The sequence below is a fragment of the Micromonospora sp. LOL_015 genome, assembly GCF_048060275.1.
In the GTDB taxonomy this organism is placed as follows: domain Bacteria; phylum Actinomycetota; class Actinomycetes; order Mycobacteriales; family Micromonosporaceae; genus Micromonospora_E.
Genome location: NZ_JBHMIO010000031.1, coordinates 1 through 55,781 on the forward strand (window position 1 = coordinate 1; position 55,781 = coordinate 55,781).

Annotated in this window: 55 protein-coding genes and 3 pseudogenes (1 of these 58 running past the window's edge); 29 read left to right on the forward strand and 29 right to left on the reverse strand. The window is 71.4% G+C overall.

The genetic code is table 11. The features are described from left to right. Positions 1-338 precede the first annotated feature (338 nt). From ACFHWU_RS21620 to ACFHWU_RS21650, 7 genes are all read left to right on the forward strand, one after another. Positions 339-1,109, forward strand: a complete 771-nt coding sequence (locus tag ACFHWU_RS21620; protein WP_416552329.1) for a hypothetical protein — start codon at positions 339-341, stop codon at positions 1,107-1,109. Between the two features lie 13 nt (positions 1,110-1,122). Beyond that, positions 1,123-2,037 (forward strand): ATP-binding cassette domain-containing protein, encoded by a 915-nt coding sequence (locus ACFHWU_RS21625; protein WP_416552328.1) that lies wholly within the window; start codon positions 1,123-1,125, stop codon positions 2,035-2,037. Beyond that, a complete protein-coding gene (locus ACFHWU_RS21630; protein ID WP_416552327.1) occupies positions 2,034-2,861 on the forward strand; it encodes an ABC transporter permease in 828 nt (275 codons plus the stop codon). Before ACFHWU_RS21625 ends, ACFHWU_RS21630 begins: the two co-directional genes overlap by 4 nt. A 226-nt stretch (positions 2,862-3,087) precedes the next feature. Continuing rightward, positions 3,088-6,987, forward strand: coding sequence for a multifunctional oxoglutarate decarboxylase/oxoglutarate dehydrogenase thiamine pyrophosphate-binding subunit/dihydrolipoyllysine-residue succinyltransferase subunit (locus tag ACFHWU_RS21635; protein WP_416591423.1), 3,900 nt, complete (start codon positions 3,088-3,090; stop codon positions 6,985-6,987). 13 nt (positions 6,988-7,000) lie between these two features. Then, positions 7,001-7,177 carry a DUF6104 family protein gene (locus ACFHWU_RS21640; RefSeq protein ID WP_199757927.1) on the forward strand — a complete coding sequence of 59 codons (177 nt, stop codon included), beginning with the start codon at positions 7,001-7,003 and terminating at the stop codon, positions 7,175-7,177. 81 nt (positions 7,178-7,258) lie between these two features. Next, positions 7,259-9,322 carry a phosphate acetyltransferase gene (pta, locus tag ACFHWU_RS21645; protein WP_416552325.1) on the forward strand — a complete coding sequence of 688 codons (2,064 nt, stop codon included), beginning with the start codon at positions 7,259-7,261 and terminating at the stop codon, positions 9,320-9,322. Between the two features lie 5 nt (positions 9,323-9,327). Further along, on the forward strand, positions 9,328-10,446 hold the full coding sequence (locus tag ACFHWU_RS21650) for an acetate/propionate family kinase (protein ID WP_416591450.1): 1,119 nt from the start codon (positions 9,328-9,330) through the stop codon (positions 10,444-10,446). 52 nt (positions 10,447-10,498) lie between these two features. Here the strand turns inward: ACFHWU_RS21650 and ACFHWU_RS21655 are convergent, their stop codons facing one another. Continuing rightward, a complete protein-coding gene (locus ACFHWU_RS21655; protein WP_416552324.1) occupies positions 10,499-10,669 on the reverse strand; it encodes a hypothetical protein in 171 nt (56 codons plus the stop codon). 92 nt (positions 10,670-10,761) lie between these two features. Between ACFHWU_RS21655 and ACFHWU_RS21660 the strand changes: the two genes are divergently transcribed. Then, positions 10,762-11,724: an alpha/beta hydrolase family protein gene (locus ACFHWU_RS21660; protein WP_416591424.1), complete on the forward strand. Its 963-nt coding sequence runs from the start codon at positions 10,762-10,764 to the stop codon at positions 11,722-11,724. Positions 11,725-11,749: 25 nt separating this feature from the next. On the opposite strand, the gene ACFHWU_RS21665 is transcribed toward ACFHWU_RS21660, so the two are convergent. The 3 genes from ACFHWU_RS21665 to ACFHWU_RS21675 all read right to left on the reverse strand — a co-directional run bounded on the left by ACFHWU_RS21665 (position 11,750) and on the right by ACFHWU_RS21675 (position 14,402). Beyond that, complete coding sequence (locus ACFHWU_RS21665) at positions 11,750-12,703, reverse strand: zinc-binding dehydrogenase (protein WP_416552322.1); 954 nt, start codon at positions 12,701-12,703, stop codon at positions 11,750-11,752. A gap of 63 nt (positions 12,704-12,766) precedes the next feature. Continuing rightward, the gene (locus tag ACFHWU_RS21670) at positions 12,767-13,933 is read right to left on the reverse strand and encodes an NAD(P)-dependent malic enzyme (protein ID WP_416552321.1); all 1,167 of its coding nucleotides are present in this window, start codon (positions 13,931-13,933) and stop codon (positions 12,767-12,769) included. A gap of 139 nt (positions 13,934-14,072) precedes the next feature. Beyond that, positions 14,073-14,402, reverse strand: coding sequence for a S24/S26 family peptidase (locus ACFHWU_RS21675; RefSeq protein ID WP_416552320.1), 330 nt, complete (start codon positions 14,400-14,402; stop codon positions 14,073-14,075). 109 nt (positions 14,403-14,511) lie between these two features. Between ACFHWU_RS21675 and sodN the strand changes: the two genes are divergently transcribed. Both sodN and ACFHWU_RS21685 read left to right on the forward strand, forming a co-directional pair. Then, a complete protein-coding gene (gene sodN, locus ACFHWU_RS21680) occupies positions 14,512-14,919 on the forward strand; it encodes a superoxide dismutase, Ni (RefSeq protein WP_123605226.1) in 408 nt (135 codons plus the stop codon). A 188-nt stretch (positions 14,920-15,107) separates the two neighbouring features. Next, complete coding sequence (locus tag ACFHWU_RS21685; RefSeq protein WP_416552319.1) at positions 15,108-15,521, forward strand: ATP-binding protein; 414 nt, start codon at positions 15,108-15,110, stop codon at positions 15,519-15,521. Between the two features lie 49 nt (positions 15,522-15,570). Here ACFHWU_RS21685 and ACFHWU_RS21690 read toward each other — a convergent pair whose 3' ends face one another. Beyond that, positions 15,571-15,960 (reverse strand): hypothetical protein, encoded by a 390-nt coding sequence (locus ACFHWU_RS21690; RefSeq protein WP_416552318.1) that lies wholly within the window; start codon positions 15,958-15,960, stop codon positions 15,571-15,573. A gap of 42 nt (positions 15,961-16,002) precedes the next feature. Between ACFHWU_RS21690 and ACFHWU_RS21695 the strand changes: the two genes are divergently transcribed. Further along, entirely contained in the window at positions 16,003-16,953 is a 951-nt protein-coding gene (locus ACFHWU_RS21695; RefSeq protein WP_416552317.1) for a diacylglycerol/lipid kinase family protein, read from the forward strand. 424 nt (positions 16,954-17,377) lie between these two features. Further along, positions 17,378-17,635: a WhiB family transcriptional regulator gene (locus ACFHWU_RS21700; RefSeq protein ID WP_123605230.1), complete on the forward strand. Its 258-nt coding sequence runs from the start codon at positions 17,378-17,380 to the stop codon at positions 17,633-17,635. A 119-nt stretch (positions 17,636-17,754) separates the two neighbouring features. Here ACFHWU_RS21700 and ACFHWU_RS21705 read toward each other — a convergent pair whose 3' ends face one another. From ACFHWU_RS21705 to ACFHWU_RS21730, 6 genes are all read right to left on the reverse strand, one after another. Continuing rightward, complete coding sequence (locus tag ACFHWU_RS21705; RefSeq protein ID WP_416552316.1) at positions 17,755-18,516, reverse strand: sirohydrochlorin chelatase; 762 nt, start codon at positions 18,514-18,516, stop codon at positions 17,755-17,757. Next, on the reverse strand, positions 18,498-19,259 hold the full coding sequence (locus ACFHWU_RS21710; protein ID WP_416552315.1) for a phosphoadenylyl-sulfate reductase: 762 nt from the start codon (positions 19,257-19,259) through the stop codon (positions 18,498-18,500). The genes ACFHWU_RS21705 and ACFHWU_RS21710 overlap by 19 nt, the downstream gene beginning before the upstream one ends. Beyond that, positions 19,256-19,420 carry a hypothetical protein gene (locus ACFHWU_RS21715; protein WP_416552314.1) on the reverse strand — a complete coding sequence of 55 codons (165 nt, stop codon included), beginning with the start codon at positions 19,418-19,420 and terminating at the stop codon, positions 19,256-19,258. The genes ACFHWU_RS21710 and ACFHWU_RS21715 overlap by 4 nt, the downstream gene beginning before the upstream one ends. 19 nt (positions 19,421-19,439) lie before the next feature. After that, positions 19,440-21,131, reverse strand: coding sequence for a nitrite/sulfite reductase (locus ACFHWU_RS21720; protein ID WP_416552313.1), 1,692 nt, complete (start codon positions 21,129-21,131; stop codon positions 19,440-19,442). Positions 21,132-21,458: 327 nt separating this feature from the next. Continuing rightward, positions 21,459-22,976, reverse strand: a complete 1,518-nt coding sequence (locus ACFHWU_RS21725) for a histidine kinase N-terminal domain-containing protein (RefSeq protein ID WP_416552312.1) — start codon at positions 22,974-22,976, stop codon at positions 21,459-21,461. Between the two features lie 40 nt (positions 22,977-23,016). Next, complete coding sequence (locus ACFHWU_RS21730) at positions 23,017-24,069, reverse strand: SIS domain-containing protein (protein WP_416591425.1); 1,053 nt, start codon at positions 24,067-24,069, stop codon at positions 23,017-23,019. Positions 24,070-24,372: 303 nt separating this feature from the next. Between ACFHWU_RS21730 and ACFHWU_RS21735 the strand changes: the two genes are divergently transcribed. Beyond that, complete coding sequence (locus ACFHWU_RS21735) at positions 24,373-26,109, forward strand: tetratricopeptide repeat protein (protein WP_416552375.1); 1,737 nt, start codon at positions 24,373-24,375, stop codon at positions 26,107-26,109. A 68-nt stretch (positions 26,110-26,177) separates the two neighbouring features. On the opposite strand, the gene ACFHWU_RS21740 is transcribed toward ACFHWU_RS21735, so the two are convergent. Continuing rightward, entirely contained in the window at positions 26,178-26,393 is a 216-nt protein-coding gene (locus ACFHWU_RS21740) for a biotin/lipoyl-binding carrier protein (protein ID WP_416591426.1), read from the reverse strand. Positions 26,394-26,615: 222 nt separating this feature from the next. Here ACFHWU_RS21740 and ACFHWU_RS21745 point away from each other — a divergent pair, with 222 nt between their 5' ends. Then, a complete protein-coding gene (locus tag ACFHWU_RS21745) occupies positions 26,616-26,690 on the forward strand; it encodes a 50S ribosomal protein bL37 (RefSeq protein ID WP_370461611.1) in 75 nt (24 codons plus the stop codon). 49 nt (positions 26,691-26,739) lie between these two features. Here the strand turns inward: ACFHWU_RS21745 and rsrA are convergent, their stop codons facing one another. The 5 genes and pseudogenes from rsrA to ACFHWU_RS21770 all read right to left on the reverse strand — a co-directional run bounded on the left by rsrA (position 26,740) and on the right by ACFHWU_RS21770 (position 30,364). After that, entirely contained in the window at positions 26,740-27,024 is a 285-nt protein-coding gene (rsrA, locus tag ACFHWU_RS21750) for a mycothiol system anti-sigma-R factor (protein ID WP_278174373.1), read from the reverse strand. Positions 27,025-27,029: 5 nt separating this feature from the next. Beyond that, a pseudogene (locus ACFHWU_RS21755) lies at positions 27,030-27,731 on the reverse strand (sigma-70 family RNA polymerase sigma factor); the annotation flags it as partial. A 451-nt stretch (positions 27,732-28,182) separates the two neighbouring features. Then, on the reverse strand, positions 28,183-28,896 hold the full coding sequence (locus tag ACFHWU_RS21760) for an alpha/beta family hydrolase (RefSeq protein WP_416591427.1): 714 nt from the start codon (positions 28,894-28,896) through the stop codon (positions 28,183-28,185). A gap of 50 nt (positions 28,897-28,946) precedes the next feature. Then, positions 28,947-29,342: a WhiB family transcriptional regulator gene (locus tag ACFHWU_RS21765; protein ID WP_416552308.1), complete on the reverse strand. Its 396-nt coding sequence runs from the start codon at positions 29,340-29,342 to the stop codon at positions 28,947-28,949. Between the two features lie 251 nt (positions 29,343-29,593). Then, on the reverse strand, positions 29,594-30,364 hold the full coding sequence (locus ACFHWU_RS21770; RefSeq protein ID WP_416552307.1) for an SOS response-associated peptidase: 771 nt from the start codon (positions 30,362-30,364) through the stop codon (positions 29,594-29,596). Positions 30,365-30,412: 48 nt separating this feature from the next. Here ACFHWU_RS21770 and aroA point away from each other — a divergent pair, with 48 nt between their 5' ends. From aroA to ACFHWU_RS21790, 4 genes are all read left to right on the forward strand, one after another. After that, the gene (aroA, locus tag ACFHWU_RS21775) at positions 30,413-31,711 is read left to right on the forward strand and encodes a 3-phosphoshikimate 1-carboxyvinyltransferase (protein ID WP_416552306.1); all 1,299 of its coding nucleotides are present in this window, start codon (positions 30,413-30,415) and stop codon (positions 31,709-31,711) included. Then, entirely contained in the window at positions 31,684-32,886 is a 1,203-nt protein-coding gene (locus ACFHWU_RS21780) for a ribosome small subunit-dependent GTPase A (protein WP_416567591.1), read from the forward strand. Before aroA ends, ACFHWU_RS21780 begins: the two co-directional genes overlap by 28 nt. A 66-nt stretch (positions 32,887-32,952) precedes the next feature. After that, complete coding sequence (gene hisN, locus ACFHWU_RS21785) at positions 32,953-33,744, forward strand: histidinol-phosphatase (protein WP_123605243.1); 792 nt, start codon at positions 32,953-32,955, stop codon at positions 33,742-33,744. An 84-nt stretch (positions 33,745-33,828) separates the two neighbouring features. Further along, the gene (locus ACFHWU_RS21790) at positions 33,829-34,917 is read left to right on the forward strand and encodes a hypothetical protein (protein ID WP_416552373.1); all 1,089 of its coding nucleotides are present in this window, start codon (positions 33,829-33,831) and stop codon (positions 34,915-34,917) included. Here the strand turns inward: ACFHWU_RS21790 and ACFHWU_RS21795 are convergent. Further along, positions 34,893-36,140 (reverse strand): annotated as a pseudogene (locus tag ACFHWU_RS21795) (glycosyltransferase); the annotation flags it as partial. The gene ACFHWU_RS21790 and the pseudogene ACFHWU_RS21795 sit on opposite strands and share 25 nt — an antisense overlap. Before the next feature lie 513 nt (positions 36,141-36,653). On the opposite strand from ACFHWU_RS21795, the gene ACFHWU_RS21800 reads away from it, so the two are divergent. Both ACFHWU_RS21800 and ACFHWU_RS21805 read left to right on the forward strand, forming a co-directional pair. Then, on the forward strand, positions 36,654-37,121 hold the full coding sequence (locus ACFHWU_RS21800) for a hypothetical protein (protein WP_416567592.1): 468 nt from the start codon (positions 36,654-36,656) through the stop codon (positions 37,119-37,121). A gap of 28 nt (positions 37,122-37,149) precedes the next feature. Then, positions 37,150-37,731: a DUF5709 domain-containing protein gene (locus ACFHWU_RS21805; RefSeq protein WP_416591428.1), complete on the forward strand. Its 582-nt coding sequence runs from the start codon at positions 37,150-37,152 to the stop codon at positions 37,729-37,731. A 30-nt stretch (positions 37,732-37,761) separates the two neighbouring features. On the opposite strand, the gene ACFHWU_RS21810 is transcribed toward ACFHWU_RS21805, so the two are convergent. Together ACFHWU_RS21810 and macS are read right to left on the reverse strand one after the other, a co-directional pair. Beyond that, positions 37,762-38,391: a response regulator gene (locus ACFHWU_RS21810; RefSeq protein ID WP_416552372.1), complete on the reverse strand. Its 630-nt coding sequence runs from the start codon at positions 38,389-38,391 to the stop codon at positions 37,762-37,764. A gap of 41 nt (positions 38,392-38,432) precedes the next feature. After that, entirely contained in the window at positions 38,433-39,635 is a 1,203-nt protein-coding gene (gene macS / locus ACFHWU_RS21815) for a MacS family sensor histidine kinase (RefSeq protein ID WP_416552303.1), read from the reverse strand. Between the two features lie 138 nt (positions 39,636-39,773). Between macS and ACFHWU_RS21820 the strand changes: the two genes are divergently transcribed. Next, entirely contained in the window at positions 39,774-40,292 is a 519-nt protein-coding gene (locus tag ACFHWU_RS21820; RefSeq protein ID WP_416552302.1) for an ATP-binding protein, read from the forward strand. Here ACFHWU_RS21820 and ACFHWU_RS21825 read toward each other — a convergent pair. After that, a pseudogene (locus ACFHWU_RS21825) lies at positions 40,273-40,984 on the reverse strand (ribose-phosphate diphosphokinase); the annotation flags it as partial. The gene ACFHWU_RS21820 and the pseudogene ACFHWU_RS21825 sit on opposite strands and share 20 nt — an antisense overlap. Positions 40,985-40,993: 9 nt before the next feature. Further along, the gene (locus tag ACFHWU_RS21830; protein WP_416567594.1) at positions 40,994-41,968 is read right to left on the reverse strand and encodes an acetylxylan esterase; all 975 of its coding nucleotides are present in this window, start codon (positions 41,966-41,968) and stop codon (positions 40,994-40,996) included. Positions 41,969-42,052: 84 nt separating this feature from the next. Between ACFHWU_RS21830 and glpK the strand changes: the two genes are divergently transcribed. Together glpK and ACFHWU_RS21840 are read left to right on the forward strand one after the other, a co-directional pair. Further along, positions 42,053-43,579, forward strand: coding sequence for a glycerol kinase GlpK (gene glpK, locus ACFHWU_RS21835; RefSeq protein ID WP_416591429.1), 1,527 nt, complete (start codon positions 42,053-42,055; stop codon positions 43,577-43,579). A 205-nt stretch (positions 43,580-43,784) separates the two neighbouring features. Continuing rightward, complete coding sequence (locus tag ACFHWU_RS21840) at positions 43,785-44,492, forward strand: methyltransferase domain-containing protein (RefSeq protein ID WP_416591430.1); 708 nt, start codon at positions 43,785-43,787, stop codon at positions 44,490-44,492. Between the two features lie 60 nt (positions 44,493-44,552). Here ACFHWU_RS21840 and aspS read toward each other — a convergent pair whose 3' ends face one another. From aspS to ACFHWU_RS21855, 3 genes are all read right to left on the reverse strand, one after another. Next, positions 44,553-45,857 carry an aspartate--tRNA(Asn) ligase gene (aspS, locus tag ACFHWU_RS21845; RefSeq protein ID WP_282234087.1) on the reverse strand — a complete coding sequence of 435 codons (1,305 nt, stop codon included), beginning with the start codon at positions 45,855-45,857 and terminating at the stop codon, positions 44,553-44,555. Positions 45,858-46,124: 267 nt separating this feature from the next. Continuing rightward, positions 46,125-46,328, reverse strand: coding sequence for a hypothetical protein (locus ACFHWU_RS21850; protein WP_416567597.1), 204 nt, complete (start codon positions 46,326-46,328; stop codon positions 46,125-46,127). A gap of 19 nt (positions 46,329-46,347) precedes the next feature. Continuing rightward, positions 46,348-47,118, reverse strand: a complete 771-nt coding sequence (locus ACFHWU_RS21855; protein ID WP_416591431.1) for a methyltransferase domain-containing protein — start codon at positions 47,116-47,118, stop codon at positions 46,348-46,350. 186 nt (positions 47,119-47,304) lie between these two features. Between ACFHWU_RS21855 and ACFHWU_RS21860 the strand changes: the two genes are divergently transcribed. Together ACFHWU_RS21860 and ACFHWU_RS21865 are read left to right on the forward strand one after the other, a co-directional pair. Continuing rightward, positions 47,305-47,637: a YnfA family protein gene (locus ACFHWU_RS21860; RefSeq protein ID WP_282234084.1), complete on the forward strand. Its 333-nt coding sequence runs from the start codon at positions 47,305-47,307 to the stop codon at positions 47,635-47,637. A gap of 155 nt (positions 47,638-47,792) precedes the next feature. Then, complete coding sequence (locus tag ACFHWU_RS21865) at positions 47,793-48,719, forward strand: endonuclease domain-containing protein (RefSeq protein ID WP_416567599.1); 927 nt, start codon at positions 47,793-47,795, stop codon at positions 48,717-48,719. Positions 48,720-48,802: 83 nt separating this feature from the next. Here ACFHWU_RS21865 and ACFHWU_RS21870 read toward each other — a convergent pair whose 3' ends face one another. Beyond that, positions 48,803-49,048 carry a DUF397 domain-containing protein gene (locus ACFHWU_RS21870; RefSeq protein WP_416567600.1) on the reverse strand — a complete coding sequence of 82 codons (246 nt, stop codon included), beginning with the start codon at positions 49,046-49,048 and terminating at the stop codon, positions 48,803-48,805. Continuing rightward, entirely contained in the window at positions 49,026-49,901 is an 876-nt protein-coding gene (locus tag ACFHWU_RS21875; RefSeq protein ID WP_416567601.1) for a helix-turn-helix domain-containing protein, read from the reverse strand. The genes ACFHWU_RS21870 and ACFHWU_RS21875 overlap by 23 nt, the downstream gene beginning before the upstream one ends. 105 nt (positions 49,902-50,006) lie before the next feature. Here ACFHWU_RS21875 and ACFHWU_RS21880 point away from each other — a divergent pair, with 105 nt between their 5' ends. Beyond that, positions 50,007-50,372: a hypothetical protein gene (locus ACFHWU_RS21880; protein ID WP_282234081.1), complete on the forward strand. Its 366-nt coding sequence runs from the start codon at positions 50,007-50,009 to the stop codon at positions 50,370-50,372. An 89-nt stretch (positions 50,373-50,461) separates the two neighbouring features. On the opposite strand, the gene ACFHWU_RS21885 is transcribed toward ACFHWU_RS21880, so the two are convergent. Then, positions 50,462-51,103, reverse strand: coding sequence for a class I SAM-dependent methyltransferase (locus ACFHWU_RS21885; RefSeq protein ID WP_416591432.1), 642 nt, complete (start codon positions 51,101-51,103; stop codon positions 50,462-50,464). An 86-nt stretch (positions 51,104-51,189) separates the two neighbouring features. Between ACFHWU_RS21885 and ACFHWU_RS21890 the strand changes: the two genes are divergently transcribed. Together ACFHWU_RS21890 and ACFHWU_RS21895 are read left to right on the forward strand one after the other, a co-directional pair. Beyond that, positions 51,190-51,780, forward strand: a complete 591-nt coding sequence (locus ACFHWU_RS21890) for a helix-turn-helix domain-containing protein (RefSeq protein WP_416591433.1) — start codon at positions 51,190-51,192, stop codon at positions 51,778-51,780. Positions 51,781-51,874: 94 nt separating this feature from the next. Beyond that, complete coding sequence (locus tag ACFHWU_RS21895) at positions 51,875-53,443, forward strand: MFS transporter (RefSeq protein ID WP_416591434.1); 1,569 nt, start codon at positions 51,875-51,877, stop codon at positions 53,441-53,443. A gap of 30 nt (positions 53,444-53,473) precedes the next feature. Here ACFHWU_RS21895 and ACFHWU_RS21900 read toward each other — a convergent pair whose 3' ends face one another. Then, positions 53,474-54,304 (reverse strand): phosphoribosylaminoimidazolesuccinocarboxamide synthase, encoded by an 831-nt coding sequence (locus ACFHWU_RS21900; protein WP_416552290.1) that lies wholly within the window; start codon positions 54,302-54,304, stop codon positions 53,474-53,476. A 393-nt stretch (positions 54,305-54,697) separates the two neighbouring features. On the opposite strand from ACFHWU_RS21900, the gene ACFHWU_RS21905 reads away from it, so the two are divergent. Further along, on the forward strand, positions 54,698-55,781 hold the 5' portion of the coding sequence (locus ACFHWU_RS21905) for an ABC transporter substrate-binding protein (protein ID WP_416552289.1). 170 nt of this gene lie beyond the right edge of the window; the window shows 1,084 of its 1,254 coding nt (coding positions 1-1,084); its start codon is at positions 54,698-54,700; its stop codon lies beyond the right edge, outside the window.

Consider the following 55,781-nt stretch of genomic DNA (forward strand, 5'->3'; position numbering starts at 1 on the left):
GTCATACCGAGCCGGGCGACCGAGCCGTCCCCGGCTGGGGACGATCAAAAAGGTAACGGGCAGGCAGCCGGCCCGCACCCGGATCGGGGTCGCCAGAAGGTGCCGTGCCCGACCGGTCCCCGGCGGGACCGGTGCGGGTAGCGGCTCGGGTTCGGCGAGCCAGGGACGACGTACTCGCTGGTCCTGGTTGGGGTGGCGGCGGTCAGCAAGACGGCCATGACAACTGGGTAAGGTGCCCCGGAACCGTCGGCGTGTCGGTAGCGGATGGCACCGGTGTCGATCCGGTGAACGGCGGTGGCGATCGAACGGCGGTGGCGGCCGGCTGCGAGGATGGTCCGATGCTGATCTCCGCCCGGTTCAACGGCCCGACCGGCTCCGCCAACGGCGGGTACGCGGCCGGCCGGTTCGCCCAGGCGCTGCTGCGCGCCGAGCCGGCCACCGTGGTCGGGGGTCGACCGGTCCGGGTGACCCTGCGCCGGCCGCCGCCGCTGGACACCGAGCTGCGGGTGGTCCGGTCGGCCGAGGAGACGCTGCGGGTGGAGGCCGGCGCGGATCCGGTGACGCTGATCGCCGAGGCCGAGGCGGTCGACGGCGCGATCGACGGCATGACCGGCCCGGTTGACAGCTCGGGCGGCCCGGTGGGTGGGCCGACCGTACCGCCGGTCGACCTGGCCACGGCGGAGGCCGCCAGCGCCCGGTACCCGGGGCACGACGCGCATCCGTTCCCGGACTGCTACGTCTGCGGTCCACGGCACCCCGACGGTCTGCGGGTGTTTCCCGGGCCGGTGGGTGACGGGCGCAGCGCCGCGCCGTTCGTCGTCCCGGACGACCGTACGGTGCCGACGGTCTGGGCCGCGTTGGACTGCCCCGGCGGCTGGACGGTGCTCGCCCCGGGCCGGCCGTACCTGCTGGGCCGGATGACCGCGACGGTGGCCGCGCTGCCGGCACCGGGCCAGCGCTGCGTGGTGGTCGGCGAGTTGCTCGAAACCAGCGGCCGTAAGGCCGAGGTACGCACGACGCTCTACGATGCTGCGGGACAACCACTGGCGGCGGCCCGGGCGACCTGGATCGCCATCGCCGGCCCACCGCCGGACGACGGGGCGGTGTGACGAGAGGAGCCACATGTCGGAGGACGGACGCATCGTCGTCTCCGGGCTGACCAAGCAGTACCGCAACGTCCGCGCAGTCGACGATCTGTCGTTCACCGTGGAGCCGGGACGGGTGACCGGCTTCCTCGGCCCGAACGGGGCCGGCAAGACGACCACCCTGCGGATGGTGCTCAACCTGGTCTCGCCGACCAGCGGTCAGGCCACCGTGGGCGGGCGGCGGTACGCCGACCTGACCAATCCGCTGCGGCACGTCGGCGCGGTGCTGGAGGCGTCCAGCGCGCACAAGGGCCGCTCCGGGATCAACCATCTGCGGGTGATCTGCGCCGCCGCCGGGTTGCCGCTGCACCGCGCCGAGGAGACGCTCGGCCTGGTCGGGTTGACGCCGGCCGCGAAGCGCAAGTTCAAGGGCTACTCGCTCGGCATGCGGCAACGGCTGGGGATCGCCGCGGCGATGCTGGGCGACCCGAAGGTGCTGATCCTCGACGAGCCGGCCAACGGCCTGGACCCGGAGGGGATCCGCTGGATGCGGGATCTGCTCAAGTCGTTCGCCGCGCAGGGCCGTACGGTGCTCGTCTCCAGCCACCTGCTGGCGGAGATGCAGCTGCTCGCCGACGACGTGGTGATCATCGCGGCTGGTCGACTGGTCCGACACGGCCCGGTCGCCGAGGTGATGGCCTCGATGTCCGGTGCCCCGACGATCCGGGTCCGCACGCCACACGGCGAGAAGCTGACGGCGGCGTTGGGCCGGGCCGAGGCGACGGTGCAGGCCGCGCCGGACGGTGCGCTGCTGGTCGTCGGGGTGGACGCGCCGACGGTCGGCCGGACCGCGCTGGCCGAGGGCGTCGAGCTGCACGAGTTGAGCACCGAACGACCCGACCTGGAACGGGTCTTCCTGGAACTGACCAGCGCGAAGGCGGCCATCCGATGAACCTGGTACGCAGCGAGCTGCTCAAGATCACCTCCACCGCCACCTGGTGGGTCTTCGGCCTGATCTACCTGCCGCTGTGGGCGGTCACCCTGCTGGTCAACTACGTACAGACCGCGGTGCTGTCCGACCCGCAGCGGTTCGGCCCGACGACGCCGGAGAACGACGAGGTGCTCAGCGCCGTCAGTGAGGCGCCGGCGCTGGCGGCCAACCTCTACACCAACGGCCAGTTCTTCGGGCTGCTGGTCGTGATGCTGCTCGGCGTGATCGTGGTGACCAACGAGTACTTCCATCAGACCGCGACCACGACCTTCCTGACCAGCCCGCGACGTACCGAGGTGGTGCTGGCGAAGCTGGCCGCCGCGTCGCTGCTCGGCTTCGTCTTCTGGCTGATCACCACGGTGGTCAACCTGATCGCCGGCGCGCTGGTGCTGGCCACCTTCGACATCGGTCCGGAGTTCGGCTCGGGCGCGGTCTGGGAGGCGGTCGGGCTCAACGGCCTGGCCTACCTGCTGTGGGCGGTCTTCGGGGTCGGCTTCGGAGTGCTGATCCGCAGCCAACTCGGGGCCACCGTCTCGGCGATCCTGCTCTACCTGGGTGGCTACCTCGGCACGGCGATCATCCTGGCCACACTGGCGTCCCGGTTCGGCGACTGGATCAGTGACCTGCAGTGGTTGGTGCCCTCGATCGCGTCGCAGCTGATGGTCGCCGGCACCGACCTGCCGGACAGCCCACCCCGGTGGACCGGTGCACTGATCCTGATCGCTTACGCGCTGTTGACCGGCGTCGTCGGTACGGTGATCACCCGCCGTCGGGACATCTCCTGACCGGTCCGGAATATCACCACTGACCTGCCATTCCGGCCGGTACGGCAACCGCCGTGCCGGCCGGTACGGCTGGGGCAACCGTTGTGAAAAGTGACACGAGCCGCATGCGACAATGCCGCCCGTCGGCGTACGGCGTAGCCTGGTAGCCGTCCCCGACCAGCGCCCCGACCCTGGTGGCGTCCCCCGCGTGACAAATCCGACCGCGTGAAAGAGGCGATTACCGGCCGTGTCGACCCAGCAGACTTCGCAGGACAATCCGCTGGCGGGCTTCGGCCCGAACGAGTGGATCGTCGATGAGATGTACCAGAAGTATCTCACCGATCCCGCCAGCGTAGATCCAGCTTGGCACGACTTCTTCGCCGACTACAGCCGCGAGCAGGTCGCCTCGCCGACCGAGGCGGCCGCCGCGACGGCGACCACGGCCGCCGCCCGGGCCGGCACCGACGCGCCGGCCGCGCGGTCCGCCCAGCAGACCGAAGCGTCCGCGCCGGGTAGCGGGACCACCCGCCGGGCGGCCGAGCCCGCCGCGGCCAAGAGCAGCCCCACCCGGGCGAACGCGCCGACCGGCAGGACGGCACCGGCGGGCAAGGCAGCACCGACCAGGCCGGCCGCCGGCACGGAGAGCACCGGAAAGACCGCCGCCGGCAAGCCCACCGGGGGCCGGTCCGCCGCGACCAGAACGGCGGGCAAGGCACCAGCCGGCAAGGCACCGGCCGGCAAGGCACCGGCCGACAACGGTTCGACGGCCGGCGGCAGCCGACAGACGCCGCTGCGCGGGGTCGCCGCCCGGATCGTGCAGAACATGGACGCGTCGCTGGCGGTGCCGACCGCGACCAGCGTGCGCGCGGTCCCAGCCAAGCTGCTGGTCGACAACCGCATCGTGATCAACAATCACCTGGCCCGGGGCCGCGGTGGCAAGGTCAGCTTCACCCATCTGATCGGGTACGCCATGGTCCGGGCGCTGGTCGAGCACCCGGAGATGAACAACTCGTTCGCCGAGATCGACGGCAAGCCGAACATGGTCGCGCCGGAGCACGTCAACCTCGGCATCGCCATCGACCTGGCCAAGCCGGACGGCTCCCGGACCCTGGTGGTGCCGTCGATCAAGGCGTGCGAGCAGATGGACTTCCGGCAGTTCTGGCAGGCGTACGAGGACGTGGTCCGCCGCGCCCGCCGGGGCGAGCTGACCATGGACGACTACAACGGCACCACGATCTCGCTGACCAACCCGGGCGGCATCGGCACGGTGCACTCCCAGCCCCGGCTGATGACCGGGCAGGGGGCGATCATCGGCGTCGGCGCGATGGAGTACCCGGCCCCGTACGCCGGAATGTCCGAAGAGACCCTCGCCGACCTGGCAGTCAGCAAGGTCATCACGCTGACCAGCACCTACGACCACCGGATCATTCAGGGTGCGCAGTCCGGCGAGTTCCTCAAGACCATGCATGAGCTGATCCTCGGCGAGCACGGCTTCTACGACCAGCTCTTCACCGCGCTGCGGATCCCCTACGAGCCGGTGCGCTGGGTCCGCGACGTCGCAGTCAGCTCCGAAGGGCAGATCAACAAGACCGCCCGGGTCAACGAGCTGATCCACGCGTACCGGGTGCGCGGGCACCTGATGGCCGACACCGACCCGCTCGAGTTCAAGATCCGTAAGCACCCGGACCTGGACGTGCTGCAGCACGGCCTGACCCTGTGGGACCTGGACCGCACCTTCCCGGTGGACGGCTTCGCCGGCCAGCAGCGGATGAAGCTGCGGCAGATCCTCGGCGTGCTGCGCGACTCCTACTGCCGCCGGGTCGGCATCGAGTACATGCACATCCAGGACCCGGAAGAGCGCCGGTGGATCCAGGAACGCATCGAGCGCGGCTACGAGAAGCTTGACGCGGCCGAGCAGAAGCACATCCTGAACCGGCTCAACGCGGCCGAGGCGTTCGAAACCTTCCTGCAGACCAAGTACGTCGGGCAGAAGCGCTTTTCACTGGAGGGCGGCGAGTCACTGATCCCGCTGCTGGACGAGATCCTGCAGTCCTCGGCCCGGGCCGACCTCGACGAAGTGGTCATCGGCATGGCCCACCGGGGCCGGCTCAACGTGCTCGCCAACATCGTCGGCAAGCCGTACGAGAAGATTTTCTCCGAGTTCGAGGGGCACCTCGACCCGAAGTCCACCCAGGGTTCCGGGGACGTCAAGTACCACCTCGGTCAGGTCGGCAAGTTCACCACCCCGGACGGCGAGCACGGCATCACCGTGTCGGTGACCGCCAACCCGTCGCATCTGGAGGCGGTCGACCCGGTGCTGGAGGGCATCGTCCGGGCCAAGCAGGACCGGATCGACCTCAAGTTGGAGGGCTACACCGTCCTGCCGCTGCTGGTGCACGGTGACGCCGCCTTCGCCGGGCAGGGCGTGGTCGCCGAGACGCTCAACCTGTCGCAGCTGCGCGGCTACCGGACCGGCGGATCGGTGCACGTGGTGGTCAACAACCAGGTCGGTTTCACCACCGCGCCGGAGCACAGCCGCTCGTCGCTCTACTCCACCGACGTATCCCGGATGATCCAGGCGCCGATCTTCCACGTCAACGGCGACGACCCGGAGGCGGTGGTCCGGGTCGCCCGGCTCGCCTTCGAATACCGCCAGGCGTTCAACAAGGACGTCGTGATCGACCTGGTCTGCTACCGGCGGCGTGGGCACAACGAGGGCGACGATCCGTCGATGACCAACCCGTTGATGTACGCGATCATCGACTCGAAGCGCAGCGTCCGCAAGCTCTACACCGAGGAGCTGATCGGCCGGGGTGACATCACCATCACCGACGCCGAGGAGCTGCTGCGCGACTACCAGACCCAGCTGGAGCAGGTGTTCAAGGCGACCCGGGACGCCGCCACCTCGGCTACCAGCCGGTTGCCCAGCCGCCAGCCGGAGCCGGAGCCGCAGGTGGCGACCGCGGTGGACGCCGCCGCCGTGCGGGCGGTCGGCGACGCGCACGTGGACCTGCCGGAGGGCTTCACCCCGCACAAGCGCATCCAGCAGCTGCTGGAGCGGCGGGCGAAGATGTCGGTTTCCGGCGACATCGACTGGGGCTTCAGCGAGATCGTCGCGTTCGGCACGCTGCTCGCCGACGGCATCACCGTCCGGCTGGCCGGCCAGGACTCCCGCCGTGGCACCTTCGTACAGCGGCACGCCTCGGTGGTCGACGCCCGCACCGGGCGGGACTACCTGCCGCTGGCCAGCCTGGTCACCGACGAGTCGCGGTTCTTCGTACACGACTCACTGCTCAGCGAATACGCGGCGATGGGCTTCGAGTACGGCTACTCGGTGGAGAACCCGGAGGCGCTGGTGCTCTGGGAGGCGCAGTTCGGCGACTTCGTCAACGGCGCCCAGTCGATCGTCGACGAGTTCGTCTCCTCCGGCGAGGTCAAGTGGGGGCAGCGGTCGGCGCTGACTCTGCTGCTGCCGCACGGCCACGAAGGGCAGGGCCCGGACCACACGTCCGGGCGCCCGGAGCGTTACCTGCAGATGTGCGCCGAGGACAACATGCGCGTCGCCATCCCGTCCACCCCGGCGAACTACTTCCATCTGCTGCGCCGGCAGGCTCTGTCGCCGAAGCGCAAGCCACTTGTGGTGTTCACCCCCAAGTCGCTGCTGCGGCACAAGCTCTGCGTCTCCTCTGTCGCCGACTTCACCTCCGGCACCTTCCAGCCGGTGCTGCCGGACCCGGTGGCCGACGGCCGGCCGGAGGCGGTCAAGCGGGTGCTGCTGTGCACCGGCAAGATCTACTACGACCTGTTGCAGGCCCGTGCCGAACGGCACGCGGTCGCCGGCGGCAACGGTCAGCTCGACACCGACACCGTGATCGTGCGGATGGAGCAGCTGTACCCGCTGCCGGTGGAGCAGATCCGGGCGGCGCTGGCCAGCTACCCGAACGCCGAGGACTTCGCCTGGGTCCAGGAAGAGCCGGCCAACCAGGGCGCCTGGTCGTTCGTCGCGCTCAACCTGCTGGAGCACCTCGACGGCGTACGGCTGCGGCGGATCTCCCGGCCGGCGGCGGCGGCGCCGGCGGTCGGCTCGACGAAGCTGCACGACGTCGAGCAGTCCGCGTTGATCGACGCCGCGCTGCCGCGACGCTGACCGGGAGGCACACGTGTACTTCACCGACCGGGGCATCGAGGAACTGGCGCAGCGCCGCGGCGAGGAGGAGGTGGCCATCTCCTGGCTCGCCGAACGGCTGCGTGACTTCGTCGACCTGCACCCGGAGTTCGAGACCCCGGTGGAACGGTTCGCCACCTGGCTGGCCCGGCTCGACGACGAGGACGACTGAGCCAGGCGTTGACGCTGGACCCGGCCGGGCCGGGACAAAGGTCACCAGACTTCGACCGCCTGCGCCTTGTACGTTGGGGCGGTGGCGCGAAGTGTCTACCTGGCCGGTCTCGGCCCCGGTGGCGGCAAGTCCACCGTCGCCCTCGGCCTGGCCGAGCTGCTGTCCCGCCGGGTCGAACGGATCGGGGTGTTCCGGCCGCTGCTCGCCGGTGCTGGCCCGGACGCGACCCTGACCCTGCTGCGTGAGCGCTACCGGATCGACCTGCCCGACGACCAGCTGTACGGGGCCAGCTACGCCGAGGCGGCCGAGCTGGTCGCCGACGGCCGGCGGGAGGAGCTGATTTCCCGGATCGTCGACCGGTACCGCGAACTGGAGCGGCGCTGCCCGGCGGTGCTGGTGATCGGCAGCGACTTCGACGACGCCGGCGACAACGGCGGTCTCCCCCGCGAGCTGGCGTTCAACGCCCGGCTGGCCACCGAGTTCGGCAGCGTGGTGGTGGCTCTCGTCGACGGGATCCGTCGGGACGCCGCCGAGGTCGCCGGCGCGGCCCGCAGCGCGTACCACTCGTTGACCGAGCTCGGTGCGACGGTGCTGGCCGTGATCGCGAACCGGGTCGACGCCGGGGTGGAGACGCCGACGCTGCCGGTGCCGGTCTACGCCATCCCGGAGATCCCGGCGGTCTCCGCACCGACCGTCGTCGAGGTCGCTGGCGCCCTCGACGCCACCGTGCTGGCCGGCGACGACACCGCCTTGAGCCGTGACGTGCTGGACTTCGTGGTCGGCGCGGCGCACGTGCCGGTGCTGCTGGACCATCTCATCGACGGCGCGCTGGTGATCACCCCCGGCGACCGGGCGGACCTGCTGGTCGCGGTCAGCGCGGCGCACGCCGCCGGGCTGGTGTCGCTGGCCGGGGTGGCGCTGACCCTGGGCGAACGGCCCGACCCGCGGGCGATGCGCCTGGTGGAGCGGCTCGGCACCAACCTGGCGGTGCTGTCCGCACCGGCGGACAGCTTCCATGCGGTCGCCACCGCCGGACGGATCTCCGGCCGGCCCAGCACCGCGAACCCTCGCAAGGTGGAGGCGGCGCTCGGCGCCTTCGAGTCCAGCGTGGACACTACCGAGCTGGCCCGCCGGCTGGACGTGACCCGGTCGGCCCGGGTCACCCCGATGATGTTCGAGTACGCGCTGATCGACCGGGCCCGGGCCGCCCGCCGCCGGCTGGTACTGCCGGAGGGCACCGACGAGCGGATCCTGCGGGCCACCGAGATCCTGCTACGGCGCGGCGTCGCCGACCTGACCCTGCTCGGCGACGCCGACGACATCGGCCGCCGGGCCCGCGAGCTGGGCGTGCAGATCGACGGGGTCGACGTCGTCGACCCGGCGGTCAGCCCCTGGCGCGACGACTTCGCGTCCCGGTACGCCGAGCTGCGCCGACACAAGGGCGTCACCTGGGAGCTGGCGCACGACGTGATGGGCGACGTCAACTACTTCGCCACGATGATGGTGCACGTCGGGCACGCCGACGGCATGGTCTCCGGGGCCACCCACACCACCGCCGCGACGATCCGTCCCGCCTTCGAGATCATCAAGACGCTGCCGGACGTGTCGGTCGCGTCCAGCGTGTTCTTCATGCTGCTCGCCGACCGGGTGCTGGTGTACGGCGACTGCGCGGTCAACCCGGACCCGGACGCCGACCAGTTGGCCGACATCGCGGTCAGCTCGGCACAGACCGCCGCCCGGTTCGACATCGAGCCACGGGTCGCCATGCTGTCCTACTCCACCGGGACGTCCGGCAGCGGCGACGACGTCCGCAAGGTCGCCGCCGCCACCGACCTGGTCCGCAAGCGCTGCCCGGACCTGCTGGTCGAGGGCCCGATCCAGTACGACGCGGCGATCGACCCGACGGTCGCCGCCACCAAACTGCCCGGCAGCGACGTCGCCGGGCGGGCCACCGTCTTCGTCTTCCCCGACCTGAACACCGGCAACAACACCTACAAGGCGGTGCAGCGGTCGGCCGGTGCGGTCGCCGTCGGGCCGGTCATGCAGGGTCTGCGCCGGCCGGTCAACGATCTGTCCCGGGGAGCCACCGTGCCCGACATCGTCAACACCGTGGCGATCACCGCGATCCAGGCGGCCGCGCGATGAGCGACGTGGCCCGGATCCTGGTGCTCAACTGCGGCTCGTCGTCGCTGAAATACCAGCTCTTCGACGGCGACAAGGTGGTCGACAAGGGCACCGTGGAACGGATCGGCGAGCCCGGTGGCGGGCCGGCCGACCATGCGGCCGCGCTGCGGCTGATGGCCGAACGGGTCGACCTGACCGGGCTCGGCGGGGTCGGGCACCGGGTGGTGCACGGCGGTGTCCGGTTCGCCGAGCCGACGCTGATCACCGACCAGGTGGTCGCCGAGATCGAGCGGCTGGTGCCGCTCGCTCCGCTGCACAACCCGGCCAACCTGATCGGGATCGCCCAGGCCCGCCGGCTGCTGCCCGGTGTGCCGCAGGTCGCGGTCTTCGACACCGCCTTCCACCGCACCCTGCCGCCGGAGCAGGCCAGCTACGCGATCGACGCCGACACCGCGCAGCGGTACGGCATCCGCCGGTACGGGTTCCACGGCACCTCGCACGCGTACGTGTCCCGGCGGGCCGCCGCCCTGCTCGGCCGGGCACCGGCCGACGTCGATGTGATCACCCTGCACCTGGGCAACGGGGCCAGCGCCTGCGCGGTGGCCGGTGGCCGCAGCGTGGCCACCTCGATGGGGCTGTCACCGTTGGAGGGTCTGGTGATGGGCACCCGCAGTGGCGACCTCGACCCGGCGGTGGTGTTTCACCTGGAACGGGTGGCCGGCTGGTCGACCACCGACGTCGACCGGCTGCTAAACCAGCGCAGCGGCCTGGTCGGGCTGACCGGGGTTGGCGACATGCGCGAGGTGCTGCGCCGCCGCGCCGACGGGGATCCGGCGGCCCGGCTCGCCTTCGACATCTACTGTGCCCGGATCCGGTTCTACGTCGGCGGGTACCACGCACTGCTCGGTCGGGTCGACGCGATCGTCTTCACCGCCGGGGTCGGCGAGAACGCCGCCCCGGTGCGGGCGGCGGCGCTGGCCGGGCTCGACCGGATCGGTGTCCAGGTCGACGCGCGGCGCAACGACGAGGGTCGCGGCGAGCGAATGATCTCCCCGGACGGCACGCCGGCGCAGGTGTGGGTGGTCCCCACCGACGAGGAGTACGAGATCGCCAGTCAGACGCGGGCGGTGCTGACCAACGGCTGACTCCGGGCCGACCCGGGTCACGGGTGCCGGGTCGGGGCCGGCCAGCGAAGGATCAGAGCACCAGCCAGAGGGCGATCGCGACCACGATCGCCACCGCGACCGCGACCGCGACACCGATGATCAGCGGCAGCCGGGACGGCTGGTCGGCGACCGGCTGCGGCGAGGTCTGGAAGGCCCGGAAGGCCTCGGTGTTGCCGCTCGGATCGACGTACTCGTCAGACATGACGAAAACCCTAGCGAAGTCGGCCGGACGCTGCCACGACCGGCCGGCGCGAGCCGGTGGTCGACTCGGCGGATGCCGGCAACAATCGTCCAATGCGTGACTTCCGTCCGGCGGTAGCCGGCCTGCTCATCGTCGGTCTGCTCACCACCTCGCTGGCCGGATGCGGCACCGCCGCCGCGCCCGGCCCGGTGGCCGACGACCCGACGAGGACGCAGACCGCTGCGGCGGCGGGACAGCCTGACTCGACGTCGGCGCAGCCTGACCAGCGGCCCGGCCGACCGGCACCGACGCGGCGACTCGACGTCGGGACCCGCACCCTTGATCTGAACCGTGGTGACCGGCCGCTGCCGGTCACCGTCTGGTACCCGGTCGGCGGGGACGGCCCGTACCCGGTGGTGCTGTTCAGCCACGGCCTCGGCGGCAAGCCGGCCGACTACCGTACGGTGCTGTCCGAGTGGGCGGCGGCCGGGTTCGTCGTCGCCGCCCCGACCTACCCGTTCACCAGCCAGGGCGGCTCCGGTGGCAACGCACTGGACGTGCTCAACCAGCCGGCCGACGCGTCGCACGTACTGGACGAGTTGCTGGCGCTCGACGGCCGCGACGGTGACGAGTTCGCCGGCCGGCTCGACGTCGAAAGCGTCGCCGCCGCCGGGCATTCGGCCGGTGGTATCACCACCGTCGGGTTGTTCACCGCCGCCCGGGACGACCGGCTGGACGCCGGCGTCGTGCTGGCCGGCAGCGCGCTCGGCGTCGGTACGGCGTTCAGCGGGGCCGCCGCCCCGCAGCTGTTCATCCATGGCGAGCTGGACGAGGTGGTGTCGTACGCGTCGGGCAAGGCTGCGTACGACCGGGTGCCGTGGCCGAAGGCGATGCTGAGCCTGCCCGACGGCGACCATGGTCAGTCGCTGCTGCGGCCCGGCAACCCGGCGTACGACGTGGTGCTCGGCACCAGCACCGACTTCCTGCGGTGGACGCTGTACGGCGACGACGCCGCCCGGCAGCGGCTGACCGACGACCCGCCGGCCGGGATCGCCGTCTTCGACGACCAGCTCTGACCCGGCCCGTTGGTGATGCGGCTCGTCAACGCGGGTGGTCGAGCACCAGTTTGCCGAACGTGCTACCGGCGTGCAGCCGGGTGAACGCGTCGCGCACCTCGCTGAAGCCGTACTCGGTGTCGACGACCGGCCGGATGCCCCGCTGCGCGCACAGCGCCAGCAGATCCCGCAGCTCGTCGGGAGTGCCCATCGAGGTGCCGAGGATCTCCAGCTGCATGGCGAACACCCGGCGCAGGTCGACGGCGGGCAGGTGGCCGCTGGTGGCACCGGACACGACGATCCGGGCACCGGGCGCGGCGGACTTCATCGAATGGTCGAAGGTGGCCGCACCGACGGTCTCAATCACCACGTCGACCCGCTCCGGCAGTCGGCTGCCCGGCGCCAGGGCGGTGGCACCGAGCGCGGCCACCCGCTCCCGCTTTTCGGCGTCCCGGCTGGTCGCGTAGACCCGCTTGCCCAACGCGACGGCCAGCACCACGGCCGCGGTCGCCACCCCACCGCCCGCCCCCTGGACCAGCACCGACTCGGCCTGGTCGACCCGGCCCCGGGTGGTCAGCATCCGGTACGCGGTCAGCCAGGCGGTGGGCAGACAGGCCGCCTCGGTGAAGGTCAGCCCGGCGGGTTTCGGGATCAGGTTCGACCGGGGCACCGCTACCCGGTCGGCGAACGTGCCCGGGTAGCGCTCGGACAGGATCGACATGCCGCGCGGGTCCGCCGGATCGGGCACCACCGAGTGGACGACGACCTCGTTGCCGGCGTCGTCGACCCCGGCGGCGTCACAACCGAGGATCATCGGCAGCCGGTCGGCGGGCAGCCCGACGCCGCGCAGCGACCACAGGTCGTGGTGGTTAAGGGAGCTGGCCCGGACCTCGACCACCGTCCAGTCCGGGGCGGGCAGGTCCGGTTCGGGCAGCTCACCGACGCGCAGCGCGGCAAGCGGGTCGTCGGCGTCGACGGTCGAGGCGAAGACAGCTCGCATGCACCGCACGCTAGCAGCCGTGGTGCCGGCCGGCGCGCCGTGCGTTCCGGCCGGCACGGCAGGTCAGCGACGGGCGACGCCGTCGCGGCGGGCGGCGGCGGCGACCGCCGCGGCGACCGCCGGCGCGACCCGAGGATCGAGTGCCGACGGCACGAACGCCTCCGGTTGCAGCAGGTCGGCCACGACGCCGGCGATCGCGTCGGCGGCGGCCACCTTCATCCCCTCGGTGATCCGGGTGGCACCGGCGTCCAGGGCCCCCCGGAACACGCCGGGGAAGGCCAGCACGTTGTTGATCTGATTGGGGAAGTCGCTGCGGCCGGTGGCCACCAGGGCGGCGTACCGGTGGGCGATCTCCGGGTGGACCTCCGGCGTCGGGTTGGCCAGCGCGAAGACGACCCCGCCGGGTGCCATGCCGGCGACCGCCGATTCGTCGATCTGCCCGCCGGAGAGGCCGATCAGCACGTCGGCGCCGACCAGCGCGTCGGCGATGCCACCGGCACAGGCGGCGGTCATCGCGGCCAGCTCGGCCTTGACGCCGGTGAGGTCCGCCCGGTCGGAGTGGATGATGCCGCGCGAGTCGCAGACCACGGTCTTCGCCGGGTCGACGCCGCCGGCGATCAGCATCCGGGTCACCGCGACGCCGGCCGCGCCGGCACCGCTGATCACCACCCGCAGGTCGCCGAGCTTGCGGTCCAGCAGGGCGACCGCGTTGCGCAGGGCGGCCAGCACCACGATCGCCGTGCCGTGCTGGTCGTCGTGGAAGACCGGGATCGGCAGCGCCTCGTCGAGGCGGCGCTCGATCTCGAAGCAGCGTGGCGCGCTGATATCCTCCAGGTTGATCCCGCCGAACGATGGCGCCAGGGCGGTGACCGTCGCCACGATCGCGTCGATGTCCCGGGTGTCCAGACAGATCGGCACCGCGTCGACGTCGCCGAACTGTTTGAACAGCACCGCCTTGCCCTCCATGACGGGCATCGCGGCGCGTGGGCCGATGTCACCGAGGCCAAGCACCGCGGTGCCGTCGGTGACCACCGCGACCGTGTGCGACACCCAGGTGTAGTCGTCGACCAGGGTCGGATCGGCGGCGATCGCCTCGCACACCCGGGCCACCCCCGGCGTGTACGCGAGTGAAAGGTCCTCCCGGTCGGCCAGCGCGACGGTGGGCATGATCGCCATCTTGCCGCCCCGATGCAGGTCGAAGACCGGGTCAGAAATTGCCACAGTAGACATGGTGACTCCAGAGCCGTTGAGCGTGACAAATAGCCGCCGGCTCGGCGCGAGGTCAGCGTTGACCGGCGAGGCGCTGCGGGGGTCACCCGGATTCCGTGTCGAGCATAGTGTCACACAGCACGATTTCCTGCGAAGTGATTCACAGCAGTCGGCGACCCGGGCCCACCCGGCGTGGCCGCGGCCAGTAGCGACACAGCACCCGGCCACGCACGTCGGCCACACCGAAGGCGCGTGAGTCGTCGGTCACCAGATCGTTGTCCCCGCGCAACCACCAACCGCCGGACTCGGCCCGTACCACCCGTTTGACCACCAGCAGTCCGGGACGCGACCGGAAGGTGGCGACCACCACGTCCCCCGGGCGGACCGCCCGCCCGCCCCGGCGGACCAGCAGCGCGTCGCCGTGCCGCAAGGTAGGGGCCATCGATGGTCCGTGCACGAGCACGGCGAACAGTGGTGAAAGCACTTGCACCTCCCGCCAGGTCCGCGAGCCCGATGCGCGATAGGGTCGGCAGGGAGGATCATCCTCCAGCTTACGCGTGCCGGCGATCGTGCCGCCGGCCAACACACGGAGGGTCCTGATGCGACTTCTACGCATGTTTACTCCGCGCACGGTGGTCAGCGCCCACTGCGACCTGCCCTGTGGCGTCTACGACCCGGCGCAGGCCCGGATCGAGGCTGAATCCATCAAGGCGATCGCGGAGAAGTACCAGGCGAACACCGACCCGGAGTTCCGCACCCGGGCGCTGATCATCAAGGAGCAGCGCTCCGAGTTGGTCAAGCACCACCTGTGGGTGCTCTGGACCGACTACTTCAAGCCGCCGCACTTCGAGAAGTACCCGCAGCTGCACCAGCTGTTCAACGAGGCTACCAAGCTCGCCGGTGGCGGCGGTGGGACCAAGGCGTCGGTCGACCCGGCCAAGGCGGACGAGCTGCTGGTCAAGATCGACGAGATCGCGAAGATCTTCTGGGAGACCAAGCAGGCATGATCTGTCGGTCCGGCCGGTGCGCGATGCGCACCGGCCGGCCGGTTCCGCCGGGCACGAGCCGCCCTGCCACAGCCGAGGCGTGGCAGGTGCCGCGTACCACCCGCCCGGCTCGGTCGGACGACGAATCACTCCGGATGACACCGCAGGGATAGACGTCAACCGGTAGAGTCCAGGCGGGGGTATCCGGGATGAGTTCGCTGGTCACACAATCCGAGCCGACCGTCGACGATGACGTGGTGCTGCTCACCGTGCCTGCCGACGGCGGCTACCTGAGCGTGCTGCGTACCGCGACGGCCGGGCTGGCCGCACGCCTGCACTTCGCGCTGGACGAGATCGAGGATCTACGGATCGCGGTCGACGAGGCCTGCGCCATGCTGCTCGCCGTCGCCGCCCGCGACGCGGACCTGCAGTGCCGGTTCTCGGTGACCGACGACGCGCTGACCGTCGAGGTCGCCGTCGCGACGGTACGCGGTGCCCGACTGCCACCGGACTCCTCCTTCGCCTGGAAGGTGCTCCGGGCGCTGACCAGCTCGGCGTCGGCGACCGCCAGCAGCGGCCAGGCCAGCATCAGACTGCTCACCCGCCGGTCCGGCGGCCGCTGACCCCGCAAAAAGTTCTCCACCGGCGGTTGTCCCGCCGGTGTTCGGTTGGTCACTCCAGCCCGAAGGCCCGGGTCGTCGGCGGGGCCACCAGCAGCGCCGTCACCAACAGACCGAGGGCGATCAGCGGTACGCCGAGCCAGGCCAGGCCGCCGACGATCATGTAATAGCCGACCGGTAGCAGCATCAACTGCGCGACGATGCCCGGTGCCCGCGCCGCGCTGCGGCGGCGGGCCACGGCACGCGCCAGCACCGCCAGCAGCACCGCGCCGCCGACGGCGAACCCGGTGACGATCAGCGCCGAGACGAGGTCGGTCGCGGCGCTGGTGACGTCCTGGTACGCGAGGTAGCCGGCGACCAGCCCGACGGCCACCGCCTCCCCGGCCAACGCCCACACCGCCCACCGCAGGGTCGCCGGTGTGGGCTGTGCGTCGATGGTCACGGCGTCACGATACCCGCGACAGCTCGCGATAAAGTGCCGCCCATGCGGGCCCTCTTGGTGGTCAATCCGAAGGCCACCACCACCAGCGAGCGCACCCGGGACGTGATCGTCCGGGCGCTGCGCAGCGAAGTCGACCTGTCGGTGGCGTCCACCCACCGGCGCGGGCATGCCGTCGCGTTGGCCAGGGCGGCCGCTGAGGACGACTTTGACGTGGTGGTCACGCTGGGCGGCGACGGCACCGTGAACGAGGCCGTCAACGGCCTGATGACGTCTGCTCCGGCGAGGGAGACGCTGCCGGGTCCGGCGGCGGACCGGCTGCCGGCGCTGGCGGTGGTGCCGCTCGGCTCGACGAACGTCTTCGCCCGTGCGGTGGGGCTGCCGCCGCAGTGGCCGGAGGCGACGAGTGTACTGCTGGAGGGTCTGCGGACCGGGCGGTTCCGTACCGTCGGTCTGGGCCGCGCCGACGGCCGGTACTTCACCTTCTGCGCTGGGCTGGGGCTGGACGCGGCGGTGATCCGGCAGGTCGAGCGGGCCCGGCTGCGCGGGCGCCGGTCGACCGTCGGGCTCTACCTGCGTTCGATGGTCAGCGAGTTCTTCATTGGCATGGACCGGCGGCATCCGGCTATTCGGTTGGAGCGGGCCGGCGAGCCGGTGGCGGCCGAACTCGCCACCGTCGTGGTCCAGAACACCGCGCCGTGGACCTTCTTAGGTGAACGGGCGATCAATCCGAATCCGGAGGCGTCCTTCGATCTCGGCCTGGACGTGATGGCGCTTCGCCAATTGCATGTGCCGAGCACCACCCGCACTCTCGCCCAGATCGCCGCCAGCCGACCGGATCCACGCGGCCGCCAACTCGTCCAACTGCACGATTTGTCCGAATTTACGCTATCCGCAACACAACCGCAGGCCTTCCAACTCGACGGCGATTATCTCGGGGAGCGGCTCAAAGTCCGTTTCACGGCGGTCCGAGGGGCCTTGCGGGTGGTCTTCTGACACGCTCCGTAACTGAGTTTCGACTGCGGAGCGTGACCGGAGGCACGGAAGACACGGGGCTGAAATGCCTGCACTGTGGCGCGGACCGTACTACATTGATTCTCAACTGTCGCACTCCGGGTGTCGGTGAGCGTCAGAAAACGGACAAATAGGTCGTGACGTTGCTCACCCGATTGGACTTTTTCTGAGCGCTACCCTTGACATCGCAGGGGTTCGTGAAAGTATTCACAAGCGGACCGATTCACCCGGGACGTTGCCTGGATGCGCTCGCCACGCGGCAGCTAGGAGCAACGTTCCACAGGCTTACGCCTGCTCACGCGCTGCCGATCCGACGGATGCAATCCGTTGTGGCCGACTGCGCGGGCGCATAAAGAAAAACCGGAGCATTTACCGCCACCGATCCAGAATGAGGAGTGTTGCCGCCATGGACTGGCGTCACCATGCTGTCTGCCGCGACGAGGACCCGGAGCTGTTCTTCCCGATCGGGACGTCCGGCCCCGCGATCCTGCAGGTCGAGCAGGCCAAGGCTGTCTGCCGGCGCTGCTCCGTGACCGACCAGTGCCTGCAGTGGGCGCTGGAGTCCGGACAGGACGCTGGCGTCTGGGGCGGGATGAGTGAAGAGGAGCGGCGCGCCGTCAAGCGTCGCGGCGGACTGCGCGTCCTGCGCGCTCAAACTGCCTGACCCACCCGACGACCACCAAGCGACGTTCGTACGGCGCCTCGGGGCTGTCCCCGGGGCGCCGTCGTACGTACCTGCACTCCGGCTGCCGTGACCCGGCAACCGCTGCGGTGCGCGGCGCCTCACTTAATCAGTACCGGCGCGGCCACCCGGTCGACCCGCCGCAGTACCAGCCGGGCTAGTTCCGGCGCGCCGGCCAGCGGTGCCGCCGCACAGACCGCGCCGGCCTGCCGGGCCGACGCCATCGCCGTGTCGTAGAGCAGGCCCGGTGCCAAGAAGTACGCGGCCACCGCGACCCGCCGGGCACCCGCCGCACGCAGGGTCTCGACCGCCGCCCCGGCGGTCGGCGGTGCCGCCGACGCGAACCCTTCGACGCAGGGCACCCCGACCTCGGCACCGAACGCCGTCGCGGCCACCGCCACCGTCTCCCGGGCTGCAGCCGACCGGGTGCCAGCGGCAGCCAGCACCACGGCGTCCCAGCCGGAGCCGGCCTCGGCGAGTCGCCGCCGCAGCCCGGCCGTCAACAGCGGGTCCACCGCGCCGGAGCCGACCGACGGGCCGAGCACCTGCGTCGTCGTCACCGGCATCCGCAACCCGTCCCGGTACGCGGCCCGCACCACCTCGGGAATGTCCGTCCGGCCGTGGAACGCCTCGGTCAGCAGCAGCGGCACCACCGTCGCCTCCGGATAGCCGGCAGCCTGCAGGTCGGCCAGTACCGTCCCGGGGCGTGGTCCGGCGTGGTCCAGGTAGGAGGCCCGGACGTCGACCCCCGGCCGGGCTGCGGCTACTGCCCGAACCAGCGCCCGGGTCACCGTCGCGGCCCGCAGGTCCCGGCTGCCGTGCGCCACCAGCACGATCGGTCCGGTCATGAGTGCAGGCCGCACTCAGTCTTCTCGAACATCGCCCAGCGGCCGGCCCGTGGGTCCTCGCCGGCGGTGGTGCGCCGGGTGCACGGCCAGCAGCCGATCGAGGTATAGCCCTGCTTGAACAGCTCGTTGACCGGGATGTTCCACCGGGACACATAGGCGTCCACGTCCGCCTGGGTCCACGCCGCGATCGGATTCACCTTGACCCGGCCGCGTCGGGCGTCGAACCCGACCACCGGGGTGTTGGCCCTGGTCGGCGACTCGTCACGGCGCAGCCCGGCGGCCCAGGCGTCATAGTCGCCGAGCGCCCGCTCCAGCGGCTCGACCTTGCGCAGCGCGCAGCACTCGTCGGGCGCCCGGTTGAACAGCCGGGGACCGAACTCACCGTCCTGCTGGCCGACGGTCATCCGGGGCCGGATCGACCGCAAGTTCACCGGCATGGTCGCGGCCACCTGATCGCGGACCCGCAGCGTCTCCGGAAAGTGCAGCCCGGTGTCGAGAAAGACCACGTCGACGCCGGGCGCCACCCGGGAGACCAGATGCGCCAGCACTCCGTCCGCCATCGAACTGGTCACGCAGAACCGGTCGCCGAAGGTTTGCACCGCCCACCGGGCGACCTCCTCGGCCGGCGCGCCCGCCAACTCCCGACCGGCGTGTTCGGCGAGAGCCCGCAGCTCGGCAGGGCTGCGCCGGGTCGGCGGCCGGTCGGCGGCCGGGCCGAGCCGGATCAGGTTCAGGTCGGCGGCGAGCACCGGGCTCATCGGGACACCTCCCTGCGGGCCAGCAGTCCGGTGAACCTGACGGTGAAGACGCGGGCGCAGTCGTGGCACTCCCAGGCGGTGTGCGCGTCGGCGTGCGGGCGGAGGTTCTCCTCTCCGCAGTAGGGGCAGTAGAGCGGTGCCGCGCGTGTCCCGGTGCTCACCACACCTCACCTCGCTCGTTCATCGCAACTCCTCCTCGTCGGCCCGGACGACCCACCTGGCGAACGTCTCGCCGTCGGTACGGCCGGCCAGGTAGCGGCGGACCACGCGTTCGACGTACTCGGGCAGCTCGTCGGCGGTGGTCTTGAGACCCCGCACCTTGCGCCCGAAGCCGGCGGTCTGCCCCTGGGCCATGCCCAGGCCACCGCCGAGATGGATCTGGTAACCCTCGACCTGCTGGCCGTCCGGCCCGACGACCAGCTGGCCCTTGAGCCCGATGTCGGCGACCTGGGTTCGGGCGCAGGCGTTCGGGCAGCCGTTGATGTGAATCGATATGTCGGCGTCCTCGGCGAGGCCGGCCGAGGCCAGTCGCTGCTCCAGGTGAGCCACCAGCTCCTCGCCGCGCCGCTTGGTCTCGACGATGGCCAGCTTGCAGAATTCGATCCCGGTGCAGGCCATCGTGCCGCGCCGCCAGGTGGACGGCCTGGCCTCCAGGCCGATCGCGCGCATCCCGGTGACCAGCGACTCGACCCGGTCCGGCGCGACGTCGAGCACCAGCAGTTTCTGGTACGGGGTGAGCCGTACCCGGTCCGAGCCGTGCTCGGCGGCCAGGTCGGCCAAGGCGGCGAGTTGACTGCCGGAAACCCGCCCGACCACCGGAGCGACCCCGACGTAGCGGCGGCCGTCGGCCTGCGGGTGCACCCCGATGTGGTCGATCGGCTTGGCCGGCAGCTCCGGAGCCGGCCCGTCGAGCAGGGTGCGGCCCAGGTACTCCTTCTCCAGCACCTCGCGGAACTTCTCAGTGCCCCAGTCGGCGACCAGGAACTTCAGTCGGGCCCGGTGCCGCAGTCGACGGTAGCCGTAGTCGCGGAAGATGCCGACCACGCCGGCCCACACGTCCGGCACCTCGGCCAGCGGCACCCAGACGCCGAGCCGCTGGGCGATCATCGGGTTGGTGGACAGCCCACCACCGACCCACAGGTCGAACCCGGGGCCGTGGTCGGGGTGATCGACACCGACGAACGAGATGTCGTTGACCTCGTACGGCGTGTCGGCCAGCCAGGAAATCGACGACTTGAACTTGCGGGGCAGGTTGGAGAACTCCTTGCTGCCCACGTACCGGCGGACGATCTCGTCGATCGCCGGGGTGGGGTCGATCTTCTCGGCGGCGGCAACGCCGGCGACCGGGCTGCCGAGCACGACCCGGGGGCAGTCGCCGCACGCCTCGGTGGTTTCCAGCCCGACGTCATCAAGCGCCTTCCAGATCGCCGGCATGTCCTCAACCCGGATCCAGTGCAGCTGGATGTTCTGCCGGTCGGTGACGTCGGCGGTGTCTCGGGCGTACCGCTGCGAGATGTCGGCGATGGTACGCAGCTGAGCCAGGTTCAGCTGGCCACCGTCGATACGCACCCGGAGCATGAAGTACTCGTCCTCCAGCTCGTGCGGCTCCAGCACGGCGGTACGCCCGCCGTCGATGCCCGCCTTGCGCTGGGTGTACAGGCCCCACCAGCGAAACCGGCCGCGCAGGTCGGCCGGGTCGATCGAGGCGAACCCCCGGTGGGCGTAGATGGTCTCGATCCGGGCCCGGACATTGAGCGGATCGTCGTCCTTCTTGGACCGCTCGTTGGGGTTGAGCGGCTCGCGGTGCCCGAGCGCCCACTGTCCCTCGCCGCGCCGGCGGCCGGGTCGGGTCGGGGTGCTGCTGCGCGCCATCGCGGCGTCCTCCGTGTCTGCGGGTCGATCTCGGTGGGCGGCACGGGCGCCTGCGTCGTCGTCGACGAGTGGGCCAGGGAGGAGGCCGGCGCGGAATGCCGCCCGGAACACAAAAAGGTCGGGCGTGCCTCAGTCGGCCGGACAGATGGCGCTGCGGACGCGGCCGTAATCAACGTGGCGGCGGGCCACGAAGCGGCGCTCAACGGCAGCGGTCATAGCACGAATGTTGCCACATCCGTACCGGTCAGACCAGCGCACCGTAGCCAATGTCCCACATGACGGGCGGGCTGTGGGCCGGCTCACCTGCGGGCCGACGGGGTCCGGGGATCACCTGCGGGTCAGCGGGACCACCAGCACCGCCTCGGTGCCGCCGCCCGCGCGGTTGCGCAGCTCGATGGTGCCGCGCAGCTCGCCGGTGGCCAGGGCCCGCACGATCTGCAGGCCGAGCCGGCCGCCCACGGTCGCGTCAAACTCCGCCGGCAGACCCCGACCGTTATCGACGACCGTTACGTGCAGCTGCTTGCGGAACCGGTGCACCGTCACCATCACCTCGGCGGCCGACGGCGACCCTCCGCCGCCCTCGCCGGCCGGGGAAAAGCCGTGCTCGACCGCGTTGAGCAGCAGCTCGTTGAGCACCATCACCAGTGAGGTGGCGATCTCCGCCGGCAGTACGCCGAAGGTGCCCTCCCGGCGCATCACCACCTCGACCTCGGTGGCGGCGACCTCGGTGGCGGCGCTGGCGACCCGGTCCAGGATGCCGTCGAACTCAACCGCCTCGTCGCTGGACATGGCGAGGGTCTCGTGCACCAGGGCGATCGACGCGACCCGGCGTACCGACTCCTCCAGGGCCGCCCGCGCCGCCGGCTGCTCCACCCGACGGGCCTGCAGCCGCAGCAGCGCCGCCACCGTCTGCAGGTTGTTCTTCACCCGGTGGTGAATCTCCCGGATGGTGGCGTCCTTGGTAATCAGCGCCCGGTCCCGGCGGCGTACCTCGGTGATGTCGCGGACCAGCACCAGCGCACCGATCGGCACGCCGGCCGGCATCAACGGCAGCGCCCGGGTGAGCATGGTGGCGCCACGGGCCTCGATCTCCTTGCGGGCCGGCGCCTCGCCGCGCAGCGCGGCCAGCATCCGGTTGGCCGCGTCGGTGCCTTCCAGCGGGTCGTCGGCGAGCCGGTGGCACAGCGCGGCGAGGTCCTCACCCACCAGGTGGGCAGAGAAGCCGAGGCGGCGAAACGCCGACTGGGCGTTCGGGCTGGCGTATGTGGTCTTGCCGCTGGCGTCCAGCCGGATCAGCCCGTCGCCGACCCGGGGCGCCGAGGTGGTCTCGCCCGGGTGTCGAGCCGGTGGGAAGGTGCCGTCGGCGACCATCTGGGCGAGGTCGTCGGCGGTGGTCAGGTAGTTCAGTTCGAGCTGACTGGGGCTGCGGGCGGTGGACAGGTTGGTGTCCCGGCCGACCACCGCGATCACCCGCCCGGTCTCCCCGACGGCCGGGCGGATCCGGACCGGCATCGCCTCGTGCCGGGCCGGCGTGTTGCCGTACCAGACCGGGTCGCCCTCGCGCCAGATCCGACCCTGGTCGTAGGCGATGGTCAGGTGCGCCACCTCCGGGCCGTCCACCGTCCGCCCGACCTGGTCGTCCTGGTAGGCGGTCGGCGCCGTGGTGGGCCGCACCTGGGCCACGCACAGGAACGAGCTGTCGGCGTCGACCGGCACCCAGAGCAGCAGGTCAGCGAAGGACAGGTCGGAGAGTAGCTGCCACTCTCCGGCGAGCCGGTGCAGGTGGTCGATGTCGACCGGCCCCAGGGAGGTGTGCTCCTCGACAAGATCACGCAGGGTGGACACCCTCGTAGCCTGCCATGCGGCGGCGGCGCGGACACAGCCGTCACCGGGTGGAGGTGACCTTGGCCAGCCCACGGGGCGCGTCCGGGTCCTCGCCCCGGGCCAGCGCGAGAGTCAGGGCCAACTGCTGCGCGGGCAGGATGTCCAGCAGCGGCGCGTACCGCTCGTCGACGTCGGGCACCCCGATCACCGCGGCCGGGCCGGTCGGGCCGCTCCCGATGGCGGCAGCCCCGGCCCCGATGGCGAGTACGTCGGCCCGCCGTTCGCCGAGTCGGCGCAGCACGTCGCGCATGGCGGTGCCGCCGGGCCCGGAGCCGACCACGGCGAGCACCGGTACGTCGGGGTCGGTCATCGCCAGCGGGCCGTGCAGCAGGTCGGCTCCGGAGAAGGCGAGCGCCGGCAGGTACGACGTCTCCATCAGTTTCAGGGCGGTCTCCCGCGCGGTCGGGTATCCGTACCCGCGCCCCGTGGTGACCAGCCGGGCGGCGAACCGGTAGCGCGGGGCCAGCTCGGCGGCAGTGGGATCGGTCAGCACCCGCTCGGCGAGCGCGGGCAGGGCGTCGAGGGCGGTCCGCTCGGCGGGCGGCAACGCCCCGTCACCGGCGCGGATCCCCTCGACCAGCATCAGCAGGGCGAGCAGCTCGGCGGTGTAGGTCTTGGTGGCGGCGACCGCCCGCTCGAAGCCGGCGGCGATGTCGACGGTGAGCTCGGCGGCGGCGGTCAGCGGCGATTCGGGGGTGTTGGTCACCGCCACGGTCAGCGCGCCCTGCTCCCGGGCCACCGCCAACACCTCGGCGAGGTCCGGTGAGCCGCCGCTCTGGCTGACCCCGACGACGAGCGCGTCCCGCAGGTCGGGGCGGGCACCGAAGAGGGTCACGGCGCTCGGTGAGGCCAGCCCGGCGGGCAGCCCGAGCCGGATCTCGCTCAGGTACGCGGCGTACAGCGCGGCGTGGTCGGAGGTGCCCCGGGCGGTGCACACCACGTGACGCGGGCGGCGGCCGGCGATCGCCGCCGCCACCTCGGCGATCGGGTTGGCGTACGCCGGCTGCAGCAGGCGGGCGTATCCGGTCGGCTGTTCGGCGATGTCGGCAGCCATCCCAATGCCAGGCCGGGCGGTACCTGTCCCGTCAGCCGTCCCAGGCTGGTCCGAAACTGGCTTCCGCTGCGTCACGACGCCTCCCTGTCTGCGCGGTCCAGCTCGAACGGTGATCATTCTTGCACTTTATAGCCGCTGCGGGCAACGAAGCGAGCAGCAATACGCAGGGGTGCGACGTTTGGCGCTTCGTGCCCTAGGCTGCCGGAGCCAGGGGGGACGATCAGCTACGAGGATCGGAAGAACGTGTCCGAGGGATTGCACGACCCGCGGCTGGCGGCCGAGGGCGAGCTGGCACTGGCCCGGATGGCACTCGACGAGGGTGACTACCGGCACGCCGCCGACCACGTCGCCGGTGCGATCACGCACGCGCCGACCATGCCCGAGGTGCATGAGATGCTCACCCGGCTGGCTGCGCGCACCGGCGGAGGTCTCGACCTGTTCCCACTGGACGAGCAGGTTTTCATCGGTGCCGTGGTGGCCCGGGCGCATCTGCTGGCCGCCGCCGGCCGGGCCGGCGAAGGGCTCGAGTTGCTGGCCGCCGCGACCGGGCACGCGCCGACCCTGGACTGGGCCGGGGTGCCCTGGGTTGGCGCCGAGGACCTGCCGGCCCGGCTCGACCCGGACCAGATCGCCATCGTGCTGATGCAGATCTGCGCCAGCGTGCCGGACCCGGTACCCGCCGCCGACCGGCCGCCCCTGCTGCCGTACCTGCGGCTCGCCGGGCACGCCACCGCCGCACACCCCGACCACGGCCTGCTGCTCGGCGCCAGTTCAGCGCTGGCCCGGCGGCTCGGGGAGATCGCCACCGCGCTCGACTGGGCGAGCCAGGGGGTCCGCGCCGAGCCGTCCAAGCTGGCCGAGGTGTGGCTCGGGTACGCGTACCGCAGCGCCGGGCGCACCGGTGCGGCGATCGCCGCCCTGCGCCGAGCGAGCGCCCACGACCCGGACGACCTGTCCATCTACGCCGACATCGCCGGCACCCTCGCCGACGCGGGACGCCTCGACGAGGCGATCGACTGGATCGAGCGGGCGCTGGCCCGCAACCCCACCTTCGACTGCGCGGTGCACACCGCGTACCGGCTGCGCTACCGCCGGGACGGCGACCTGCGCCATCTGATCGCCCTGGCGGACTTCCAGCGGGACCACCCGGACGACTCGCACGAACACCATGACCTGGCCGAGTGCTGTCACGACCGGCCCTGGCTGGCCCGGCTGCCGGCGGCCGGCGGACCGGTGGTCGCCACTCTCGAACGGGCACTCACCCGTGGGCTGGTGCCGACCCGGCTGTCGCTGCGCCAGCCGGAGCCGCCCAGCGCGATGCGGCTGCTCGGAACGGCCCTGCCCGGGCTACCGGTCACCGTGCAGCGGACCCCGACACCGGATCCCCGTCAGCCACGCCGCACCTCGGTACGGCAGCTCTGGCGCTACGCCGGCTGGCAGGCCGACCCGGCGCTGGACCACCCGTCGCCGCAGGCGTGCGAGCGAATCCGGCAGATCGCCCAGCCGGTCTGGCACCACCCACCGGCCGCGTACGACAGCGCGGTGATCCTGGCCACCCTCGACGCCGACGACCTGCTCGGCCTGCTGGTACACCCACCGCCGCCGGCGGATCCGGCCGGCACCGACCCGGCCGGCTGGCTGCGGTGCGTGCAGGTGTGGGCCTGCCTGGGCATGCTGCACCACCGCACCGACGAACCCTGGCCCGGCTCGACCCGGCGCCGGGTGCTCGTCGACGTGGCCTGGGGCGTCGAGGACTGGGCCGCCGAGGCCGCACTGTTCGCCCTGGTCACCGCCGCCTGGGTGGATCCGGAGGTACGCCCGGACGTGGCCCGGGTGGTGGCGGAGCGGCTCGCCGACGCGGTGGAGGTCGCCGGGCACCGTACCGTGCCGATCCTGTGGTCGTTGGCCCAGCTGGCCTTGGCGACCCCGGAGCTGGACCCGGACACCGCCAGCACAGCACGCCGGATCGCCGGCCGGTCGGCGCGAATCCCACGCCAGCGCCGGCCCGGTCTGATCCGTCGGTTGCTGGGCCGAGCCTGATCCCCGTCCGGCCGCACGCGATCTCCCGTCCGACCGGTCCGCAAGAAGTCGACCGGTCCGCGAGAAACCTATTCGATGACCGCGATCAGGTCGCCTTCCTGGACCACGTCGCCCTCGTCGACGGCGAGTTTCTGCACCACCCCGTCGGACTCGGCGACCACCGGGATCTCCATCTTCATCGACTCCAGGATCACCAGGGTGTCGCCGTCGGAAACGGTGTCACCGGCGGTGACCACCACCTTCCAGACGTTGGCTACCATCTCGGCCCGGATCTCTTCGGCCATCGGCCGACCCTCCTCCGTACGCCCGGCTCGCCGGCCGGTCCATCCCTCGCGCCGGCCCACCGGCCGGCCCGTCCCGTAACCACCGGCCCGTCCCGATGTGCCGGTTGCGACATGCGAAAGGTATCCAATGACGTGCCCGTCGCGCATGCCGCTCACCGGACCGGCCTAGCATCAACGGGTCAGCTCCCGGTCTACGGGAGACACCGTCCGACGGGAGGACCGATGGCCAAGAAGGCTCGTAAGAAGAAGGCACGTAAGAAGAGCGCCGCCAACCACGGCAAGCGCCCCAACTCCTGATGCCGGTGGGTCGCCGGTCGGGCCACCCGACCGGCGGCCCGCAGCAGGGTCAGTCCGGCAGGTACTCCCGCGAGTCCGTGTCGAACACGAACTCGCTGAGCTTGGCGCGCAGCCGGTCCCGCAACTCGGCCGGCGCCGTCTCGTTGCCACAGCAACGCGCGACGAGTGCCTTGACCTCCTGCTCGATGCCGTACTCCCGCAGGCACGGGGAGCACTCGTCGAGGTGGTGCCGGATGAGTTCCCGCCGCTCCTCGGCACACTCCAGGTCCAGGTACAGGTAGACCTCGGCGAGCACCTGACGGCAGTCCTGGTCGAACGAGTCACCGCCTTGCACGATCGTCACACCTCCTGGCCGGCCGCGGCGGGCTTGGTCGAGTGGACCCGGTTGAGGCCTCGGTCGGAGGCGTAGCGCTCCAGCATCCCGCGCAGATTCCGCCGCCCGCGGTGCAACCGGGACATGACCGTCCCGATCGGAGTCCCCATGATGTCGGCGATCTCCTTGTAGGAGAAGCCCTCGACGTCGGCAAGGTAGACGGCGAGCCGAAAATCCTCCGGCAGTTGCTGCAGGGCCTGCTTGATATCGCTGTCCGGCAGCCGCTCCAGCGCCTCGGTCTCGGCGGACTTCAGTCCGCTGGAGGTGTGCGACTCGGCGGCGGCGAGCTGCCAGTCGGTGATCTCCTCGGTCGGCGCCTGCACCGGCTGGCGCTGCCGCCGACGGTAGGAGTTGATGTAGGTGTTCGTCAGGATGCGGTAGAGCCAGGCCTTGAGGTTGGTGCCCTCCTCGAACTGGTGGAAGGCGGAGAACGCCTTGAGGTACGTCTCCTGCACCAGGTCCTCGGCGTCGGCCGGGTTACGGGTCATCCGCAGCCCGGCCGCGTACAACTGATCGACGAAGGGTAATGCGTCACGCTCGAACCGCGCGCGCCGCTCGTCTGTCCGCTCTGATCGGGTCAACCGCTCGTCCCCCCTCGACTGTCCCGCCGAGGATACGCGCAAAGGCTGACCGGCCGTCGCGGTTCGGCCAGGTGTGCCCGTACTCACCGGTCGTGTGGCAGGCTGACCTGTCCGGCGCAAGGTCGACTCACCGACCCGCCGGGTGGCTGACGCCGGCCGGACCGGTCCATGGGGTCGGAACGGCCCCGGCGCGGCGAGCCCTTCCAGGGGCCGCAACTCGGGTGACCATTCGAAGGCGTCCCGCAGCCGACGGCCCCCGTCGTGCTGGCCCGCAGGCTGCGTCGCGCCGCGTATGTGGATGCGCACCGGTTCCACCCCTTCGTCGAGACTGAGCTCCCGGGGTAGTAACGCGGGCCGGGTGGTAACGCATTCCAACCCGTCCCGGCCCCGGAACCCGGTGACGGGCTCCGGAACCGGGAAGGGCCTGGGAGTTCCCGCGGCGGTGTCGCCACCGCGGCGCTCCGGACGCCGGCTCGGCGTCGCGGACATCCGATGCAACGACGGCTACCGGGCACCGGACACGGCCCGGGGCGTGCGGTCACCGGCCCGCCCAGCCGTGCCGGACCAGCCAGTCGACCACCACGTCGGCCGTGCCGGCCGGGTCGACCCGCAGATCGTGCCGTTCACCCGGCCTGATCACCACGTCGCGGCCGGCCGCCGGGGGCGGCACCCCGAACGGGTCGCGATCGCCGTTCACCACCAGCGTCGGCCGGCCGGTGTCGAGCTCGTCCGCCCGGGTCCGCTCCGGCCGCCCGGGCGGGTGCAGCGGGAAGGCGAGGGCAACGACCGCGTCGGCGTGCACCGCCGCAGCCGTACGGCAGGCCACCCGCGCGCCGCTGGACCGTCCGCCGACGATCAGCGGTGGCGCGGGGGTGAATCCGGCGACCGTCTCGGTGACCACGGCATGCCAGGCCTCGTCCAGGTGGTGTGCCGGCGCGGGAGCCCGCCGACCGGCGACCCGGTACGGCTGGGTGACCAGGGCCACCGCCACCGCTGCCCGGGACGCCGCCGAGCGCAGCGCCGACAGGTCGGCGGCGGTCACGTCACCGCCGGCACCGTGCCCGAGCACCAGCAGACCGGCCGGGGGCACCGGCGGCACCGTCAGGTCGACCCAGGCGGTGCCGCGCGGCGTCGGCACCGACCGCCGGTCAGCGCCCGGGTCCACGGGTGCGCCCGGGTCGGCCGGCTCGCCCCGGCCCACCGGTTCACCCGGGTCCATCGCCTTCGGCTGGTCCGGGTCGCTTCGCTTCACCGGACCATTGTGCCGTGGTCGCCGGGCGTACCCGCCTGGCAACGCCCCGATCAGCTCAGCGGCACCAGGGTGAGTAACCGGTCGCGGACCGGCGGGCCGGCTTCGTCGACCGGACCGGGATCCGGACCATCGCCGGAGCCCCGCCAGGCCACCTGCATGGCTCGGCGTTCCCGCGGGGTCGTCGCCCCCCAGACGCCGTGGCTGTCCCCGGCGTCGAGTGCCCAGGCCAGGCACGGCCCCTGGACCGGACAGGTACGGCAGAGCGCGACTGCGGCATCGGCCGGTTCGCTCGGCGCGGGGAAGAACGTCTCCGGGTCGACGCTCTGACAGACCCCGCGAGTCCGCCAGGCTTCGTCGAGGCGGCGTTCCGCCATCGCTGTGAGCAGCCTGGGGTCGCGCCGCGCGGCTGCGACCTCATGTGGACGGGGCATTCGCGCCCGGGTCATTACCCACCTCCCCCGTGGGATCTAAGACAATGATCAACGTCGTTGGTTTGCGGCGAATCGGAATCCACTGTCGGCGCTGGTTTCTATCGCACTTCGGCAGGCATAGACAAGGGCCTGCATCGATTCTGGGGAAAATACGTCCCGGCGATTCGGTCCCAACACTGGCAAACCCCCGCCCGCGCGGTCGGCTGATCACCGGAAGTAGGACCCCGGCGTCACCGCCGAGCCTGGGAGCGGTACCATCCGCAGGCTCAGAAGAGCTCCGGATGCGGCGCCGGACCGGCCGGCCCCGACCCGCTCCCCGGAGCTACCCGTCGCACCAGTTCAGCGCCGTTGTTACGGACGTTGCCCACCGTCGTACCCACCGGCCGAATCTCGATGCAGTCCAGGTAATTGTCATTCGGCGCAGCCAGCAGGGCGGTGCCGTCCACTTCCGGGTCGAGCCATTCGGCCCAGCGGTCCTCCGGCAGCAACAGCGGCATTCGATCATGAACCTCGGCGAGCGGCCCGACCGCCGCGGTGGTAATCACACTGCTCGTGATCATTGGGTCCGGCCGGCCCCAAACCGACCAGAGACCGGCGAACGCCAGTACCCGGCCGTCGACCGGGGTCATGAAGTACGGCTGCCCGCCACCGCGCCGGACACCGGCCGGGCGTACCCACTCGTACCAGCCGTCGGCCGGCACCAGACAGCGACGACGGGCGAACGACGGCGCGAACGCCCTACTGGACGCGACCGTCTCCGACCGCGCGTTGATCATGCGGGTGCCGATCCGAGGGTCGGCCGCCCACGGCGGCACCAGGCCCCACCGGGCCACGCTCACCACCCGTCGGGCAACCGCCGGCTCGGCTACCGGCTGCGGCTGGTCGGTCCGGTCACCTCGGGACAGCCGCACGATGGGCACCGGATCGGTGGGTGCCGCGTTGTAGTCGGCCGCCAGCGAGCCGCCCGTGTCGTCCAGCGCCTCGAACAACGCGGAGAGATCCGCCGCGCTGCGCGTGGTCGCGTACCGCCCGCACATGGTGCCCAGGCTAGTTGGTCGGCCCGGCGTGGTTGGCACACTGTACGGGTGCCTGAACTCAGCAGTGTCCCGCCGCACCAGCCATGGACCGCACCCCGCGCCGCCGGGCCGATCCGGTCCACCCTCCGACTGCCCGGCTCGAAGTCGATGACCGCCCGCGCCCTGGTGCTGAGTGCGCTCGGCACCGCCCCCGGCAGCGTCGTCCGCCCGCTCCGGGCTCGGGACACCACGCTGATGGCCGCCGGCCTGGCCGCGATGGGCACCGGGATCGAGACCGGCTCCGCGCAGCGCTGGCCGGTCGTCCCGGCCGCACTGCACGGCCCGACACACGTCGACGTCGGCCTCGCCGGCACCATCATGCGGTTCCTGCCGGCGGTGGCCGGGCTGGCCGACGGTCCGGTCACCTTCGACGGCGACCCGCAAGCCCGGGCTCGCCCGCTCGGCCCGCTGCTCGACGGCCTGCGCCACCTCGGGTTGCGCATCGACGCCGCGCCGACCGGCGGGTTGCCGATCACCGTGCACGGCACCGGACAGGTCACCGGCGGTGCGGTCGAGGTCGACGCCTCGAAGTCCAGCCAGTTCGTCTCCGGGCTGCTGCTGGCCGCGCCCCGGTTCACCGGCGGGGTGCTGGTCCGACACACCGGGGCGGTGCTGCCGTCCGCCCCGCACATCGCGATGACCGTCGAGATGCTGCGCGCCGCCGGCGCGGTGGTGGACGACTCGGTGCCACAGACCTGGCGGGTCGAGCCGGGCGAACTGCGCGGGCGGGACTGGCCGATCGAGCCCGACCTGTCCGGCGCGCTGCCCTTCTTCGCCGCCGCGCTGGTCACCGGCGGCACGGTCACGCTGGCCGACTGGCCGGCGCAGAGCGCCCAGCCGGTAGGCCTGCTGATCGAGCTGATCGAGCAGCTCGGCGGCTCGGTCACGGTCGACGGCAACGGGCTGACCGTCCGGGGCACCGGCACGGTGCGCGGCGTCACCGTCGACCTGCGCCAGGTCAGCGAGTTCACTCCGGTGCTCGCCGCGCTCGCCGCGCTCGCCGACGCGCCGTCACGGCTGACCGGCGTCGCCCACATCCGTGGACACGAGACCGACCGGCTGGCGGCGCTCGCCGCCGAGCTGACCGGGCTCGGCGCCGCGGTGACCGAGCTGCCCGACGGGCTGGAGATCGCCCCCAAACCGCTGCACGGCGCAGTGTTCCGCACCTACGACGACCACCGGATGGCGCACGCCGCCGCTGTGCTCGGCCTGGCGGTGCCGGGCGTCGAGTTGACCGACGTCGGGTGCACGGCCAAGACGCTGCCGGAATTTCCGGCACTATGGTCGGCGGTGGCGGCAGGAGACTGACCGCGACGGGAGAGGAGCAGATCCTGGCCGGCAGGCGCAGGGAGTACGACGAGGACGACGTGCGGGTACGACCGCGCCGGTCGTCCCGGCCGCGTACCCGCACCAGGCCGGCGCACGACGACGCGGTCGACGGTTTCGTGGTCACGGTCGACCGGGGCCGCTACGGCTGCGTACTCACCGGCCCGCAGGCTCCGCAGCCGGTCGCCGACCCGCCTCCGGTGGTGACCGCGATGCGGGCCCGGGAGCTCGGTCGGCGCGCGGTGGTGATCGGCGACCGAGTCGCGTTGGTAGGCGACGTCTCGGGTGACGCCGGCAGTCTCGCCCGGATCGTCCGGATCGACGAACGGGCCTCGGTGCTGCGCCGTACCGCCGACGACGACGAAACCACCCCGGAGGGCCGGCTGGAGCGGGTGGTCGTCGCCAACGCCGACCAACTGGTGATCGTCAGCGCGTTGGCCGACCCGCCGCCCCGGACCGGATTCATCGACCGTTGCCTGGTCGCCGCGTACGACGCCGGGATCGACCCGCTGCTCTGCCTGACCAAGGCCGACCTGGCCGACCCGGCGCCGGTCGTCGACTACTACCGGGACCTCGACCTGGAGTACGTGCTGTGCCGACCCGGCAGTGACCTGGCCGACCTGCGGCACCGCCTGGCCGGTCGACTGTCGGTGCTGGTCGGGCACTCCGGGGTAGGCAAGAGCACGCTGGTCAACCGGCTCGTGCCGGAGGCGTTACGAGCGGTCGGCACGGTCAGCGCGATCGGCCGGGGACGGCACACCTCGTCCAGCGCGGTAGCCCTGCGGCTGCCGTACTCCGGCGCGTCGCCTGACGAGGCCGACACGTCGGCCGACGACGGTGCCGGTGCGGGGAGTCGGGCCGACGCGCGGGTCGTTCCGGCCGGCGACCCCGGATGGATCGTCGACACGCCCGGCGTACGCAGTTTCGGGCTGGCCCACGTGTCGGCCGAGAGCCTGCTGCACGGCTTCGCCGATCTGGTCGAGGGGAGCCTCGACTGCCCGCCGAACTGCGAGCACACCGGCGACGCCGGCCAGTGCCGGCTGGCCGGCTGGGTGGCGGCCGGCAACGCCGATCCGCGCCGGCTGGCGTCGTACCGGCGGCTGTTGGACTCGCGGTCCGGGGATACCGAGACCGGCCGTAGCGCGACCCGCGGGTGAGCGGGCCGGACCTTACGCGGTGGGACATCCGACCATTGCGGTGAGTAATCAGATACCTTTCCCGCCATGGCCCGGTACGCCGACGATCTCTCCCTCGCCCATCTACTCGCCGACACCGCAGACTCGATGTCGATGGCCCGGTTCCGGGCGCTCGACCTGCGGGTCGAAGCGAAGCCGGATCTCACACCGGTCTCCGACGCGGACACCGCCGTGGAGAAGGCGCTGCGCGCCACCCTGGCCCGGACCAGACCCCGGGACGGCGTGCTGGGTGAGGAGTTCGGCGCGTCGGTCGCGGCGGCGGGGCCCGGCAACCGGCAGTGGGTGATCGACCCGATCGACGGCACCAAGAACTTCATCCGGGGCGTACCGGTCTGGGCGACGCTGATCGCCCTGATGGAGGGGGACCAGCCGGTGGTCGGCCTGGTCTCGGCACCGGCGCTGGGCCGACGCTGGTGGGCCGCGATCGGTCACGGAGCGTACGCAGGACGGCACACGGCCGCCGCGACCGCGATCCAGGTCTCCGGGGTCCGCCGCCTCGCCGACGCCAGCTTCTGCTACTCCTCGCTGACCAGTTGGGAGGAGTCCGGGCGACTACCGGCGATGTTGGACATCATGCGGTCGGTGTGGCGCAGCCGGGCCTACGGGGACTTCTACGGCTACATGCTGGTCGCCGAGGGCGCGGTGGACGCGATGGTCGAACCGGAGCTGTCACTGTGGGACCTGGCCGCGTTGATCCCCATCGTCACCGAGGCGGGTGGCACCTTCACCGACCTGACCGGCCGGGCCGGCCCGGCCGGCGGCAGCGCCGTGGCCAGCAACGGCAGGCTGCACTCCGATCTGCTGCACCGGCTCAGCTGACCGCAGCCGGTCTCAGGTGGAGCAGATTGAGCGACCGTCTATCCTCGCCGGGTGACGTCGACCGGTTGGTGTTTCCTCGCGGCGATGATTGCCACGTACGGCGTCGCACACCTCTTCCAGGCGGTGGCCGCCGCCCGCACCACGGTCCGTCGCTGCTTCGACCCCGGTCTGCTGCTGCGACTCGCCCGGCAGCCGGTGTACCTGATCGGCCTCGGCTGCCAGTGCCTCGCCTTCGTGTTGGCCTTCCTCGCCCGGCGGGACCTGCCGCTGTTCCTGGTCCAGGCGAGCGTGGCCGCCGCTCTCGGCGTGACGGCGCTGCTCGGGGTACTGACCCTGGGCTGGCGGCTGCCGACCGCCGAGGTAGTCCTGCTGGTGCTGCTGCTGGTCGGAGTAACCGCGCTGGTCGTCGCCGCCCGACCCGCGCCGGCGCACCCACTCGGCCCCCGTGCGGTGGCCGTCATCGCCCTCGCTGGCCTGCTGATCGCCGCCTGCGGTGCCGGGGCGGCCCGACTCGACGGCCCGGCCGCGGCCGTCCTGCTCGGACTGCTCGCCGGGTTCGCCTTCTCCGCCGCCGCGGTCGCCTCCCGGCCGCTCGCCGGCACCGCCAGTTACCGCGACCTGGTCACCGAGCCGCTGCTCTACCTGCTGATCGCGCACTCAGCCATCGGTCAGTGGCTGATCGGCCTGGCGATGCAGCGCGGTTCGGTCACCGCCGCCATCGCTGCGATGGACGCGGCGGGCGCGGTCCCGGCCGCCATCGTCGGCCTGCTGCTACTCAACGACAAGATCTGGCCCGGACGCGAATGGCTGGCCGCGGTCGGTTTCCTCATCACGCTGGCCGCCGTGCTCGGCCTGACCCGGTACGCGACGACTCAGCACGCACCCGAGACGGCACAGCCGGCCTGGGCCGGCGGACCAGGCCGGGCAGGCCGGCCGGTTAGGGTCAGCGGCGGGCCAGACACCGACAGCACAGGTCAGCCGGCCCGGACCGGCGTGGCGGTCGCCTCCGCCGGCGCGGTCGCCTCCAGCGGCGCCGTGGCATCGATCGCCGCCAGATCGATCTCCACGTCGACCGGCTCGACCGAATCACCGTCGGGCAACTGCCCGGAGACGACGCCGCTCGACCCGGCCGGCACCGGGCCGCCGTGGCGCGACCCGAGCACCCGCTGGTAAAGCCGTTCGATGGCGGCAGCGGTCCGGTCCCAGCCGTACCGGCACCGGACCCGGTCGACGGCCGCGTGCCCGTACGCGAACCGCTCGGCCTCGTCGGCGAGCAGCCGCCGCAGCGCGACGCCGAGCGCCCGGACATCGCCGGGCGGCACCAGCCGACCGGTCACCGCGTCCACCACGCAGTCGGCCACCCCGCCGTGGGCGTACCCCACCACCGGCACGCCGCACGCCATCGCCTCCAATGCCACCGTGCCGACCGGCACGTACCGACTGGTGCAGGCGACCACGTCGACCGACCGGTACAGTTGCGGCATCTCCCCGGCCGGTACCGCCCCGAGCAGTTCGATCTGGTCGGCCACCCCGTACCGGGTGGCCACATCCCGCAGCCGCCGGGCGTCCGGATGCCCAACCAGCTCGGCCCGGTCGGGCCCGCCGACGATGAGCACGTCGACGTCGCCGACCAGCCGGAGCGCGCCGATCAGCTCGTCATGCCCGGAGCCGGGGGTGAGGTCGCCGACGGCGAGCAGCCGGCGACGCCGCCGTACCGGCGGCGCGGGGTCTGGCGCGAACCGTGTGGTGTCCACTCCAGGTGGGATCATCGCGACCGATGCGCGGTCACGTCCCATCCGAGCCAGTTCGTCCACCTCTTCGGTGCACTGCGCGACGGCCGCGTCGACCACCCGGCACAGCGCCTGCTCGAGCGCGATCCGTTGCCGCGGACCCTGGTAGCCGGTACCCAGCTGCCGCTGCTGTTGACTACCGATGCTGTGGAAGGTCTGCACCAGCGGGATCCGGCTGCGGCCGACCGCGCTGGCCGCCGCGAGACCACCCGGCCAGAAGTGCCCGTGCACCACGTCCGGCGTCCACTCCCCGTCGTCCCACTGACCCGCCAGCCAGCGACTGAACTCCGGCAGGTGGGCCAGCAGGTCGGCGGTGCCCAGCCGGGTCGGCGGACCGACCGGCACCCGGATCAGCTGGTAGCCGTCCGACGACTCGCCGTCCGGCTCGCCCGGCCCGGTCCGCCGCTGGTAGACCCGGACCTCGTGACCGAGAGCAGCCAGTTCGGTGGCGAGCCGGGCGATGTGCTGCCGGGTGCCGGTGACCGGCTGCCCGGCGGTGTCGAGACGTCCGGGGTCACGCTGTGCGCGGTCACGCTGTGCGAGGTCACGGTGTACGGGGTGACCCATCGCAGCTCCGTCGTGGGCAGACACCAGACCGACGCGCATCTTCACCTCCGTTGCTCGTCACGGGTGCTAGCGGTTCTTTCTAACCCCTGCGGTACGAGGATTCCTCCGGTTCCGACGAGCACCACCCTCGGGTGAGGGCCACGGGTGAGGTGCGACGACCCACACCGGTGGTATGACACGCCCAAATCGGGGTACCCGTACGCATGGCAGCGACTGGACGCAGAGCAGCCGCTTCCGCCCAACGGGTACGTCGGGACGGCGGACGATCGGTTTGTCGTCCGCAGCGCCGGGCTGGTGCGGGGCGCCGGGAGGAGGAACGTGCCTACCGACCTGCGATGCGCGCTGGAGTGTGACCCGACCGATCCGGTGATCCGGCTGGTCGGGGTGCTGGACCGGCACGCGGTCGCTGCTCGCCGAGGGCTGTCGCCGGTGGGAGCTGCCGCAGCTGGTCGACTCGGTGGCGCTGCGGTGGGGCTGCACCCGGCTGCGAGGCGGCAAACTCGTCTGGGCAGCCATCGATCCGGCGGACCATCCACAGGACGGAGACTGACAGTGGTACGGCGCGACAGTTCGACCGGCCCGGCCCGGCTCGCCCTGCTGCTGGCCGGGGTGGCGGTCGGCTACCTGGTCGGCAGGCGGACCAGGTCCGGTGGAACCGACGTCACGACGGGGCCGACCGTGGACCAGCCGACAGCCGGCGCCGCGGTGGACCAGCCGGCGACGCACCCGGCGGCCACCGGGCCGGTACGGGTACGGCCCGCGGTGGCGCCGGCCGGCCAACGGCCCGGGACCGACCTCGGGTACCACCCGGGGCGCCCTGCGGACGAGGAATTCGCCGCCGGCGTGGTGAGCGGATCATCGGCGACCACCGCCTCGCACCCGTACCAGGTGCCGGCCGGTCGGACCACGGCGACGCCGGCAGCGCCGGTCGGCGACCCGACCGTGCCGACCGGCGCGGACGGTGACGAAAGGCCGCCGCCGGAGCGACGCCGCCCCGACCCGCCCCAACCAGGTGTGTGACCGCCACCGACCCGGGTAATGGGACGGCATGCGTACAGACGACTTCCCCCGGCCGGTTTCCGACCCGGAGTCCGAAGGGATCCCGCAGACCGCGGACGACGACTCGACCGCGTACGACGACGTGGCCAGCGGCCGCGAGGCCGACGGCCCGGACCCGGAGAGCATCCCGGGCGACGTGCCGGTGGCGGTGGACCACTTTGGCAACACCGCCCAGGAGCAGCTCGACGGGGAGTCGTTGGACTACAAACTCGCCCGGGAGGCGCTCGGCAGGCCGGTTGACGATCCACTCAGCGGGCCGGTCGACCAGGCGCTCGGCGACGAGGCCAACAGCGAACAGGCCGCCGCCCAGGCGCAACGCGACGCCGACGTGCTTGACCCCGGCCCGTACTCAGATCCGGACTCACCGGTCTCGATCTACGACCACGGCCGGCTCGGTGGGGCGGACAACGGGACGGTGGGACGGTTGGTGGAAGCCGACGAGGGGGCGCACACCGACGAGGAACCGGACTCGGTGGCGGCCGACGCCGGGGCCGCCGGTGGTGGGGCCAGTGCCGAGGAGCTGGCGGTGCACGAGACCGAGGCCCCCGAGGACCACCCGATCGACCGTTGACAGCAGCGGCCGGCCCGGCCGGCCAGTCGGTCAGTCGTCGAGGCCCTGTTCGATCGCGTACCGGGTGAGCTCCACCCGGTTGTGCAGCTGCAGCTTGCCCAGGGTGTTCTGCACGTGGTTCTGCACCGTCCGGTGGGACAGCCCCAGCCGGCCGGCGATCTGCTTGTACGACAGCCCTTTGGCGACCAGTCGCAGCACCTCGGTCTCCCGGTCGGTGAGCCGGGGCTCGTCCCCGGCGGGTCGCGCGGTAGCGGCCAGCCGGCGGTACTCGCCGAGCACCAGTCCGGCCAGGCCCGGCGTGAAGACGGGCTCCCCGGTCGCGGTCCGGCGGACCGCGTCGAGGAACTCCTCTGGGCCGGCCGACTTGAGCAGGTAGCCGGTCGCGCCGGCCTTGATCGCGTCGAGCACGCTCTGCTGTTCTCCGCTGGCCGACAGCATCAGCACTCGTACGCAGGGCTGCTCGGCCAGCATGCCGCGGATCACCTCCACCCCGGAGATGTCGGGCAGCTGCAGGTCCAGCACCACCACCTGGGGTCGGGCCGCCGCGCAGATCCGCACGGCCTGGCGTCCCTCCCCAATGGTCGCGACCACCTCGTGGCCGGCCTCGGCCAGGTCCCGGGCCACCCCTTCCCGCCACATCGGGTGGTCGTCGACCACCATCACCCGGATCGGCTCCCCCGCGCCCGCTGCCCCACTTGCCGTCACCCGTACTCCTCCGCCGTCGTATCCGGGCTCGGCACCCGCAGCTCGATCTCGGTGCCCGCGCCGGGCTGCGAGACGACCCGTACCGTGCCGCCGATCTCGGCGACCCGCCCCTCGATCGACTGGCTCACCCCGAGCCGACCCTGCGCGGCCGCCTCCGCCAGCCGACCGGGTCGGATGCCGCACCCGTCGTCCCGGACCGACACGGTAACCGCGTCCGGCTCCTCTTCGACCAGGACCCACACCCGCGCCTGCGGACCGCCGTGGCGCACCGCGTTGTCGACCGCGGCACCGAGCGCCGCGCCGAGCTCGGCGGCGAGCCGACCGGGCAGCAGCACCGGGTCGGCCGGGGTGGCGACCGAGACCCGCGACGACGCGTACCCGTTGACCACGGACCGCAGGTCGACCGGCCCGGCGTCGAACGCCACCGTCGCGGCGGGCTTGTCCGGCGGTACGGTGACCCGGCTGGTGACCAGCGCCCGCAACGCGGCCTCCTGCTCCCCGGCGAGCCGGGCCAGCTGACCGGCCTCGCCGTCGAGGTCGGCCCCGCGCCGGGCAACCATTGCCAGCACCTGCAGCACCGAGTCATGGATGTCGCGGGCCAGCCGTTCCCGCTCCCGGGTCGCGGCGGCCAGCTCCCGGGTCGCCGCCTCCAGCTCGACCGCCCGCTGCAACCGGTCCTCGGCCGCGCCGATCAGCCGGGCCACGTGCCCGACGGCGATGCCGGCCAGCAGCATCAGCACACCGGGAGTGACCGACGACTCGGTGAGCCGGTCCCGAACCGCGAGGTCGGCGGCGGTCAGCACCAGGGCAGCGGTCACCCCGAGCCGCCGGCCGCCGGCGACCGCCCAGGCCAGCACCGGACCGGCCAGCCAGGCAACCGCGATGGTCGGCACTCCGTCGACCAACGCGGGCCGCCCGATGATCCATGGGCTGACCAGCAGCGGGACCAACGCCACGAACAGGTCGACGGCGAGCAGCGGCCAGCGGCGCAGTCGGGGCCGGGCGTACGCCCAGGTGGCGGCGACCGTCCAGGCGATCATGCCGAGCAGGACCGGGACGGCGACGAGCGGATGGGCGTAGTCGGCTACGTTGCGCACGTACAGCACCAGCACATAGCCGAGGGCGGTGAACCGGAACACCGCGAGGGCCCGCCACAACGGGACGATCAGGGTGCCCACCGGGGCGGGGCTCTGCCGCACCCGCCGACGATGGCACACAGCCGGGCGGCCGGCGAGGGCTGGGCGGCCGGACACGCCCGGACCGATGTGCATTTCCCCACAGGTCAACGTAGGGTGAGAATGCCGCGAAAGCACTGACGATCAGCAGCCGGATGGGCCATGACCGACGCAGATCCCCCGTCATCGCGTACGGTCGTGCCTATCGACCCGATGGATCTGCTCAGCGAGGCCTTCGACCGGTCGCAGGTCACTGACCTGCGACACCACGTCGCATCGTGCGCCGGCTCGGCCGGGATGAGCGGCCAGCGGCTCGACGATTTCGTGCTGGCCGTCAACGAGCTGATCACCAACGCGGTCCGGCACGGCGGCGGCCAGGGCTGGCTGCGGATGTGGCGTGACACACAGTCGATGTACTGCGAGGTCGCCGACAACGGGCAGGGCATCGGGTCCGACCGGCTGCGCAACCGGGACCGCCCAGCGCCGAACACGGCGGGCGGCTGGGGGCTGTGGCTCACCGAGCGGTTGACCGACACCATGGCGGTCGCCACCGGCACGGAGGGCACCACGGTACGGATCAGCCTCAGGTTGTCCGAGACTGCGGCGTCCGGAGCCGGGGTGTCCGAGACTGCGGCGTCCGGGGCCGGGGTGGACGATCCGGTCAGCCGAACAGGGCGCTGACCGACTCGCCGTTGTGAATCCGGCGCATCGCCTCGGCCAGTGCCGGCGCGACGGAGAGCACCTGCAGCTTCGGCACCCGTTTGGCGGCCGGAATCGGCACCGTGTTCGTGCAGACGATCTCCAGTACGCCGTCCTGGTCGCTGAGTCGGTCCAGCGCACCGCTGGAGAACAGCCCGTGGGTGCAGGCGATGCGGATCGACCGGACCTTCAGCTCCCGCAGGTGGTCGATCAGCTCGATCACCGTACTGCCTTTGGCGATCTCGTCGTCGAGGACGATCACGTCGCGGTCGACGACGTCGCCGATCACCGCGCTGATCTGCACCCGGTCGTCGCTGAACCGCTGCTTGGCCCCGGCCGCGACCGGCAGACCGAGCATCCGGGCGAAGGCGGCGGCCTCCTTGGCGTTGCCCAGGTCGGGTGAGACGACCACGGTGTCGGTCAGATCGTGGTCGTGAAAGTGCGCAGCGAGCTCACGCAGCGCGTGCAGGTGGTCGACGGGGACGCTGAAGAAGCCGTGCACCTGCGGGGAGTGCAGCGTCATCGCGAGCACCCGGTCGGCACCGGCGGAGACCAACAGGTCGGCGACGAGTCGGGCACCGATCGAGATCCGTGGGGCGTCCTTCTTGCTTGTCCGACCGGGCGTACGCGTAGTGCGGCAGCACCACGGTGATCCGCCCGGCCGACGAGACCCTGGGCCGGGCTCAACCGAGCTGTTTGCGGACGAACTCGATCGACAACTGGTCGAAGTGCGCCCGGCCACCCTCGTGCCCGTCCCACTCGTACACCTCGATCTCCTTCGGACCGACGTACGCGTGGTAGGCGGCGAAGACCGTCGACGGCGGACAGGTCTGGTCCATCAGCGCCGCGCTGAACAGCGCCGGGGCGGTGGCCCACGGCACCAGGTGGGCGGCGTCGACGTAGTCGACGGTGGCGAACACCGCCGCAGCCCGCTCCGGCTGGATCCGGCAGAACCGGACCAGCTCGTTGTACGGGTCGGCGTCGGTGATCGTGACGGCGCGGCGGATCTGGCACAGGAACGGCACCCGGGACACCACCGCGCCGACCCGGTCGCCGGCGAGCGCGGCGGCGGCCAGCGCCAATCCGCCGCCCTGGCTGGTCCCGACCACAGCGATCCGGGACCGGTCGACACCGGGCAGCTCAGGGGCGATCTCCACCGCTCGGGCCGCGTCGGTGATCAGCCGGCGGTAGTAGTAGCCGGCCGGGTCCAGCACGCCCCGGGTCAGGTAGCCCGCAGTGGTCGGCCCGGACCCGTCCGGCCCGGCGTCCGGGGTGTCCCCGCCGCGCCACGACCCGCCCTGGCCCCGGGTGTCCATGATCAGGTGGGCGAAGCCGGCCGAGGCCCACAGCAGCCACTCGTGTGGGCGGCCGCGGCCGCCGCCGTACCCGATGAACTCGACGACGACCGGCAGCGGCCCGGCGGCGCCCGACGGCACGTTGAGCCAGCCCTTGATCTCCTGGCCGGCGAAGCCGGTGAAGCTGACGTCGTACGTGTCGATCATGCGCAGCGCGGTTTCCACCGGGGTCGCCACCGGCGGCACCGCCATCGACCGGGCGTCGGACAGCGTCTCGTCCCAGAACTCGCGCAGATCCGCCGGGGGTGACAGCTCAGGCTGGTAGCGCCGCAGCTGATCGAGGGGAAGATCGAACCAGGCCATGGCGGCACGCTACCAGCGCCGGCCGATCCTACGGGGGCCGATGTCTGCGGCCATGCCGGCCCTGACTACGGCCATACTGGCCCGATGACGGAGCAGACCAGCGTAGCCGCCGCCGGACGGTACGTCGCCGCCATCGACCAGGGCACCACCTCGTCGCGGTGCATCGTCTTCGATGCCGCCGGCGCGATCGTCGCCATGGCCCAACGGGAGCACCGGCAGATCTTCCCGTGCCCCGGCTGGGTGGAGCACGACGCCGAGGAAATCTGGGCCAACGTCGAGCAGATGGTCCGGCAGGCGCTGGCCGATGCCGACCTCCCACCGGGTGGGCTGGCCGCGATCGGCATCACCAACCAGCGGGAGACCACCGTGGTATGGGACCGGGCCACCGGTCGGCCGGTGCACCACGCGATCGTCTGGCAGGACACCCGCACCGGGCCGCAGCTGCAGCGGCTCGGCGCGGCCGTCGGCGAGCAGCGGCTGCGGGAACGCACCGGGCTGCCACTGGCCACGTATTTCGCCGGACCGAAGGCGATGTGGCTGCTGGAACACGTCGACGGGCTGCGCGAGCGGGCCGAACACGGCGAGGTGCTGTTCGGCACGATGGAGTCCTGGCTGATCTGGAAGCTCACCGGCCGGCACGTAACCGACGTCACCAACGCCAGCCGTACCCTGCTGATGGACGTGCGCACGCTGCGCTGGGACGACGAGATCCGGTCCGCAGCGGGCATTCCGGCCGCGATGCTGCCGGAGATCGCCCCGTCAGCCACGATCTACGGTACGGCGGACGCCGACGTCGCCGGCGGGGCGCTGGCCGGCGTACCGGTGGCCAGCGCGCTCGGCGACCAGCAGGCGGCGCTGTTCGGGCAAACCTGCTTCCAGCCCGGCGAGGCAAAATGCACCTACGGCACCGGCAGTTTCCTGCTGCTCAACACCGGTACGAGCGCGGTCACCTCGCAGCACGGACTGTTGACCACGGTGGCGTACCAGATCGGTGACGCCCCGGCGCACTACGCGCTAGAAGGCGCGATCGCGGTGACCGGCTCGCTGGTGCAGTGGCTGCGCGACAACCTGGGCCTGATCTCCAGCGCGGCGCAGATCGAGCAGCTGGCCCGCAGCGTCGACGACAACGGCGGCTGCTACATCGTGCCGGCGTTCTCCGGACTCTTCGCCCCGCACTGGCGGGCCGACGCCCGGGGCGTGGTCGCCGGGTTGACCGGCTACATCACCAGGGGGCACCTGGCCAGGGCCGTGCTGGAAGCGTCCGCGTGGCAGACCCGGGAGGTGGTCGACGCAATGAACGCCGACTCCGACGTGGCGCTGCGCCGGCTACGGGTCGACGGCGGGATGACCGCCAACGAGCTGCTGATGCAGTTCCTCGCCGACGTGCTCGACGTGCCGGTGGTGCGCCCGGCGGTGAGCGAGACCACCTGCCTGGGCGCGGCGTACGCGGCCGGGCTGGCGGTCGGCTTCTGGCCGGACCTGGCGACGCTACGCGCCCAGTGGCGGGCCGACGCGCACTGGCGGCCGGCGATGTCGTCGGCGCACCGGGACCGGGAGTACGGCCAGTGGCGCAAGGCCGTCAGCCGCACCCTCGACTGGGTCGACGACTGACGACCAGCCGAAACGCCGTTCAGCTTTCGGAGATCTACGTAGCGTCATCTCTTCGGGGCGGTCTACTCGTCGGGTTTGATGCCACAGGTGCATCAAGATGCACCTGTGGCATCAAACCCGCGAAGGCACCTTGAGTTCCCGTAGCCGGCAACCGGGCGCGGCTGAACAGTTCGCATTGGACGGCGCACGGCGGGATGCTGTCCGGATGCCCGCCCGCACCGCGTACGACGACGAGCTCGGCGACCACTTCGCCCGACACGCCGACACCAGCCCGTACAACGCCTACACCGACCGGCCGGCGATGCTCGCCCTCGCCGGGGACATCGCCGGGAACGTCGCCAGGCAGCGGATCCTTGATGTCGGCTGCGGGGCCGGGCACTACGCGGCGGAGCTGCTGTCGCGCGGTGCCGAGGTCGTCGGGATCGACGGCAGCGCGACGCTGCTGGCGCACGCCCAGCGCAGGTTGGGCGACCGGGCCGACCTGCACCGGCACGACGCCGAGGATCCGCTCGACTTCATCGACGACGCGTCGTTCGACGGGGTGGTGTGCGCGTTGATGCTGCACCACGTCGCCAACCGACGACAGTTGCTCGGCGAGCTACGACGGGTGCTGCGGCCGGGCGGGTGGCTGCTGGTCTCCACGACCCATCCGACCGCCGACTGGCGGCACTTCGGCGGCTCGTACTTCGCCGACGACTGGGTGGACCTCCCGCTGTCCGGCGGCCCGCTGTCGATCCGCTACCAACGCATGACGCTGGAAACGTTCCTGGGCGAGCTGCTGGACGCCGGGTTGCGCCTGGAGCGGTTCGTCGAACCACGCCCGGTACCCAGCCTGTGTGACGTCGACGAGGCGGCCTACCGCAAGCTGCACCGGTCGCCGTCCTTCGTCGCTGTCCGGCTCCGGCGACCCTGACCGGCCTGATGTCGTCCGGTGCCCCGCTGGTCACGGGACACCGGACGACACCGTCGAGGGTCAGGGGGTGAGGCGGTGCAGGTCGCGCGGGAAGAGGGTGACCTGCCGGATGTTCGGTACGCCGAGCAGCCGGGCCACGAACCGCTCCAACCCGAACGCGAAGCCGCCGTGCGGCGGCATGCCGTACCGCATCGCGTCCAGGTAACCGGCGTACGGGGTGAGGTCGGTCTCGCCCCGCTCGGCGAGCGCGTCGACGTAGTCGCCGTACCGGTGCAGCCGCTGCCCGCCGCTGACCAGCTCCACGCCCCGGAAGATCAGGTCGATGGCCCGGGAGTGGCCGGGCCGGGCCGGGTCCGGGTGGGTGTAGAAAGCCCGGTGCCGGGTCGGATAGCCCTCGACGAAGACGAAGTCGCTGCCGTGCTCGCGCAGCGCCCACTCCCCCAGCCAGCGTTCGTGCTCCGGGGCCAGGTCCGGCTCGCCGGTGACGTCCCGGCCGGTCGCCGCGCTGATCATGTTGAGAGCGTCGACGAAGTGCACGATCACCGGGTCGGCCGGCAGCGCCGGCAGCCGTACGTCGAGCAGTTCCAGCGCCGGCCCGGCGTGTTCGGCGACCGCCGTCAGCATCCCGGCGACGGTGGCGTGGCAGGCGGCGATCACGTCCCGGTGGTCGTCGACGAAGCCGAGTTCGGCGTCGAGCGACGTGTACGCCGCCAGGTGCCGGGCGGTGTCGCTCGGCTCGGCCCGGAACACCGGACCGACCTCGAAGACCCGTTCGAAGACACCGACCATGATCTGCTTGTAGAGCTGCGGTGACTGGGCCAGATAGGCCCGCCGACCGAAGTAGTCGAGGGCGAAGACGTTCGCGCCGCTCTCGGTCGCCGTACCGACGATCTTCGGGGTGTGGATCTCGACAAAACCCATCGTCGTGAGTGTTTTTCGGAAGCCGGCGACGGCGGCGGCCGCGATCCGGTGCGTGGCGGCCAGCTTCGGGTGCCGCAGCGCGACCGGCGCGTGGTCCAGGATCGTCGGCAGGGTGGCCCGCAGGTCCGGCCGATACAGATCGAACGGTACGGGTGCCGCCGGGTCGGTCAGCGGCGTGATCGTCGGGCCGGTGACCTCGACGCCGCCGGGGGCGGCCGGCTGGGCGGTCGCGGTGCCGGTGACGGCGACCGTGGTCTCCTCCGGCAGTCGTTCGAGCTGCGCCCGTACCGCCGGGTCGGTGACGACGACCTGGGCGAGCCCGGCGGCGTCGCGCAGGATCAGGAACGCGACGGATTTCAGCATTCGCCGCCGGTGAATCCAGCCAGCCAGCCGTACGGGCTTTTCGACGAAGTCGGGAAGAGCAGCGGAAAGGATGCGTTGCATGGTGATGACCTCCTCCGGTGTGCGCAACGCGTCCCCAGAGAGGTGTGGGCGAGCGGGATCCTCGCGGTGCCACCACACCTTCACCGCGCCACCGCGTGGTATACGCGTGGCGCGGCCTTCGCTTACCCGTGACGTGGGCGAGTCGGCGGGAGTCTACTGAGCCCGGACGGGCCGTTCTTTCCCGCAGCTCAGGAGGGTCTTCACGGCTGGGCCGGAGTCCGCCCTCTCAGCTGCGGGCGGCTCTCTGTCACTCCGGTGGCGCAACCGCTACTCGGCTCCGTCATCGCTGTTGCCTGTCGACGTTAGCGGTAGGGCGTCGCCGTCCGCATCCAGATTCCGACCGCCATCGGCGAGAGTCTGGTGGTCGTCGGCTTCGTCCTGCTCGATGAGGTCGACGTCGAGCCGGTCGAGTAGATCACGAAGGGATTCCAGCAGCTTGGCACGCCGATCGGAATCGGCGTCAGCGGCCACCTCACCGACGATGTTCCCGCTATCTTTCATCGGTCTCGCTCCCCGGGCCAGTCGATGGCATGCGCCAGACGGAGACGTGTTTCTCGCTGTCGGAGGTGAACGGCGAGCCGTCCCAGTCCGCTACCCGCCGCTCCAGCTCCAGGCCGGCGAGCCGGGCCATCAGGTCGCACTCGGCCGGCCAGATGTAGCGGAAGTTGCTGGCACCGTACCTGGCGCTGCCGTCGTCGCGCCGGCGGTAGTGGTGCGAGGTGCCCTGCTGAGTGACCATGTCGTAGGTGTCGAAGCCGACATGCCGATCCGTCACCTCGAACGGCACCGCCGACTGCCCCGGTGGGAACCGCCGGATACCCGGCACCCACAGCTCGACGACGAACCGCCCACCCGGCGAGAGGTGCCGGGCGGCGTTGCGGAAGCACTCCACCTGCTCGTCCTGCGTACGCAGGTTGCCGATGCTGTTGTACACGACGTACACCAGGGAGAACCGCCCCGGAACCGTCGCCGTCGCCATGTCGCCGACGACGACCGGCAGGTCGTCTGCCAGCGGAACCTTGCGGCACAGCTGGTTCACCATGTGCTGCGACAACTCGATCCCGCTCACCGCAATGCCCCTCGCGGACAGCGGGATCGCTACCCGGCCGGTGCCGATCGCGAACCCCAGCGCGGGGCCGGTGCCGGCCAGCTGCGCCAGAAACTCCACTGTCGGCGTAAGCACGTGTGGGGCGAACATCTCTGCCGAGGTGCGGTCGTACCCCTGTGCTGCCTGCTCACCCCACAGGTCACTGCTCGTCATGGGCACGATACTCAAAGCGTTTCCGTACGCACGCAAGTCATTAAGTGCGGAGTGGTCACACCGTCGAGGTGAGGCTGACGCACGTCATTTCGCGATTTGAGGTGTGTCAGCCTCACCTCGATGCGGCGGACGACAGCGGTGCGGCGCGCCCCAGGTGCCGGCGAAGGTCTGGGTAGGGTCAGCGCCGTGACCGTCGCGCGATCCCTCGTCCTGTTCGTCCTCGCCGCGCTGGCCGAGATCGGTGGGGCTTGGCTGATCTGGCAGGGCTGGCGGGAGCACCGCGGCCTGCTGTGGATCGCCGCCGGGGTGATGGCGCTCGGGCTGTACGGGTTCGCGGCGTCGTTGCAGCCGGACCCGCACTTCGGCCGGATCCTCGCCGCCTACGGTGGGGTCTTCGTCGCCGGTTCACTCGCCTGGGGCGTCGTCGTGGACAAGTTCCGCCCGGACCGCTGGGACATCACCGGCGCGGCGATCTGCCTGATCGGCGTCGCCGTCATCATGTACGCCCCACGCGGCTGAACTACGAAGGCCACGCTGCCGGCAGTGCTCCTGTACCCGGCGGGTGCGTCTGGAGCCGGCGATGGTTTCTCTTGCGGTGGTTGTCTTGCGTCGGATGCGCGACTGGACCGGCGTACCGGGCAGAAACGACGGCGACGACCCGGCAAGCTCGTCCGATGTCCCGCCCCGCCACGGTGCCCCGCGAGTTGAGCTTCGAGCCGTTCTCCGGCAGCCGCGCCATCGCCGCCGGCCTGATCACCCGACGGATGCTCAACGGCCCGCACTGGCGCCGCATCCTGCCCGACGTCTACGTGCACGAAGGTTCGTACCGACCCGAGGACCACCGGATGTGGTGTGTAGCCGCCGCCGCACGACTGCCGCCCGGCGCGGCGATCCACGAGCTCAGCGCGGCCTTTCTCTGGGGGATTGATCTTCTGCCGCTACGCGGCCCGAGACAGACGGTGGTGCCGGTGCACGTCGCGCTGCCGAAGACCGCCCGACCTGATCCGCACCCCAGGATCAGGTACGCATCCCGGACGCTCACCCCGGACGACATCACCTCCTTGAGTGGGCTCCCCTTGACCACTGAAGTCCGTACCGCGTTCGATCTGGGCCGATCATTGCCGCGTGCCGCTGCGCTCGGCGCCCTCGACGCGTTCCTCCACCGCCGCCTTGTCACACGCAACAGCCTTGCCGCATACATCGACACCCGCTCCGGGCTGCGCGGCCTGCTACAGGTCAGGGATCTTCTTGCTCTCGCGGAACCGTTGAGCGAATCACCGATGGAGAGCCGGCTCCGTTTGCTGCTGCACGACGCCGGCCTGCCGGAACCCACTCCGCAGTACAGGGTAAAGGCTCTTTCTGCGGGCAAGGGGCGGTTCGTCGCCCGGGTCGACCTGGCGTACCCGCAGTGGCGGATCGCCATCGAGTACGAAGGCGACCATCACCGGGAGCGGGCCGCGTTCCGCAAGGACGTGTACCGCTTCAACGCGCTGCGGGAAGCTGGCTGGATCGCGCTCCGCTTCACGGCCGACGACGTACTCCGACGAAAAGAACAACTCGCCCAAAAGGTACGGCGCGCGATCGCCGAACGCGCCACCTGACCACATCGCGCCCGTCGAGGTGAGGCTGGCGCACCTCATTTCGCGATTTGACGTGCGTCAGCCTCACCTCGGCACGGAGCACGTCAGGCCGAGGCGGGGCCGCCGCGCCGGAGGGCGGTCACGAAGTCGGTCCAGGAGTCGCCGGAGAAGGACAACACCGGGCCGTACGGATCCTTCGAGTCCCGCACCGCGACGCCAAGCGCACCAGAGACACCCTGGTCAGTGAACCCAGCCACCCCGGGAAGCCCAGCCACCTCGACGCAGTTGGAGTTTGAACCGCTCCGGCTCGACTTGCGCCACGTCCCGTCAGGCAGTTCGGCTGCGTCCATCCTCGCCTCGCTCACGCTCGTGTTCTCCCGCGAGCCGGGCCACCAGGTCGATCGACTCGGCAGGGCTCAGCGCCACCGTGAGCAGCCTATCCAGTTCCTCGCGAAAGAAGCTCACCTGCTCGGGCTCCTCCAGGAACAATCCGGAGATCTTGTGCTCAAGGTGCACAACCGTCCGGTTACGGGGGAAGTCCAAGATGGCGAATGCTCCGTCCAGACCCGTGTAGCCACCAACCGACCACGGCACGACCTGCAGGGTGACGTTCGGGCGGTCGGCGGCGTCGACAAGGTGCCGTAGTTGCCGGCCCATCACCCATGGACCGCCGAGCGGCCGACGCAGCGCCGACTCGTCCAGGATGGCATGCAGCGCCGGGGGTTCGGACCTCGCCAGAATGGCTTGGCGCCCAAGCCGAGCGGTAACTCTGGTCTGCGCGTCGGCCTCCGGAACGCCGCAGCCTTGCAAGACTGCCCTGGTGTAGTCCGGGGTCTGGAGCAGCCCCGGCACAAGCAGTGGCTCGAAGTCGACGATCGCCGACGCCTCGGCCTCCAACTGGATCAACGTCCGGGACTCGACCGGGAGACCACCCAGCACCTCCCACCAGCCGGGCTCGGAACGCTCCGACATGGCGAGCAGCCGCTGCCGTTCCTCACCGGTGACACCGTAGATGACCAGTAGGGACGCGACGTCCTCCAGCTTGCTGCCCTGCCGGCCGGTCTCCATCCTGGACAACTTCGACGCCGGCCAGCCAAGTCTCGCCGCCACCCCACGGACACTCAGCTTCCTACCTTGCCGCAGCGCGCGTAGTTCGCCAGCGAGGCCGCGGATGGCAATTGTGGGCGGCGTCGGCTTGGTCATCGAAATCCTCCTGTCCCAACCTCTTGACACGAGCCTAACCCTGTAGCCATGTTGTACGCAACGTTGCTCCTCAGCAAGCCACAGCATGAATGAGGTGAGCCAGTGATGTTGGTGAAGGTGCGGGCGTACGACCCGGCGGACAGCCCGGGACCGATCCCGTCGGTGATCGACCGCTTCCGGCCCGGCCCGGACCTGCCCGAACAGCTCAGCGAGGCGGAGCACACGGCAGCCCGCTACACGGTGATCCTGGTGCCGCCGGAGGAAGCGGAGGTCCTCGACCTCGGCCGGGAGAACCCAGGGCTCAAGCTCTACCTGGACCACCACTGGGAGGCGGACGTGTCCGACCTCGACGAGGCGGCGACGCTGATCTCCGAGCACTGCGGCAAGCCGGTCACGCTGGTCGAGCACCGGGCCGACCTCTGCTACTGGACGGCGTACGTGGAGCTGCCCTACGCCGACGGCGGGAGCTGACGCGCCGCCAGGAAGGCGAGATGCGTACCGACGAACGACTGCCGGGCTGGCCGTGATCGGCCAGCCCGGCAACGTACAGCCTGGCTATTTCAGGGTGACGACGTGCGGTGGGCGCGGACGACGAGGTCGTGGATTGTCAGCTGCTTCGACTCGTGGTGCACCTCGCGGCTCCGGGACTCCGCGACCACCACCTCCCACTGTGCATCGGGCAGCGAGCCGACGACGGCGTCGAGGCCGATCGACGCGGCCTGCGGGGCGTGCGCCGCCGAGTGGGTGTCGGCGTGGTCGTGGCCGACGATCAGCAGTGTGCCGGCGGGGGCGACGGCTGCGGCCAGCCGTGCCACGAACTGGCCGAACGGCAGGTCGGGGTGCACGTACTGACTGGTCACCAGGTCGTAGCGCTGCGCCGGCTCCCAGCTGGTCAGGTCGGCGGTGAGCCAGGTGATGCGTTGCGCGACGGCCGGTTCCTGCTGCGCGGCGAGCTGCTCGGCGCGGTCGACCGCAGTGGACGAGGCGTCGACGGCGGTCACCTGCCAGCCTCGGCTGGCGAGCCAGACCGCGTCGGCGCCGGTGCCGCAGCCCGCGTCGAGCGCCGCACCCGGGGGCAGGTCCGCCAGCTCGGCGACCAGTTGTGGTCCTGGCGAGACGTGTCCCGTCGGGTGTGCCTGATAGTGCTGCTCCCACCAGTGCGCGCTGAACGCGGGATGCTCGGCGTGGGTGTCGTTGCTCATGTCTCGACGGTAATGAGCCTCCCGTAAACCGGAAGGGCTCTTGCGGTTTACGCAAGATTCCGGTCGGCAGCGCCTACCATGGTGGCGTGTCAGAGGTCGATCTTTCCGAGGTGGTCCGGCAGCGCATCCGTGGTCTGCGGCAGGCGCGCGGCTGGAGCCTCGACTCACTCGCCGCCCGGTGCCACCTCAGTCCGTCCACGGTGAGCCGCATCGAGACCGGCCACCGCCGGATCGACCTGGACCAGCTTGTCGCCCTGGCCAGGGCGCTGGACACCACGATCGACCAGCTGGTCGAGCCGGTCGACGACGCCGATGTGATCATCCGGCCGATGCAGCATCAGGAGCCGGGTCTGGCCACCTGGGTGCTGTCGCGCAGCTCAGGGCAGCCCGGCGGCAGCATGGTGGCGAAGATGCGGATCACCCCGGAGCGGCGGACCGGCCCGGGGCATCTGAGCGTGCACCCGGGGCGGGAGTGGTTCTTCGTGCTCAGCGGCACCGCGCTGCTGCATCTGGGTGAGCGGCAGATCCCGGTCGGGCCGGGGAACGCGGCGGAGTTCTCCACGATGATCCCGCACTCCATCGGTGCGGTGAACGGTCCGGTGGAGATCCTCACCATCTTCGACCAGGACGGCGAACGGGCACACGCGCAGTCGTCGAACGACGCCCCCACCAGTTAGTCTTGCTATTACTGCAAGGCTTGGTGCCGATAGCGCAAGGCGGCGCTAGCTTTCCCGCATGACCTCTCCAAGCCTGTCTCCGCAGGTGTCAGCCGTGGCGGACGCCACTGCGGCGGATTCCGACCCGACGATCCACGATCCGCGCCGACGCCGCGCCGTCCTCGTCGCGGTGTGCATCGCGCTGATGGCGGTGATCGCCTCCGTCTCCGGGCTGAACGTCGCCCAGCAGGAGTTCGCCGTCGCGTTCGGCGCCTCGCAGAGCACCGTCCTGTGGATCATCAACATCTACACGATCACCCTGGCCGCGCTGCTGCTGCCGCTCGGCGCGGTCGGCGACCGGTGGGGCCGCAAACCCGTACTGCTTGCCGGCCTGGTCATCTTCGGCGCGGCGAGCGCCGCCGCCGGCCTCGCCACCTCGACCGAAATCATGATCACCGCGCGGCTGCTCAGCGGCGTCGGCGCGGCGATGATCATGCCGATCACGCTGGCCGTGATCACCTCGACCTTCCCGGCTCAGGAACGGTCCCGGGCGATCGGCGCCTGGACCGCCGTCGCCGGCGGCGGCGGTCTGCTCGGCATGTACCTGTCGGCCTTCCTGGTCGACGTGGCGGACTGGCGCTGGCTGTTCGCCCTCCCGGTCGCGCTGGTCGTCGTGGCCGCCGGCCTGACGATCCGGTACGTCCCGAACTCCCGCGAGGAGTCGGACCACCCGTTCGACACCGTCGGTTCCCTGTCGTCGGTGCTGGCCGCCGTCGGGCTGATCTTCGTCCTGCATGAGGGGCCGGAACGCGGCTGGACCGCGCCCGCCACCCTGGTGGGTCTGCTCGTCGGTGTCGTCGGAGCCATCGTCTTCGTCGGCTGGGAACTGCGCCGACGTACGCCACTGCTCGATGTCCGGTTGTTCCGCGACCGGGGCCTGTCCAGCGGTTCGGTGGCGCTGCTCGCGGTGTTCGGCGTGCAGGCTGGCATCTTCGTCGTGCTCTTCCCGTACTTCCAGGCGGTGCTCGGCTGGTCCGGGCTGCGTTCCACGCTGGCGATGATGCCGATGGCCCTGCTGATGATGATCGCCTCGGGCCTCGCCCCACGAGTGGCCGCGCTGGTCGGTGCCCGCGCGACCATGGCGGCCGGGATCTTCCTCGGCGGCGCGGGCCTGGCCCTGATGGCCAGCTTCGTCTCCGTCGACGGCGGCTACCTGTCGGTGCTGCCCGGCATGCTCGCCATGGGGCTCGGCATGGGCCTGTCGATGACCCCCTCCACCGAGGCGATCACCAGCGCCCTGCCCCGCGCCCGCCAGGGCACCGCGTCCGCGCTCAACGACGTCACGCGAGAGTTCGGTGCCGCGCTCGGCGTCGCGCTGCTCGGGGCGATCGTGTCCGCCGGCTACCGCACCGCCGTCGACACCCGGCTCGACGAGCTGGCCGTCGATGCGCCGGACGCGGCCCGGGAGGGCATCGCCACTGCCCTGGCCGCCGCCGACGCCGCCGGCCCGTACGCGGACGAGCTGGTCCGGGCCGCTCAGCAGTCGTTCGTCGACGGCTGGCAGCAGGCGATGTGGGTGGGCGTCGCGGTGCTGGCGCTCCTGTTCGGCTACGTGCTCGCCCGGGGTCCGCAGCGTCGGCCGCAAGCCGATCAGCCACCCCGGCCGCCGGAGCAGGGCAGGTAGTCGAGGCATGGCCGCACCTGGTGAGCGGGCTCACCAGGTGCGGCCGGTGATCCGTTCGTAGACCTCGACGTAGCGGCTCCGGGTCACCTCGACGATCTCGGCCGGCACCTCGGGGGCCGGCGGGCGCTTGTCCCAGCCGGTGCTCGCGGCCCAGTCCCGCACGTACTGCTTGTCGAAGGAGAACTGGGGGCGGCCCGGCTGGTACGCGTCGGCCGGCCAGAACCGGGACGAGTCGCTGGTCAGCACCTCGTCAGCGAGGACCAGGGTGCCGTCGGGTGCCCAACCGAGCTCGATCTTGGTGTCGGCGACGATCAGGCCACGTTCCTCGGCGAGCGCCGCGCCGCGCCGGTAGACGTCGAGGGTAATCTGCCGCAGCCGCTCGGCGGGCTCCGCGCCGACCTGCGCGACGACATCGGCGTACGTGATGAACTCGTCGTGCTCCCCGACGGCCGCCTTGGTGGTCGGGGTGAAGATCGGCTCGGGCAGCTTGGATGCTTCGACCAGACCGGCGGGCAGTGCGACGCCGGAGACCGAGCCCGACTTCTCGTACTCCTTCAAGCCCAGGCCGGTGAGGTAGCCGCGGGCGATGCACTCCACTGGAACCATGTCGAGGCGGCGGCAGCGGATGGCCCGGCCGGCGAACTCGGCTGGCACGTCGGTGGCGGAGACGACGTGGTGCGGCACCAGGTCGGCGAGCTGCTCGAACCACCACAGCGACAGCGCGGTGAGCAGTTTGCCCTTGTCCGGGATCGGCGTGGGCAGCACCACGTCGTAGACGCTGATCCGGTCGGAGGCGACCAGGATCAGGTCGTCGCCGTCGGCGTACACGTCCCTGACCTTGCCCGAGTGCAGCAACTCCACGCCGGCAAGTACATCACGACGGCGGCCGGCGAAGACGGGTGCCCGTCCGCCCTGGGCTGGTGGGCGGACGGGCTGGCCAGGTTGGGGGCTCGATCCTGGCCGGCCGCCGGTTCGTCGGCGTTTCCCGGGCCGACGAAGCGACGCGTACTGGCCCTGAAAGGTCTCAGGAAAACGCTTTCCAGTGAGACGAACGCTACGCGGTCAGCCCGCACGCCGTCAATCATCGATGAAGGAGGCGTCACGAACAGCCGGACGGCCCGTTGACACCCGACCGGGTCGCTTGTGTAAATGATCGGGCCGCAGACCGGCCAGCCCAGCCCTGATCAGGAGAAACCCGTGTCATCATCCGCCGCATCGACACGCGGAGCTGTTGCCCGAACACTCACTGCCCTATTGGCGGTCGCCATCGGACTCGGCGCCTGCGCCACCGACGACACCGGCGAGCCGACCGAGGACGGGCCGGTCGAACTCTCCATCTTCTGGTGGGGCGCGGAGCGCCGGGCCGAGCTGACCCAGCAGGCGCTCGACGTCTACGCCGCCCGCAATCCGGGGATCACCTTCAGGGTCACCTGGCAGGGCTACAGCGGCTACTACGACAAGCTGGCCACCCAGGCCGCCGCAGGCAACACGCCGGACCTGTTCCAGATCGACGACAACTACCTGACCGAGTACGCCGAACGTGACGTCGTGCTCGACCTCACCCCCTACGTCGACAGCGGTGAGCTCGACCTTTCCGGCTTCCCCAACAGCCTGGTCCAGTACGGACAGGTCGGCGGGCGGACCGTGGCGGTCGCCGCCGCCGCGAACACCCCGGCGATGGTGTACGACAAGACTCTGCTGGCCGAACTCGGTGTCGACGAACCGACGATCGGGATGACCTACCCGGAGCTGATCGACTGGGCCAGCCAGATTACCGCGCTCACCGACGGCGAGGTGGCCGGCACGATGGACCCGTCGGCTGACTACAAGGCGCTGTGGCTCTGGCTACGCAGCAACGAACTCGAGCTGTACCGGGGCCGGCAACTGGGCTTCAAAGTCGACGACTTGGAAGCCTGGTTCCAGCTATGGCAACAGGCCCGCGACGCAGACGCCACCCCGAGCGTCGAGCTGATCAGGGCGGCGAACAACGGCAACGCCACCCAGCAACTCGTCGTCACCGGCGACGCGGCGACTTCGTTCATGTGGTCCAACCAGCTGGCGGAGCTGCAGAAGCACACCACCGCCGACCTCGGTGTGGTCTCCTACCCCGGCGACCCGCAGGGCCAGTGGGCTCGGGCGTCGATGTATTGGGCGGGATTCCGGGGCACCCGGCACCAGCAGGAGGTGGTTGGCCTGATCGATTTTCTGGTCAACGACCCGCAGGCCGGCCGGATCCTCGGCACCGAGCGCGGCCTCAGCTCCAACCTGGAGGTCCGCGAGACGGTACAGGCAACGCTCGCCGACGAGAAGATGCAGGCATCGGTCGCGTTCGAGCAGC

Bases quoted from the DNA above. Each gene is read 5' to 3' on its own strand.
- ACFHWU_RS21620 (WP_416552329.1), top strand. From the start codon at position 339: ATGCTGATCTCCGCCCGGTTCAACGGCCCGACCGGCTCCGCCAACGGC.
- ACFHWU_RS21625 (WP_416552328.1), top strand. From the start codon at position 1,123: ATGTCGGAGGACGGACGCATCGTCGTCTCCGGGCTGACCAAGCAGTAC.
- ACFHWU_RS21630 (WP_416552327.1), top strand. From the start codon at position 2,034: ATGAACCTGGTACGCAGCGAGCTGCTCAAGATCACCTCCACCGCCACC.
- ACFHWU_RS21655 (WP_416552324.1), bottom strand. From the start codon at position 10,669: ATGTCTGACGAGTACGTCGATCCGAGCGGCAACACCGAGGCCTTCCGG.
- ACFHWU_RS21660 (WP_416591424.1), top strand. From the start codon at position 10,762: ATGCGTGACTTCCGTCCGGCGGTAGCCGGCCTGCTCATCGTCGGTCTG.
- ACFHWU_RS21665 (WP_416552322.1), bottom strand. From the start codon at position 12,703: ATGCGAGCTGTCTTCGCCTCGACCGTCGACGCCGACGACCCGCTTGCC.
- ACFHWU_RS21670 (WP_416552321.1), bottom strand. From the start codon at position 13,933: ATGTCTACTGTGGCAATTTCTGACCCGGTCTTCGACCTGCATCGGGGC.
- sodN (WP_123605226.1), top strand. From the start codon at position 14,512: ATGCGACTTCTACGCATGTTTACTCCGCGCACGGTGGTCAGCGCCCAC.
- ACFHWU_RS21685 (WP_416552319.1), top strand. From the start codon at position 15,108: ATGAGTTCGCTGGTCACACAATCCGAGCCGACCGTCGACGATGACGTG.
- ACFHWU_RS21695 (WP_416552317.1), top strand. From the start codon at position 16,003: ATGCGGGCCCTCTTGGTGGTCAATCCGAAGGCCACCACCACCAGCGAG.
- ACFHWU_RS21700 (WP_123605230.1), top strand. From the start codon at position 17,378: ATGGACTGGCGTCACCATGCTGTCTGCCGCGACGAGGACCCGGAGCTG.
- ACFHWU_RS21710 (WP_416552315.1), bottom strand. From the start codon at position 19,259: ATGAGCCCGGTGCTCGCCGCCGACCTGAACCTGATCCGGCTCGGCCCG.
- ACFHWU_RS21720 (WP_416552313.1), bottom strand. From the start codon at position 21,131: ATGGCGCGCAGCAGCACCCCGACCCGACCCGGCCGCCGGCGCGGCGAG.
- ACFHWU_RS21730 (WP_416591425.1), bottom strand. From the start codon at position 24,069: ATGGCTGCCGACATCGCCGAACAGCCGACCGGATACGCCCGCCTGCTG.
- ACFHWU_RS21735 (WP_416552375.1), top strand. From the start codon at position 24,373: ATGGCACTCGACGAGGGTGACTACCGGCACGCCGCCGACCACGTCGCC.
- ACFHWU_RS21740 (WP_416591426.1), bottom strand. From the start codon at position 26,393: ATGGCCGAAGAGATCCGGGCCGAGATGGTAGCCAACGTCTGGAAGGTG.
- ACFHWU_RS21765 (WP_416552308.1), bottom strand. From the start codon at position 29,342: ATGACCCGGGCGCGAATGCCCCGTCCACATGAGGTCGCAGCCGCGCGG.
- ACFHWU_RS21770 (WP_416552307.1), bottom strand. From the start codon at position 30,364: ATGTGCGGGCGGTACGCGACCACGCGCAGCGCGGCGGATCTCTCCGCG.
- ACFHWU_RS21780 (WP_416567591.1), top strand. From the start codon at position 31,684: ATGGTCGGCGGTGGCGGCAGGAGACTGACCGCGACGGGAGAGGAGCAG.
- hisN (WP_123605243.1), top strand. From the start codon at position 32,953: ATGGCCCGGTACGCCGACGATCTCTCCCTCGCCCATCTACTCGCCGAC.
- ACFHWU_RS21790 (WP_416552373.1), top strand. From the start codon at position 33,829: ATGATTGCCACGTACGGCGTCGCACACCTCTTCCAGGCGGTGGCCGCC.
- ACFHWU_RS21805 (WP_416591428.1), top strand. From the start codon at position 37,150: ATGCGTACAGACGACTTCCCCCGGCCGGTTTCCGACCCGGAGTCCGAA.
- ACFHWU_RS21810 (WP_416552372.1), bottom strand. From the start codon at position 38,391: ATGGTGGTCGACGACCACCCGATGTGGCGGGAAGGGGTGGCCCGGGAC.
- ACFHWU_RS21820 (WP_416552302.1), top strand. From the start codon at position 39,774: ATGACCGACGCAGATCCCCCGTCATCGCGTACGGTCGTGCCTATCGAC.
- ACFHWU_RS21830 (WP_416567594.1), bottom strand. From the start codon at position 41,968: ATGGCCTGGTTCGATCTTCCCCTCGATCAGCTGCGGCGCTACCAGCCT.
- glpK (WP_416591429.1), top strand. From the start codon at position 42,053: ATGACGGAGCAGACCAGCGTAGCCGCCGCCGGACGGTACGTCGCCGCC.
- ACFHWU_RS21840 (WP_416591430.1), top strand. From the start codon at position 43,785: ATGCCCGCCCGCACCGCGTACGACGACGAGCTCGGCGACCACTTCGCC.
- aspS (WP_282234087.1), bottom strand. From the start codon at position 45,857: ATGCAACGCATCCTTTCCGCTGCTCTTCCCGACTTCGTCGAAAAGCCC.
- ACFHWU_RS21855 (WP_416591431.1), bottom strand. From the start codon at position 47,118: ATGACGAGCAGTGACCTGTGGGGTGAGCAGGCAGCACAGGGGTACGAC.
- ACFHWU_RS21865 (WP_416567599.1), top strand. From the start codon at position 47,793: ATGTCCCGCCCCGCCACGGTGCCCCGCGAGTTGAGCTTCGAGCCGTTC.
- ACFHWU_RS21870 (WP_416567600.1), bottom strand. From the start codon at position 49,048: ATGGACGCAGCCGAACTGCCTGACGGGACGTGGCGCAAGTCGAGCCGG.
- ACFHWU_RS21875 (WP_416567601.1), bottom strand. From the start codon at position 49,901: ATGACCAAGCCGACGCCGCCCACAATTGCCATCCGCGGCCTCGCTGGC.
- ACFHWU_RS21880 (WP_282234081.1), top strand. From the start codon at position 50,007: ATGTTGGTGAAGGTGCGGGCGTACGACCCGGCGGACAGCCCGGGACCG.
- ACFHWU_RS21885 (WP_416591432.1), bottom strand. From the start codon at position 51,103: ATGAGCAACGACACCCACGCCGAGCATCCCGCGTTCAGCGCGCACTGG.